This is a genomic window from Paenibacillus helianthi, assembly GCF_001909055.1.
Taxonomy (GTDB): Bacteria; Bacillota; Bacilli; order Paenibacillales; family Paenibacillaceae; genus Paenibacillus_AQ; species Paenibacillus_AQ helianthi.
The window spans coordinates 57,672-115,342 of the sequence record NZ_LVWI01000038.1; the positions used below are offsets into that span (position 1 = coordinate 57,672).

Genomic DNA, 57,671 nt, shown 5'->3' on the forward strand with positions numbered 1-57,671 from the left:
ATTAATCGTAGAAGCTTCGATTAACTATCGGTATGGCCGGATGAAATAGATGGAGGAGGGCGAGAGCATGGAGCCAGCGGCACTCGAAGAATGCGACAATACATGCAACGGTTCGGAGCTGGAACCGGAATCTATGGCGTTAATCCTGCCTGACCGCGGGACAACGGATAAAATGGCGGAGATGTTCAAGGCACTGGGTGACCCTACAAGGGTACGGATGATTTATGCCCTGTCGCAAAGGGAATTGTGTGTGCATGATTTGTCATCCATACTGGATATGGGACAGTCGGCGGTATCCCACCAGCTTCGCTATCTGCGTAATCTGCGGATTGTCAAACGCCGCAAGGAAGGCAAAACCGTATATTATTCGCTGAATGACGCGCATGTGGAGCAGATTTTTCTGCAGACCCATGAGCATATCCGGCATGAATAGATGATAGGGTGCTCTGCAAGCCAAATGGCTGCGGAGCACCCTTTTTTCTAAAAATATAAGAATTTATAGACGGCGAAGCCGTTTCCGCTTGCTAGTAGCCGTTTCTTCTTAGTTACACTTTAAGCTCCCTGTGTTTCAGGGAGGAATTCTCGATCTGCAGCGTGGCGTGCTGAATTGCGAATTGGTCCTCCACAAGATCGATGGCCTGCTGAAGAATGCTATGAGGGTCGGCGGTATCCCTGATCAGCAGATGCCCGCTGAGCGCATCAAGCCCGGAGGTGATGGTCCAGACATGCAGGTCATGGACGCCGATGACGCCGTCGATGCGGAGCAAAGCCTCTTTGATCTCCTCTGTATTAATGGCAGCAGGTGTCCCCTCCATTAAGATATGAAAGGCCTGCTTCAGAACACCCCATGCTCCTCTAAGGATAAGCAGGGCCACCAGTACGCTGATGATGGGGTCGGCGATATACCATGAGAACAGATTCATAATCAATCCGGCAAGCAGTGCGCCCACAGAGCCAAGGGCATCGCCCATAATATGCAGATAGGCGCTGCGGATATTGATATTCTCTTTGGTGTCGCTCTTGCGCATAAGGGACCAGGCACTGATCAGATTGGCCAGGAGCCCTACAGCCGCAATAATCATCATAGTGCCGCTTGCTACCGCCGGCGGTGCAAAAAACCGCTGCCAAGCCTCCCATATAATAAATCCGGCAATGACAAACAGTGTAACTCCGTTGAACAAGGCGGCCATAATTTCAAACCGGTAGAAGCCGTAGGAATTCTTCAATGATGGCGGTCTGACGGCGACAATCATCGCCACCAGGCTTAAGGCCAGAGAGGCGGTGTCACTCAACATATGCCCGGAGTCGGAGAGCAGAGCAAGACTGCCTGTGACCAGTCCTCCGAAAAACTCGAGGAACATAATACCTCCGGTAATGATCAGAGCGATCAATAGGCCCTTTTTGTTATCTGGCGCGTGGGAGTGGGAGTGGCCGGAATGGCTGTGCCCATGCCCTTCATTATGTACATGCCTGTGCTCTTGGTGATGCGGTTGATGTTCATGGGAATGACCCGGATGATTGTGGTTATTCATAAAATGACCCCTTTCTGCAAAACATATGAATGATTGCTCATATATTAATATTATCCCGGATGAAAGCAGATTACAAGAGATAATCATCAGACTTCGTAGCCATCATCTGCTTATTTTTTTCTGCCAGGGCTATTCTTGTACCCAAAAGGAGAAACTATGCACTTTGCATTGACACTCTAAGATTGAGGGGCATATAATGTGTGTAAGTAAACATATGAACAGATACTCATATATAGGTTTTACCAAGGAGATGAGTCATTTGAATGCGGTCCAAGGAAATGTAAGAAAACAGTGGATGCTGGAAGGGCTGGATTGTGCCAATTGCGCCATGAAAATTGAAAATAAGGTCAAAAAAATTGAGGGAGTCACGTCTTGCTCAGTGAATTTTACCATGAAGCTGATGACGCTGGAAACCGCAGCAGCTGATGCTGAAGCCATATCTGCCGAAGCCCGGCGGACGGTAAACACACTTGAGCCCCACGTGAAGATTAAGGAATTGAAGGCAGCAGGGGTTCGCAGACAGCCGCAGGCAGGCAGCGGTCCGGAGCAGGGGATTAGCCCCGAGCACACCCATCAATCTGAAGCTGCTCATGGACACAGCCATGAAGCCCACAGCCAAGCTGATGTGCAGAGCCTCAATCATAGTGCCGATGATCATGTGGCTGCCCACAGTCACAGCGGTACTCACGACCATAGCCATGAAGCCCATGAGCACGGCGATGCCCATGGACATAGCCATGAGCATGGCGAAGGCGACACCCGGCGCATTCTGCTTCGTCTGGGAGCCGGAGCCGTTCTTGCGGCTGCCGGAATGTTCCTGCCGGTCAGCGGAATGGCGGAGCTGCTGATTTTTCTGGCTGCTTATTTGATGGTTGGAGGCGAAGTGGTCTGGTCTGCTGCCCGCAACATCATCCGGGGTCAGGTCTTCGACGAGAACTTCCTGATGGCGCTGGCGACGATAGGGGCATTCGCGATTGGAGAATACCCGGAAGGCGTTGCCGTTATGCTGTTCTATCAGGTGGGCGAGCTCTTCCAGGGTCTGGCTGTCAACCGTTCCCGCCGCTCGATTTCGGCACTGATGGATATCCGTCCAGAATTCGCATATCTGAAGGAAGGCGGCAGTCTAAGACGTGTTGCGCCTGAAGAAGTGAATATCGGCGACCATATTGTGGTCAAACCGGGCGAGAAGGTTCCGCTCGATGGAACTATCCTTGAGGGCAGCGCCATGATGGATACCTCAGCGCTGACCGGGGAATCGGTGCCGCGCGCTGCTGAACCGGGCAGCAAGGTCCTGAGCGGTTTCATTAACCGCAATGGCGTAGTTACGATTGAGGTCACGAAGAATTTTGGGGAATCTGCCGTCTCCAAGATTCTGGAGCTGGTGCAGAATGCCTCCAACAATAAGGCGAAAACCGAGAATTTTATCACCAAGTTTGCCAGAGGCTATACTCCTGTAGTGGTTATTACGGCGCTGCTGCTGGCTGTCATCCCTCCGCTCGTACTGAGCGGGGCCACCTTCTCGGATTGGATCTACCGGGCACTCGTGTTTCTCGTCATCTCCTGCCCTTGCGCGCTGGTCGTCTCGATACCGCTCGGCTTCTTCGGCGGTATTGGCGCAGCTTCCAAAAGTGGCATTCTCGTCAAGGGCAGCAATTTCCTGGAGGCCTTGAACGATGTTAAGGTTGTTGTCTTTGATAAGACGGGAACGCTCACCAAAGGTGAGTTCAAGGTGGCGGGGATTTACCCTACCGAGGGATTTGAGGAGAATGATCTGCTGCGGACCGCTGCCTATGCCGAGAGCCACTCCAGCCATCCGATTGCGGAATCTATCCGTGCAGCTTACGGTGAAGAGATTCCTGGTGAGGCCATAGCGGACTACAACGAAATATCGGGTCATGGTATCGCGGTTACGGTAGAGGGAAGGGCGGTACTGGCGGGGAATGCACGGCTGATGGAGCGTGAAGGCATTGCCAGCCGGACGCCGGAAGCGCACGGAACTGTGGTCCATATCGCCGTAGATAAGCAGTATGCGGGTTATCTGGTGATTGCCGATGAAGTGAAAGAGGATTCGCTTCAGGCGGTTCAGGCCCTGGGACGGCTCGGAATTCACAGAACCGTGATGCTGACAGGAGATGCCTTGGCCGTGGCGGAAGCGGTTGGACAGCAGCTGGGCATAGGGGAGATCCACGCTGAGCTGCTGCCCCAGCATAAGGTGGAGGCCATTGAGAAGCTGGAGCGGGAAAAGTCACAACGGGAAAAAATAATATTTGTGGGCGATGGGATTAATGATACACCGGTACTGGCCAGAGCAGATGTCGGCATCGCCATGGGCGGCCTGGGGTCGGATGCAGCGATTGAAGCGGCAGATATCGTAATTATGACTGACGAGCCTTCAAAGATTGCTACAGCGATCAGTATTGCCAAGCGTACGCGGACTATTGTCTGGCAGAATATTATTTTTGCCCTTGCAGTGAAGGCTATATTTCTGCTGCTTGGCGCATTCGGAATCGCCACGATGTGGGAAGCCGTCTTCTCGGATGTGGGGGTGACCGTGCTTGCGGTTCTGAACAGTGTACGGGCCCTGCAGGCTCCCAAAGCGGTGTAAACCATTCTCCTTTGCACCAGCAAATAAATAGTATGAAAAAAATAAGCATTGAGATCCCAAATTGTGGGTCCCGAGGCTTATTTTTTATGTGGAAACTAATGTTTTTTGTCTGTTATTGCCGATATAACACTATAGATTTACAGCATATGGAAGATCATTATCAGTTTTGCTGGGGGGAAACTAAGGTGGATAAGACAGATGTACCGGAAAAAATGAAAATGAAAGCAAAAGGAAGAAAATCAACATCCGTGCAAACCAAATGGTCGCTTGTGATTCTTGCCATTTCCATCGTGCCCTTGCTGGGGACAACCATCTTTTTGATACAGTATTTCGGTGGTGTGACCCGGTCGGACAGCGAGGAACTGGCTACCAAAATCCTGGAGATGAACACTTCCCGGATCGATGAATGGCTGAAAGGCCGGACCTCGGCTGTACAGGAGCTCATCGCGCAGCATCCGGAGTTTGACACAGCGAAGCCGGAGAGCATTTTTCCGGTAGTGAAGGTGCTTGAGGAGAGTGACACCCAGTCCGAGGGGTACAGTGTCATTAACAAAGAGGGCCTGCTGACCAATACGATGAACTTGACGGCCGATATGGCGAAATCAGCCTATTTCATAAAGTCCAAGGAGTCTCTTACACCGGCAGTAGGTGATATGTCGTACCTGGAGCCGCTCAAAAAGTACATCATCCCGCTCGTCGTACCTGTAGTGGATAAGCAGAAGCAATTTACCGGAGGGATTGCGTTTTCGGTTACACCCGATATCCTGAAGGAGATGAGCAAAAGCATCCATGTGGCTGAGAGCGGCTACGGCTATGTAGTTTCCGGCAAGGGAGACTATTATGCGTATTCGGATATGAGCCGGATTGGCAAAAACATCGCCGATTATGCCAAGGAGCCGGAGATGAAGAAGGCTGTCGCCGCTATTCTCAGCCGCGAGAGCGGCTCGGAAACCTATACAGGTGAAGACGGTAAGACGGTCATTACATATTTCAAGACCATTCCCGGTACGGATTGGAAGCTGATGATCAATGTGCCGAAAAGCGAGATTTTTGCCCAGGTGAATTCTGCTCAGCGCTTAGCCACGATATTAATCATTGGCATCATTCTGATTGTGAGTGTGATTTCTTTATATCTTACGCGCATGGCGGTTAAGCCGCTGGTAGCGATCTCCGGCGTAATGAAAAGAGTGGCTGGCGGCCATCTGAGTGAAAGGGTTGCTGTCCGTTCGGGGGATGAGATCGGGCAAATGAGCGAGAGTATCAATGATACGGTTACTTCACTGTCAGGGATTGTCGGAACCATTGATTCCACAGTGCTGCAGGTAGCTGCTGCTGCCGAAGGACTGCTGGAATACGCCAACCAATCCTCCAATACCTCGGCTGAAATTGCTACTGTAATCCAAGAGGTTGCACATGGCATGAAGGAGCAGTTCAAAGGGTCGGAGCAATCAGCGCGCGCTACCGAAGAAATGGCTGTCGGCCTGCAGAGAATCGCGGAATCCTCCGTAAGTGTGTCCGATCAGGCAGAAACCGTGAGTGCAGAGGTCGAAAACGGTTATCTGGAGATTCAATCTACGCTGGCGCAAATGACGGTCATTACCACAACAGCCGGTCAAACCTCTGAGCTCATCCAAGCGCTGACACAGCAATCTGAGCAGATCGGACAAATTGTCGATGTCATCTCTGAAATCGCGAATCAGACCGGACTCCTGTCGCTCAACGCTTCAATTGAAGCTGCCCGTGCAGGCGAGCATGGATTGGGCTTCGGTGTCGTGGCGAATGAAGTCAAGAAGCTGTCTGAGCGGACCAACACCTCCATTATAAATATCGTGGAGCTAATCAAGCAGATTCAAACCTCTACCACCGATGCTGCATTGTCTATGGACAAGAGCATCGCTGAAATTGGCGATGGTATGGGCAAAATGAAAAATGTGGGTACATCCTTCGAACACATCCGTTCCTCCATACGGGAGGTTTCTACACAGATCCAGGACGTTTCCGCCATTAATGAGCAAATGTCTGCCGGGACGGAGGAGATTACGGCTTCGGTCTCCGATATGCTGACCATTGCCAAGGATTCAGCGGAGAATGCCCATGCAGTCTCCCATGCTTCTGAAGACCAGATGCAACTTATGAAAAAGGTCGTAAGCTCAGCGCAATCCCTGAATGAGATGATGTCCGAGCTAAAAGGCGAGATTGAGAAATTCCGTTAAGGTTAAGGTTATATCCAAGCGCTTAAAAACAGATGAAACCAGATGAAAACACCCCCCGATTCTACACACTGCCGTGTGAAGTCGAGGGGTGTTTACTTTAAAAGATAAGAATTTATAGGCTTCGCGCAATAAATGATTCTTATCGTTCTCGCTGAAACGGATACCTTTCTATGAAGTATGGCATAGCCGTTTCAACTTGCAGGGAGTAATTACACCTTTTCTTCCAGGTGCAGGCTCTCTATGCCACGCCGGATAATATGGCAGGAAGCCTCAAGCTTCGTGGATTCCTCCGGGCTCAGGTTCAGCTCGAGCAGTTCCTGTATCCCGCCGCTGCCGATAATCGCCGGTGCTCCGGCGCATACACCGGTTTGCCCGTATTCTCCGTCCAATATGGCGGAGACGGCAATGATTTTATGCTCATCATTCAGGATGGAGCGGGTGATATAGGCCAGCGCACTGCCGATGCCAAAATGCGTCGAGCCCTTGCGCGTGAAGATCTCCCAGCCGGCATCCTTAGTCTTGCGGGCGATGTCTTCCAGATCGAGGGTGCTGAACCGCTCGCGGTGCTGCGCCATGATCTGGAGAATCGGTTTGCCGCCGATCGTTACGTGGGACCAGGCCACGAATTGGGATTCACCATGTTCGCCCAGCGCGTAACCGTTGACACTGCGGGGATCGATGGTGAATACCTCTGACAGAAGCGTCTTCAGGCGCGAAGAGTCGATAGAGGTTCCGGTGCCAATAACTCTGTGGCGCGGCAGTCCGGATATTTTCCATACCATATAGGTGACAATATCAACAGGATTAGCAGCAACCACGAAGATACCATCGAAGCCGCCAGCCATAATTTCCGTAATAATTTCCTTCGTAATCACTGCAGCAGCATCAAGAACATCCAGTCTGCTCTGTCCCGGCATGGGATTGGCACCTGCTGTCAGAATGACAACGTCCATTCCGGCGCAATCGCTGGAGGTGCCGGCATATACCTTGGTACGGGTTCCGGTGAAATCCATGCAGTGCGAGAGATCAAGTGCTTGTGCCATCGCGCGGTCATACGTGCGGTCAATCATCATGATCTCATCGCATATTGCCTGATTGACCATGGAATAGGCACAGCTGGAGCCGACCATTCCCGAGCCGACGATCGCCACTTTTCTTGATTTACTTTTCAATTGCCATGTCCCCACTCTCTAAAAGGATATCTGCTTATATTCTAACTGATCTCATCGTAAGTTACCTGACATCAGGAACAAAAAAGGGTTGCCGCTCTGTTCATATTCTGTCACAAATGACACGGGAAGTTAGAAAAGCCTGGGCGGTCTACTGATATTATATGCAAACTAGTGGGAAGGGGGAATGTAAGTTGACAAACGGAAAAAATATAAAGAAGCATTCCTGAGCCCGCCAAGCTCCGAATGCTCCTTATTTTTGCTCTATGAATAGGTATCAACCCCGGGGCTGCGGGATGCGGGATTCCGGTGGAGCCATCTGGTTGTACCGCTTATACATGAAGAATCTCCAGTGGAGGATCATGCCGAAGGCCAGAATGAAGAAGAGTCCGCCTGACTGCGGAATGGATACATATTGATTGATGAATTCATGCAGCAGGGTGCGGATCAGCAGCAATCCGAGCAGAATGAAGGCGAAGCTTTTGGAACGCCGGGCAAAAATCTGGCCCTCCCGTTCTTCAAACTTAGTGCTGCGAATCAGCGGATAGGCAAATATAAACCAGCCGATCAGAAAAGCCGCCGCTGCCCACCACAAGGGGAATCTGACTTCAGGTACAACAAACATGGCAAAGCCTGTGGACATGCCGAGCGGCGGAATCCATATTTTGCGGATCGTCACGGGACGCGAGCTAGCCTTCAGGCGGATGAAAATAACCATCAGCGCCATGAATAGAGCCCCCACAGTGGAGCCGACATGCAGAAGTGAAGGGTTGATATTGCCCATGATTCACTTTCCTCTCTGTGATATGTGTCACTTATTTTTCCATTATAGCAGAAAAAAGAAGGCAAAACATCGAACGCTTCTTGGCGGTAATCCAGTAATTCCTACCTGCCGGACAACGGATTAAGCCGCAAGAAACCCGCCAAGAGGGACCTTGGCGGGTTTCTAACTGAAACGGGTACATCCCTTAGAGGACAGCACATCCGTTTCTACTTGCACTCCTGCTAAGCCTTAAGAACGGCTGCGTCCACCGACCGAACGGAGAATCAGGCTGACGATAAAGATTAGGACGATTGCACCGATTAGCGAAGGGAAGACGTAGAAATCACTGATCTTAGGTCCCCAGCTTCCCAGCAGCATTCCGCCAAGCCATGAACCGAGAATACCGGCGATAATGTTACCGATCACACCACCTGGAATATCTCTGCCCATAATCAGACCAGCCAACCAACCAATTACGCCACCAACAATCAACATCCATAATAAACTCATTATGCTTCAGCTCCTTTGGGTTTTTGTTATCTTCGATGGTTACTATTAACCTCAAGCCGGGCGTTTAAACCATTGTCAAATATTGTAGGCATCCTAATAACTAGTACTTCATTATGTCCTGAAATAGGCTGTTTAAACCGGGTGAGGTATTGGGTACATAATCATGTTATAGTGAAAAAAGACCGGGAACCGCGGGTGGGTTCCCCGGGTAAAGAGTATTAGGAAAAGGGTATATAAGAAGTAAATGGAACTACGTACCTCTATACAATAAAAGGAGACGCTGCCATGCAACAGCCTAATGAAGTTCTATTCTATGCAGGAACCTATAACAGCGCAGATTATGAAGCAATTATACTGGGGGCTCTGAACAAGGATACCGGAGAAATGAGGGTGCTGAACAACACCAAGGGCATTGAGAATCCCTCATATCTGGCAGTGAACCGTTCAGGAACGGTACTATATGCTGTAAGTGAGAAGGATGAGGGCGAGGTCTATGCTTTTGCGATTGAGCCCGGAAGCAGAGCACTGCGCCTGCTGGGAAGCAGGCCAACAGATGGAGGCGCTCCTTGCTATGTGTCGATCTCCCCGCAAGAGGATTACATATTTGTCTCCAACTATTCGGGAGGCAACGTCAACGTCTTTCCGGTGAATGCGGATGGTTCGCTCCTGGAGATGTCCGCCCAAGTGAAGCATGAGGGTTCGGGTATAAGGGAAGACCGACAGGAAGCGCCGCATCCCCATTCGGTTATTCCTGACCGGACCGGAAGCCATGTGCTGGTCTGTGATCTGGGGCTGGATCAGATTGTGTTCTACCGCTTGGAGGACGGCAAGCTGGTCACTCACAGAGAAGTTCCACTCCCGCCAGGCTCGGGTCCCCGTCATCTGGCCGGACATCCTTCGGGACAATGGTTATACCTGATTAATGAGCTGAACAGCACAATTACTGTATTTGCTAACGATGAAACGTCTGCTAATCTGAATATTCTGCAGAACGTAAGCTCTTTGCCGGAGCATTATGCAGCCGGCAGCGACGACACAGCTGCTGATATCCATGTATCCCCGTGCGGCCGTTTCCTGTACGCTTCCAACCGCGGGCATGATAGCATTGCTGTGTTCTATATCGACGCAGCCACGGGCTTACTGGAGCCGCAGGATTGGGTGACTTCCGGGGGCCGGACACCACGCAATTTCGCCATTATTGGCGGCATGCTGCTCTCGGCGAATCAGAACAGCGACAATATCGTTTCGTTTAGAATTGACAGGGATACCGGAAGACTGATTCCTACTGGAAATGAGCTGGAAATTCCGTCACCGGTCTGCCTGAAGCAGCTGTAACCTAGAAGTGCCTCCTATGCGGCTTGCTGCCGGCAGATAGGAGGCACTTTTTATTAGATATAAATGTAGCGGGTCCACTTGTATGACAACTTTTTGCTTATTGTATAATTGCGGTTTGCTTGGACCCTTCCATTGCATTTCCTTTATCATAGAATCCGATATCATCCAGCATAATTCTGTCACCGCCCTTTTGCAGATAAAAGGTGATTTCGCTCAGTTTATCCGGTTCAAACCGAGGATCTTCTTCGAGAAAGCGTGCAAAAGGCAGCTCATAGGTCTGAAACACCGCTTCCGAGAGATCACCGTATTTGCCGTCGCTCATCCGCTCTTCAAGCCAGGGAAGGATCGTGAACCGGGTCCGGGGCAAAGGCAGAATATCCATGAACTCATTCACCGGAAGGCGGGCGGATACACCATTACTGTCCGTCAGCTCGACTTCGACATGGGGGGAGACCGCCGTTTCCGGCCTATCCTCAGCATCTCCAGTATCGGCATTGCGGTTAGCCATGGAGAACGTCAGTCCCAACGCCCCAGATTCGGCAAGTCTGCCAGCCACGCTGTCCTTCAGCTTGATGCTGTAAGAGGCCACCGCGCTGTCCTTTGCCTTATGTTCCAGCAGAAGCCCATAGGTGGTTTTACTGTTGGACTCCCGGTCCTTGGCGACCTCTTCGTTCCAGATGAGTCCCGCTGCTTCAGCGGTTCCGCCGGTGACGGTGTCTTTTTTGCGGTCTTCATCAAAAGTGGCTACGGGAATATAATCCCCGCTCTGGAAACGGCTGTAGTATACAGTATCCGGAAGCCACTGCAATCCGCTGCGGTAATCGCGGAACAGGTTCTGGTAGACTTCCTCTCCATACAGGGTAGTCTCCAGAAAGGCGCTAACGTACACCTTGGCAATCTGCCGCTGGGCCTCACCATTCATTATCTCTGTACGGTCCAGGAGCAGTCCTGCCGGAAGCGACTGGTCATACAGTCCCCAGCTGGTATTGAACTGGCTGTGATTAGCATCGGCGATATACAGTGAACTTTTGAACGAGGAGGCAGCCCCGGTAAAGGAAGAACGGATATACTGCCGGTCTCCGTAGAAATCATGTACATCCCCGTCGCGTGCGCCTTGCAGGGTCAAATAGTTGACATCCACTAGGCGGGCCTGCTGATCATCAATCGTCTTGTCGGTAGGCGCGAGCGCAATGACAGATGCAATGTGGAACTGGCGGGTGGCGGCATAAGCCGGGTCGTTCTTGAACCACCGTCCGGCATCAGCGGCCATGGCAACGGCTTGCCCGCCGCGGCTGTGTCCGAGCAGCGCGGTTCGTGTGTAGTCCACCTTGTGATAGAAAGGGTTGCCGGACTGCTCCGTGAAATTGCCAATCTGCTGCAGGTGTTTCAGAATCATCCAGGTGCGCACCTTGAAGTCATTGTCCGGAATGCCTGACCAGGCGGAATAGTTCAGAAAGTTCTCATCCAGTGAAACCGCGATGAACCCGCGGCTGGCGAGCTGCTCGCCCAAGTAGGCGTAGCCTCCCTCTGAGTAATCCTCCATCATGTGATTGCCGTGCACCATGAGCACAAGCGGATAGGGTCCATCTCCATCCGGCATCCAGACGCGGGCATTTACAGGGAGCGCACTGTAGTCGAAGCCCCAGAATAAGGTGCGCAGCTTGGGCCAGCTTTTAATGTAAGCAGAGGCATCCACATTGGACGTTATAAGCTCTGTTTCATCGCCATATTCGGTACGATGCAGATCCTGGCCGCTGGCGTAGGTGAAGCTGCGGTAGGTATAGTTCCCCGGCTCTCCCGGATCTTCGGCAGGGATGGGCGCGGGGGTTCCGGCAGCAGCAGTCACCTCTGGCACATCATCATCAGAGCCACCAATCAGGAGGGCGAGCGGAGATGCCAGCAAGAGGGCAGCCAGCACCAGCCCCAGAGTGAACCGCCGGGTGCGCAGGAGTCCCAGAGCCACGCCGCCCAGCCCGCCGAGAACAGTGGCGACCATAGCTACGGCAGCTGCAGCTTCAAGCTCCAAATCCGCATAGTAGAAGATTAGTAGGACTATCCCCAAAGTGCTCAATAAAGAGCCCGCGTAGAGGCGCGGGATGCGCAGTCCTGTCAGGGCCAGCAATACAGCAAGAATATTTCCTGCAAACCCTAGAATGAGGGTCGCGGCGGTAGTTGCAAGCATAATATCGGCAGCACTTCCGAGTCCGGTAGGAATGCCCAGGACAGCTGCTGTAAACATCAAAAAGCATATGACCCAAGGACCGGCCAGCGCCGTCCTCCATAACTGTGTGTCATAACGGTACGTGTCCAGGATGCGCCTTGCCGTCCCTCCCAGAATTCGCCTGTGCAGACGTGGCCGTTGCGGCGAGGGTGCGGGTACAGGTACGGGCACGGGTACATACTCCAGATTCATTCCCATGTTTGTCTCCCCCGGTTATTGCGGTACTTTCGGCTTTTTTTGAAAGATAAGGACTTGTATGGTTCACGCTATAAATCATCCTTCTATTTCTCACTGAGAACGGATTCCGTCTCTTAAAAGGATGGTAAAGCAGTTCCCCTTTGACCAATAAGATGTAGCAATAATATTACATTTACTGCTTCAATAACAAGTGGATCTTGCAGGAACCGCCGCCACTTGCTGTCGTCAGAACCGCCTCAAACCGACTTTCCGCTATTTTGAAAAAAAGGTTTGACAGTCTGATGAGGTTTCAGTATTATATTTTCATAACCCACTAAATGGGTAGGGATAATAGAATAAAGTTCTTACCGTACAGACGGAGGAACGCCCGCCAGTAGCTCGCAGACACGTGTCCACAGGACCGGTTTGACATGCCATACGCGGGCCTTCCTCCGTCTATTTTTGCTGAAATGCAAGGGGCAAGCAGGCTTATCGGAACTTCATGGGGTGTCACAAATAGAACGGCCAAGAGAAAAGGACAGGGGAGTGGCTTGTGATGAAGAAAGCTGTGATGAAGAAAGGGATCAAGAAGGGACTTATCACTGGTTTCACATTACTATTGACGGCAGGTCTTGCCGCTTGCGGCAACAATAATTCGAATAATGGGGCGGCCGCCCAGACAGATGCGCCGGCAGCAAGCAATGCGGCAGGAGCGGCTGAAGCTACCAAGGCACCGGCGAAAGATCCGGTAGAGCTGCTGAATGTATCTTATGACCCTACACGCGAGTTGTACGAGAATTATAACAAGGCGTTCTCTGCCTATTGGGAGAAGGAGACCGGCCAGAAGGTTACGGTTAAACAATCGCATGGCGGCTCCGGCGCACAGAGCCGGGCGGTCCAGGAGGGCCTGGAAGCGGATGTCGTTACCCTGGCCCTCGGCTATGACATTGACGCACTGAAGAATAAAGGGCTGATCAATGACGGCTGGGAAAGCAAATTCGAACATAACAGCTCCCCATACACCTCGACCATTGTGTTTCTTGTACGCAAAGGCAATCCCAAAGGCATTAAGGACTGGCCGGATTTGTTAAAAGAAGGTGTAGAGGTCATTACCCCGAACCCGAAAACATCCGGCGGCGCCCGCTGGAACTACCTTGCTGCCTGGGGTTATGCGCTTGATCACAACAATAATGATGAAGCTAAGGCGCAGGAGTTTGTCCAGGAGCTGTTCAAGCATGTGCCTGTGCTGGATACCGGGGCGCGCGGGGCAACAACGACCTTTGTAGAACGTGGAATCGGTGATGTGCTGATTGCCTGGGAGAATGAAGCCTACCTGTCGATTAAAGAGCTGGGCCCGGACAAATTCGAAATTGTTAACCCGTCCGAGAGTATTCTGGCTGAACCACCGGTTGCCGTCGTTGACAAGGTTGTAGATAAAAGAGGTACCCGTGAGGTCGCAGAAGCCTACCTGAAATATCTGTATACCGAAGAGGGGCAAAAAATCGCTGCGGAGAACTACTACCGTCCGACCCTTGAGAGTGTAAAAGAGGAATACAAGGATAAATTCCCTGAGATTAAGCTGTTCACGCTGGCGGATAAATTCGGAACGTGGAAAGAAACCCAGGAAAAGCATTTCAATGACGGCGGAATCTTTGACAAGATCTATGTGCCTGGAGCCAAATAAGAGCGGGATGGGCGAAATACAGAAGAAATGGTAAGAGTTATGGCAAGCAGGCTTGTGCAGGGAAGCTGATCGGCTTACATGCCGAAGGCGGAAAGGGATGAATAGGTCATGAATGTCACCACTACGGCTGCGGTACGGCGCAAGGTGCTGCCGGGCTTCGGACTAACGATGGGCTACAGCGTACTCTATCTGAGTCTCGTCGTACTGCTGCCGCTATCGGCACTGCTGTTCAATTCGACAGGACTCAGCTGGGCAAAATTCTGGGATATCGCTACGGACCCGCGTGTTCTGGCTTCGTACAGGGTCAGTCTGAGCACTGCGGCAGCGGCAGCCTTAGCCGATGCTTTTCTGGGGCTGCTGCTGGCATGGGTGCTGGTGCGCTATGAGTTTCCGGGCAAACGGATCTTTGACGCCCTGATCGATCTGCCGTTTGCACTGCCGACAGCTGTAGCGGGTGTCTCCCTGACGGCGCTGTATTCACAGAATGGCTGGATCGGCTCCCTGTTGGAACCGCTGGGGCTAAGGATCGCATTTACCCCGCTCGGGATCACACTCGCACTGATGTTCATCGGCATTCCCTTTGTGGTCCGCACCGTACAACCGGTGCTGGAGGACCTCGACCGGGATATGGAGGAAGCTTCGGCAACACTGGGAGCGGGACGCTGGCGGACCTTCCGCAGCATCGTGCTCCCGGAACTGTTCCCGCCGCTGCTTACCGGCTTTGCGCTGGCGTTTGCCCGCGGGATCGGGGAATATGGCTCCGTGGTGTTCATCTCCGGCAACATGCCGATGCGCACGGAGATTGCGCCCCTGCTCATCATGTCCAAGCTGGAGCAATTCGATTATGCGGGGGCAACCGCAGTAGCGCTGCTGCTTCTGCTGATCTCTTTTCTGATGCTGCTCGTAATCAACACACTGCAGCGCTGGGCCCGCAAGACTTCGCGGTGAAGAGGCTTCCGAAGCCAGTTTTATCGAAGCTGATTCAAAGAAGTGTATGCTTACAAAACTTGAGTGTATGCTTTCGAAGCGATTTTTGTACGAAGCATAATCAGGTAGTGATCCTAACAAAAATTTAGGAGGTGAAATCATGGCTGGTACTGTCCCTATGGCTGCCCCCAGGGCGCACCGGAACGCAGCCTCCCCCGCAACGACGGAGTCCTCTGCCGTGAAATGGGTGCTGGTCGCTGCGGCCGCACTTGTGCTGTTCTGGCTGATTGCCCTGCCGCTGATTGTGGTGCTGACAGAAGCGCTGAAGCGGGGCTGGGATGTATTTCTGGCGGCGCTGACTGATCCTGATGCCGCTTCCGCCCTCCGGCTGACGCTGCTGGTTGCTGTGATTACCGTACCGCTGAATACACTGTTCGGGGTGATGGCGGCCTGGGCGGTAACCAAGTTCCGTTTTCGCGGCAAAGGGTTTCTGATTACGCTGATTGATCTGCCTTTTGCCGTATCGCCAGTCATTGGCGGACTTATCTTTGTGCTTGTATTCGGCTCGAATGGCTGGTTCGGTTCCTGGCTCAGCGCCCATGACATTAAGATTGTATTCGCCCTCCCTGGCATTGTGCTGGCCACACTGTTTGTGACCTTTCCATTTGTGGCCCGCGAGCTGATTCCGCTAATGGAGGACCAGGGCACGCAGGAAGAAGAAGCGGCTATTACACTGGGGGCGCATGGCTGGCAGATTTTCTGGCGGGTGACCCTGCCGAATATTAAATGGGGCCTGCTGTATGGGATTATCCTCTGCAACGCGCGGGCGATGGGGGAGTTCGGTGCGGTATCCGTTGTCTCCGGGCACATTCGGGGGGAGACGAACACGCTGCCGCTGCATGTCGAAATTTTGTATAACGAGTATCAGTTTTCGGCTTCCTTCGCCGTGGCCTCCCTGCTGCTGTTGCTGGCTCTGGTAACGATGATCGTAAAAAGCTGGCTTACACGCAAAAATGCACATTGACAGCCCTTTTGATTCCATGCTAAGTTAAAACATAGTATACAGGTTGGTTATGACGGGATTGGTGGATAATCCCCTGTCCGGGGAAAGGGAGGCTGGAGAATGGCTAAGCCGCTGAAAGTGGATGAGGTATGGCTTACGCGGATTGCGGAGCTTTTGGATGATATAGAATTCGGGTCCCTGCATATTGTGGTACACGAAGGACAAATTGTACAGATGGAGCGGACAGAACGCAAGCGTTTTGAGAACAGTACTGCAAATGCACGTTATAGTGGAGAGGCCGGAAGCCGGCGGACCGATTCCCGTTCTGCGGGGCGAGGATAGAAGCATAATGCAAGACCTTCATTCGAAATTCGAGTGGGGGTCTTTTTTCTTGCTCCAGGATGGTGGGAATTTTTCTATAATCATTTTATATATTGTAAACGGTTAATCTGATTGGTACTATTTGTTGCATGAACAAGGGGGAGTGTATTATGCGATTAAGCGATTGGTCTGTTGATACAATTATGTATGATTTATCGGGTGGATATTTGATCCGAAAGGCGGAGCCGGAAGAATGGGGAGTATTTTGCTCTGTCTATTATAATATGCAGTACACCGGATTTTTTAGAGAAGAGGGCTTTGCCGGTTCGCGCAAAAATGCATTTTGGATTTATAAAGGGGAAACCAAAATAGGCGGAGTCAGAATGTCACCGAACGTGGTTTACCATTTATTTTTTATCCCTCCGTTTAACGACTCCTTTGAGGTATTGAAGCAACTCAAGGAACTGTTGACACATTGGTCAGATCGGACTGAGCCTATCAGGACATATGAGGTTCTTCCGGATCAGGTTCAATTATTTGCGAGGTCAGGCTTTTGGCCGGATGAGTTCAGATGCCGGTGGATGCAGCGTCCTACTGATCATTTTGAAGTGGTTTGGGATGACGATTTAAGAATTGAGAGTCCGGAAATTCTGGAAAATGGTCAAGGGACTAAGAGGTTCATTCTCGAAAATGAGATTGCCCGTTGTGATTTTGATAGCTTTCGGGGAGGTTTTGAAGCGGTCAGGCGGAAAAAGTCCTCTTTAGAGGATTTTATCCCCCATGAAGATCCTAATTATGCTAATGAAATATTAGTTCAGGCCTCCACCCTGGTATTTGATAAGAATTCAGGTCAGCTTATTGCAAATTGCCGCCTATGCCTGCAGGATAACGTAGCGGCGGTATATAGTATTGGGGTTACACCTGCCCATAGAGGAAAAGGTCTGGCTACCCGCATGTTACAAAGGGCCTTAACGATTCTGAAAGATAAATATCCTCTGCTGAGATTGTATGTTATGGAAGGTAATGATGCGGAATCTGTGTATTTTAACCTTGGGTTTATACCTGGTGTACAAGAGATACAGAATATGCGTATTCCTGAGAATTAGAAGTGGAAGAAATATGCCGATGCGCACGGAGATTGCGCCGCTGCTCATCATGTCCAAGCTGGAGCAATTCGATTATACGGGGGCAACAGCAGTAGCACTGCTGCTTCTACTGATCTCTTTTCTGATGCTGCTCGTAATCAACACTCTGCAGCGCTGGGTCCGCAAGACTTCGCGGTGAGGAGGCTTTCGAAGCCAGTTTTGTCGAAGCTGATTCAAAGAAGCTTATGCTACAGTACTGCAAATGCACGTTATAGTGGAGAGGCCGGAAGCCGGCGGACCGATTCCCGTTCTGCGGGGCGAGGATAGAAGCAAGGCTTGACATGGTAAACGCAAGAGGCACCTATCAATAAAAAGCGAAGGTCCATTCTGATTTTTTCAGAAAGATCTTCGTTTTTTCTTGCTGTCCACCTCTTTGCTCTCTCTGAAAAAGGGAGACGTATTATGTGCTGGATACCGTGTGCACCCATGCGGCGTATAACTGCCCAAGTTTCCGAAAGATCAACGGCAGTAATAAGGTTAACACTAATCCAATGCCAGCGGCTATCCAGGAGCGCTCGAACGATGACAAGTCGTACAGAAAGAGAAGCGGAGTGGTATCGGATGCGAAAAGATCAAAGGAGAACAGTCTGTCACTCACCAGATAGGCTAATGGAGACAGTAAAATCCCAAAGGCTGTAGCCGGCAGGACGATAGCCAATGTAAAACCGAGAATCCCTATGGGAAGCTGTGCTACGCTGTAGATAAGTCCCCGGTATGTTTTTCCTTGACTAAGAAGTGTGAATAACGACCTTGGGCCATCCGTGCGCAGAGGTGCTGGATCGCCTGTATGTTCAGGCTGTTGATGATCTCCGCGAATCCAGTGATTCACCACTAGTTCTTCTTGTACCATCATTCTGCGGCACGCAGCAAGTGTTGCTGCCAGCAAGGGTAAACCGATCCATAATATGATCAGAGGCAAACTTACACATATTCCCGTAACTGCAATTACAAATGCTATGATTCCTTTTGGAAGAGACTTCATAAGCAGACTCCAAGATTTCATAAAGCTTTGTTTTTTCATGGTATTATTCTCTCCCCTTTACCGATCTTTTTTCAGTATAACTGGATATTCTTGTATGAGCACTAACCCCAAGTCTGAAAATCCGCCCGACTTTGGTCCAGTCTTTTGATGCTGCGTATAAAAAACGGAAAGCCTATAGCTCGCTTGAAGGTGGGGAAGAGAAACATTTCTACTCAGCCTCTGCTCCTGAGAGGAACCGCCGGAATAGGAATACATTCAAGCCAGGCAAAAGAATCCAGATCCTCATAAGTGACCTGGACTGCAATATGCCTCGTATAGACCTTTTATCTGTGATTTCTATGCCTCCGCCCTTAGTAGCGTGGGGTGCGCCGTGGCGCGAAGATACCCTCAATAAGCAGAATGATTGCAGTAATAATGTGCATAATCCATCCGACCAAAGGGATTAAGCCGACAACCGAGGTGATCACCCCGATCACGTTCCCGATAAAAGGGCCACGCTCTTTCAACAGCAGGACTACGGCTACGACATGCAGCAAAAAGGCAACACCCAGCGGCACCCAGGCATTAGCGACAACAAAAGCGCCCCCGATTAACGGCAGTGCCAGAAAAGCCTCATAAGCAAAGGTGCCCCATTTGAACAGTTTTCCTATTGGAGTCATGATTACTTCACCAAACCTTTCCACATCATAATATGATCTTATTCCAAAGTTACCCACGAGCATGGGCTTAGAATATTCGCAGCTTGCAAGTACGCTTATAAGAACAGGTTCTCTGAGTCATTGTACGTCGCACCACGGATAATGTTTCAACTCAGTGTGTATGGGATAGGCGTTCTTGCTTGGCAGTGGTGAGGTCATATATATTGGTAACAGAATAGCAGCCAGGATTTGCAGGTACTGTTCATCATGCCTGATTCGCAGAGAATGTTCCTGCGGCGCTAATATAGGGTAACCGTTTGGAAATACAGCAGGAGAAAGGGAGGCATTCAGGATATGGATGTTGTAGTTTTTGGGGCAACAGGAACGATTGGCAGAGCTATTGTGCAAGAAGCGTTAAAAAGAAAACATGAGGTCACCGCCGTAGTCCGGAATCCGGCCTCTTTAGAGCTGGAGCATGAGCGTCTGCATGTGGCCACCGCCGATATTCTGGACCCGGCGACGGTAGCGGAGGCAGTGCGCGGACATGAAGAGGTGATCAGCGCCTTTGGCCCCGCTGCCGGGCGGGAGAATGACCTGGTGCGTGCGGCTGAGAGTCTGCTGGAGGGTCTGCAGGCTGCCGGTCTTCAGCGGCTGCTTGTGGTTGGCGGAGCTGGAAGTCTGAAGACGGAGTCGGGTGAATGGCTCATGGATTCGCCGGGATTCCCGGAGAAGTTCCGTCCGCTTGCGGAAGCTCATGGACATGCCTATGAAATCTATAGCGGCTCTGCGCTCGATTATACGTACATCAGCCCGCCGGCCACGATCCGCCCGGGCCGCCGCACAGGACAGTTCCGTATCGGCCTGGACCGGCTGGTGGTGGATGAGAACGGGGACAGCAGTATCAGCGTGGAGGATTTTGCCGTAGCTGTTGTTGACGAACTGGAAGAGGGGAACTTCAGCCGCAACCGGTTTACGGTTGGGTATTAAGAGGTTTATAAGCTAACCCTGCAGCACCCGCTCTATAAATAAGAGGCCTTCCGTGACCGGAGGGCTTTTTGTTGAAAGATAAGAATTGTATGCTGAAAACGAAGTAGCTAAAAAGGGGGTTGGGCTATGTATGTGGTAACTGCTGAGGAAATGCGGGAGCTGGACCGGCAGACCATTGAGCGGCTGGGTATTCCTGCAATCGCGCTGATGGAAAATGCCGGCAGGGCCATTGCGGAGGAGATCATCCGGTTCTGCCGGTACCAAGCCGGCGGAGGCGGTACCCCTGCTGCTTGGAATCAGGCAGGCGGAGCAAGCGAAGCTGCGGGTACGCGCGAGCTGGAGCGGGGAGATGCCGGCGCTGCGGGCAGGAGCCGGAACGGCGGAGCATATGGTCCAGGCGGACGGGGTGACGCCGGGGCACTGGGAAGCGGCGGCCCAGGGGTCCAGCCGCCGGGGTTCTCGGTCAGCGGCGATGCCGCGCTGACCTTGGAGCATGCCGGCGCCGAGCACTGGCTCGTGCTGGTCGGCAAAGGCAATAACGGCGGCGACGGCCTCGCCGCCGCCAGGCATCTGCGTGAGGCGGGTATCGCCGTCACGCTGGTGTATGCGGCCGCGCCGGAGTCGCTGGCCGGCGAAGCCGCGCTGCAGCAGAATGCTGCTGCAGCCATGGGCCTGCCCGCAGCAGTCTACGGCCGGGACCGGGTGGACTTTGCCGCATGCAGCGGCATCCTGGATGCGCTGCTCGGCACCGGCAGCGCGGGAGCCCCGCGCGGTGCCTATGCGGAGCTGATTGCCGCCGCGAACGGCAGCGGCAAACCGATTGTGTCCGCAGACATCCCGAGCGGGCTGGATGCGGACACAGGCCGGGCGCATGAGCCTTACATTCATGCGGCAGTGACGGTCTGCCTCGCGTTCCTGAAGCGCGGGCTGCTGCAGTATCCCGGCGCAGCGAGCGCCGGGCAGGTGGTGGTCCGCTCCATCGGCATCCCGGCTGCCTTGGCCCGGGAGAGCGGCGTCCCGGCCAGCCTGCTGACGCCGGAGGTGCTAAGGACACGTCTGCAGGTCGACGTGTCGCGCCGCCGTTCGCCGGAGGGCCACAAGGGCACTTACGGGCATGTCCTGGTGGCGGCAGGAACCTTAAGCATGAGCGGCGCTGGCCTGCTCGCTTCCCGCGCTGCGCTGCGCGCCGGCTGCGGCCTGGTGACTTGGGCGCTGCCTACGATGCTGCTTCCCTATGTCATCGGAGCGGCCCCGGAGCTGATGCTGGCAGCGGCCGGGGGAGAGAACGGAGCCTGGAGCGCCGGGACTGCCGCCGAAGTGCTGCGGCTCAGCAGCGGAAGAGATGTCACTGCCGTAGGACCGGGGCTTGGCCGGTTTGAAGGCGACGGGGAATGGCTGCGTGCGCTGTGGGAAGGCATCGAAGCCCCTCTCGTCATCGATGCCGATGCGCTGAACATTCTGGCGGACAGTGAGTACGGCTCCTGGGCAAGCCGCCGCCATCCGGTGATCCTGACACCTCATCCGGGGGAAATGGCCCGGCTGGCCCGGCTATCCACGGCTGAGGTGCAGCGGGACCGGATCGGTCTGGCGCTTACTTATGCCCGGGAGCACGGGGTTACCCTCGTGCTCAAAGGAGCCCATACAGTCATCGCAACACCTGAAGGTGAGGCTTATGTGAATATCACGGGCCATCCGGGTATGGGAACCGGCGGTGTGGGCGATGTGCTGACCGGCATCATTGCCGGATTGCTCGCACAGGGGCTGAATGCCGTGCAGGCAGCGGCCTTTGGGGTCTATCTGCACGGGCTGGCGGGTGAGAGAGCGGTCCGCCTGCGCCATGATCCGGCGGCGCTGACCGCCGGGGATATCATCGAGGCGCTCTGAGCCCGGAGGGCAGGGCGGTGTTATACGTTTGCAAGGCTCTAACGGTGCTGGGGTGTTCACAACACATCCCAACTCACTGTGCATTCGCGATGCGCAAATGCAGCCAAGCGGGGGGACATTCCCCCTAAGCGCAGCTTAGAACAGCACCAGGCAGAGCAGCGGGACAAACAGGGCAAATACCGGTAGCAGGAGCGGCTGCCGCTCTCCGGCCAGCTGTGCAAGCCGGAACAGCAGCAGAGCAAAAATTCCGCCGATGCCGCAGGTTACCGCATCCCCTCCCTGTTCCGAGGCGATCCACAGGCCTGCGCCATAGCCGGCGGCCGCGTACAGGAGGAGAGCCGGGACGAGCGAAGTGGAGCGGAACACGCGCAGCAACGCATCCGCGACCAGCGCAGCCGGCAGTCCGTAGGCATAGATGGCGTAAGGCACTGAGGTTGGCCAGCCTTCCGGGATGCCATCGGTATGCGGGAATCCCAGCATCACGAGGGAGACCAGCATAAATGTCAAACCGGCGGCAGACAGTTTAGTTAATGCGTACATCCCTGCACTTAGACGGACGGACGGAAGATTGTAATCCTTTATCTTGTTCATTTATTTAACATCCTTTCAGGGAAGTGAACACGGCTGCCGGGATCATCCATCCCTCCGGCGGCTGTTAGCTTGTAACCATGTCCCCTCCATTAACATGAATACAGGTTCCGGTGACATAAGAAGAATCGGGACCCGCTAAATAGACATAGGCTCCAGCCAGCTCATAGGGCTGGGCAGCCCGCTTGAATGGGGTGTCGCTACCAAAAACGCTGGTCTCTTCAGCGGAAAAGCTGGAAGGAATCAACGGGGTCCATACGGGTCCGGGAGCCACGCTGTTCACACGGATCCCCTGATCGGCCAGCGACAGGGCGAGCGAGCGGGTGAACGAGACAATCGCGCCTTTGGTAGATGAATAATCGATAAGGTCTTTTTTTCCCTGATAAGCCGTAATAGAAGCTGTATTGATGATCGTTGCCCCGCGTTCCATATGCGGAAGTGCAGCCTGTGTCAGGAAAAAGAACGGGAAAATATTCGTGCGGTACGTCTCGTAGAGCTGTGCTTCCGAGATATCCAGAAGGCTCTGCTGCGGATACTGCACACCATGATTGTTGACCAGGATGTCCATTTTGCCGAAGGTCTGCACGGTATGTTCCACCGCCTGAGTACAGTTTGCTTTATACCGTAAATCCGTCTGAATCCTCAGGCAGCGTTGCCCCAGCTCTTCAATACGCCGCTGCGTGACTTCCGCATCCGAAGCTTCGTATAAGTAGGCAATGACGACGTCGGCCCCTTCTTTGGCAAAAGCGATCGCAGCGGCTTTACCGATCCCGCTGTCTCCGCCTGTGATGAGTGCCACTTTGCCGCTCAGCTTCCCGCTGCCGCGGCTCTCCGGGTTCTCGCTGATGGGCCGGGGCTGCATCAGACTCTCCAGGCCCGGCTGGCGGTCCTGGTGCTGCGGGGGAAAGCTTATAGGCTGCACACGGCAGACCGTACGTTCCCCGTAATAGGGGTAAACAGGATTCATTAGCGACACTCCTCAGGTGCGTTCTGGTTTCCTGTATATTTTTATGCATGCGCCCAGAAAAGCGTGCGACTCTGCTGTCCACTGGTTCACAGAAGATAAGAAACCGATTATCAAAGTTGCTGCACCTGGGGAATTGGGATGATAGATTAATAGGATCAGCGGGTACAACAGGAGGTGAAGCGATGCTGGAGAATAACGGCGGTTCTGGCCGAGCTGAGGAGCAGCAGGGCAACGAAGTGCTGAGAGAGGTCCGGCGTTTATTGCGTGAGCTGCGCATCATGGAGCTGCTGGCGGAATATCATCCGCTACTGGCGGGAACGGTCCCCTTGGGCATTCAGGTGGAGGGCAGTGATCTGGATATCATTTGTGAGGTGCATGATTCCCGGCGTTTTATCGCTGAGGCCCGAAGTCATTTCGGTCAGTTGGAGGAGTTCTGTGCGGTCACCCGTACGGTAGAGGGGATCATCCGCACTAAGATTAATTTCCGGGCAGGCGGGTGGCCGGTCGAGCTGTTTGGCCAGCCCTTGGCCACGGAGAAGCAGAATGCCTGGCTGCATATGCAGGTGGAAGGACGGATACTGAGCCTGTTGGGGAACGGCTTTCGAGAAAGTGTGCTCTCTCTGAAGTCCGGAGGCATGAAGACAGAGCCCGCTTTTGCCAAGCTGCTAAGGCTGGAAGGCGATCCCTACGAGGCTATGCTGTCTCTTGGCAGACTGACTCTGGAAGAGCTCGCCGTAATATGCCAACGTGCTTATCCATACATACTAAATCCAAATGGAGATGGGGAGAGAGAATGAACTACAGACCCATGATTGCCGATGATTATGAAGCCGCATATCAGTTATGGGAGAATACGCCGGGAATGAACCTAAGCGCTGCGGATTCCCGGGAAGAAATTCTCCGCTATCTGGAGCGTAACCCCGGAATGAGCCAGGTCTGCGAGTACGAAGACGGCACGCTTGCGGGTACGGCGTTGTGCGGACATGACGGACGCAGGGGATATATGTATCATGTCGCGGTCAGCGGAGACAGCCGCGGCAGGGGAATCGGCCGTGGAATGGTTTCGCGTTGTCTGGACAAACTGCTGCAGGAGGGTGTCGACAAATGTCATCTGATGGTGATTGAGGGTAACAGCCCCGGCCGCAGCTTCTGGGCTGGGATCGGGTGGCAGGAACGGGAGGGTATTCTCCTGTTCTCCCGGAATACTCTTCACGTAACAGATAATGTCATGGTGTAGCTTTTACGCGGCTGCAGTATAATATAGAAGTGAAGTATATTGTCGAATTTTGATAGGTGGAGATCTGAACAATGCGGTTCAAAGATGTATTCTCAATTATCGGTCCGGCCATGGTCGGGCCTTCCAGTTCGCATACAGCAGGCGCGGCGAGGATCGGCAGGGCTGCCCGGCAGGTGCTGGGTGAGCCGGCTTCTGAGGCTGAGGTGACTTTCTTCGGCTCTTTTGCTGCGACGTATCAAGGGCATGGGACAGACCGGGCGATTGCCGGGGGGCTGCTGGATTTTGCTACGGACGACTCCCGTCTGCCCGATTCTATCGAGCTCGCAGAAGAGGCCGGGATGGCTATTTCCTTCGGTCAGGGAACGGGGCTGTTCCCTCATCCCAATACAGTACGGCTGCGTTTGACGGGTGCTCGGACAGGTACGGAATTAGCGCTGACCGGAATATCCATCGGCGGCGGAAATATCGAAATTGTTGATATTGACGGATTCGGAGTGAAGCTTACAGGAATGTATCCCACGGTGCTGATTCATCATATGGATTACCTGGGGGTGCTCGCCAGTGTTACGGATGTCATGCGCAGGGGCCAGTTCAATATCGGGCATATGTCGCTGGACCGGAAAAACCGCAGCGGTGCGGCTCTGACGGTGCTGGAGCTGGATGAAGCTGCGACGCCGGAGCTGCTGCATGAGCTGAGTGCTCTGCCTGCCGTCCAATCCGTCAAAGTGGTGGATCTGAATGAAACTCTGCAAGAACAGAAAGGGAAGGACAACACACGATGAATTTTCAAACCTTAAGCCAGCTGGCTGTATTATGCGAAGAACGGGGAATGGGTATCGGCGCCTTGATGCTGGAGGAGCAGAGCGAAGAATCCGGACGGTCCAGGGAACAGGAATTTGCTACCATGAGCCAGTATTATGGCGTGATGAAAGAAGCCGTCCACCGCGGCATGACTGAGGATACCACTTCGCGCAGCGGGCTGACCGGTCTGGACGCCCAGCGGGTCGCCGCCTACAACGCAGCGGATGAGCCTTGTCTTGGCGGACCTGCCGGTCAGGCTATGGCCTATGCGCTGGCTGTATCGGAGGTCAATGCGTCCATGGGACGCATTATCGCCACACCGACAGCCGGCTCCTGCGGAATTATTCCCGGCGTCTTTCTGAGCTGCCAGGAGCGTTTCGGCTGGGATGATGACTATATGGTATCCGGTCTGTTCGCCGCCGGAGCCATAGGGTATGTGATTGCCAATAATTCGTTTGTCTCCGGTGCGGAGGGCGGTTGCCAGGCCGAGGTTGGCTCGGCTATCGGAATGGCAGCGGGAGCACTCACTGAACTGCGCGGAGGAACCCCGGCGCAAGCGGTGCATGCCGTTGGCCTCGCGCTCAAAAATACACTGGGGCTGATCTGTGACCCTGTTGGCGGACTTGTGGAGATTCCCTGCATCGTGCGCAACGGCTTCGGAGCCGTTACGGCGCTGGCCGCCGCCGATATGGCATTGGCCGGGGTGCGTAGCGTGATTCCATCCGACGAGGTCATCAAGGTCATGCTTGAGGTTGGCTCGGCCATGCCGGAGAAGCACCGGGAGACGGCTGGGGGCGGACTGGCCCAGACCCCAACCGGGCGGAAGATTATGAAGGATCTGAAGAATAAGAAATAGTGCGCAGCTTGTATTATGGACATCGGAAGCATATGCGCTCGTCTGGGAATCAGAGCATATGGAACCTTTCGAGCTGCTCCCATTGCCCTTCCTGCCGGAGAATTTCCGGCTGCTTCGGTCCCATAAGATCGAAATGCGGGAAAGGTTTGCGGTTATGAATGTACCGGGACGGCAGCCCATGCTGCTCGCACCAGCTGTGCAGGCGGTCCAGATTGCTGCAGCCGACTTTGGTTACTGTGGTCATCCCCGGAAATCGCGGGTCCAGCCAATAATGGGTCAGGAAGGCGATCTCTCCTGCGGAGACCGCCTGTTTCCAGCGGGTCAATTCTGCTCTATTAATACCGAAGGCCATTGTTGTCTCATCCTTATCCTTAATCTGAAATATAGTAACTCCATTATAACTTAAGAAAGGGGAGTGCATCATGAACGGACAAGTTAGAGCGGATATCCGTGCCGGGCTTGAGGTGGATATTGTGCTGAAGCAGGATCAGGCTACCGGCAAACTTACGCATGGCGTAGTCAAAGATATATTAACCAACTCGCCCCGCCATCCGCACGGTATCAAGGTACGGCTGGCTGACGGTCAAGTCGGACGGGTCAAACATATTACGTAAACTACAGTAGCGCTCCCGGCCCTTGGCTGCCGTTCTCATGAACAGCATATTCCTGAGCCGGGAGCGATTTTTTTACCGCCCCATAAATTCCTCCACATACTGGTCAGCTTTGGTCTGGTTGCAGAGGTTGCAGGCGCAGACGCAGTTGTCCGGCGTAGTGTGGCCTCCTTTGGCACGCGGCAGCAAATGATCAATGGTATCTCCGTACAAGCCGCAGAAATGGCAGGTATAATTGTCCCTGGTCAGAATAAATGCGCGGAAATCCTTATTACTGTATATTCTGCGGATTGTGCGGCGGTTTACCACTACAGCGGCATGCTCTCTGACGAGTATTACGGCAAGCTCCAGGTCGATTTCCTGATGCCAGCGCCGGCCCTTGTCGCTGTGGCCCCTCATGAGAATCATGCCTTTGGATGACGGGATGAGTGCAGATGCATCCTGAGGATCTGGCTTCGGTCCTCTAATCTGTGGAGCCTTACGACGGGGGTCGGCCCCGCGTGGCCGGGCTTTGCCCTTGATCCCGTGTGCCGGAGGGGCTGCATGGCCTTCCTTGGAGCGTTCCGGCGGGGAAGCCTTATGAGCTCCAGGCACAGCGGACTTGGAAGTTGAAGCAGCCGGGGCCGGGGGGAGCGGATACCGCGTAAGCACGAGCGTATCGGTCAATCCGGAATCGGAGATCACGGTGGCTGCAGTCACTGCGGCTATTTTTCCCCGCACAGCAGGCTTGGGTTTATGCGCCAGAAGCTCCTTGCGGCACTCCCGGCAGGCACCGCGGCGGGACTGGCCTTTGGAGCGCTTGCCTGTGCGCCTGCGGAATTCAGTTAGAGGTTTATACTGCTGGCAGTAGGCGCACTGTTTGGTTAATGGCTGATGGATATCGGTCATAGGTATGTGTGGAAGGCCGTCATAATCGCCTGTCCAGTCCCCTTCTTTTTATGGTAGCTTTAGTATAGCGCAAAGTGCGGTGAATCACACAGCAGGCAGGGTAAGGTGCAGATCTCCTAATTTCTGCTGGACGGCGGCGCCCAAAGGCGTTAGAATGGCAGTGAATATAAAAGGGCTTTCATTTGGGGCCGGCGGGAGTGAACCGGATTGACAACGATTTATGATATTGCCAAAAAAACCGGCTACTCGCCAACCACAGTGTCCAAGGCGTTCAATAATTATTCCGATGTGCGGGAGAAGACCCGCCAGGACATTCTGCGGGCGGCTCAGGAAATGGGGTATTTGCCCAACTCGCATGCCCGAACCTTGACCACCAAGAAGTCATGGACTATCGGTGTGCTGTTTGTGGAGGAGACCGGTGCGGGGATCCGCCATCCATTTTTCAGTGCGGTCATTGAGAGTTTCAAGCAGGTTGCGGTAGCCAAAGGCTATGCGCTGATGTTTATTTCCAAGGATGTTGGCGGCAAGCAAAGCGGATATCTGGAGAATTGCCGGATTCGCGGGGTGGATGGGGTTGTGGTCTTCCTATCCGACTATGACGACCCTTATTTTCTGGAACTGCTCGAAAGTGATATTCCTACGGTTATTCTGGACTATGATACGGCGCAGTCGCATACGGTGTGCTCGGATAATATGGCAGGAGCGCAGCTGGCAGTGAATTACCTGGCGGCTTTGGGTCACCGGAAGATTGCCCATATTTCCGGAGGCGGGAACTCCTTTCCGGGAAGCCAGCGCGAGTTGGGATATATAGCGGCCATGGAGCTGCAGGGGCTTGAGGTGCGGGACGGCTACATCACTGAGGGAGCTTTTTTTTCAAGGGAAAGCGGTTATGCTGCAATGCTGAAGCTGCTTGAGCTAGCGGATCGTCCGACGGCTGTGTTTGCTTCGGGTGATCTGCTGGCACTGGGCGCGGTGATGGCAGCCAAAGATAAGGGCTTCTCTGTACCCTCAGATATTTCAGTCATCGGGTATGATGATATCGAGCTTGCTGCCTATGTATCGCCTGCACTGACGACCATCCGGCAGGATACGGAAAAGCTCGGGACCCGGGCGGCGGAGATTCTGCTCGCTTCCATCGACGGTAAAGGACAAGCGAAGGAAGCGCTGATGCTTCCTGTAGAGGTAGTGGTGCGGGACTCCTGCGCGCCGCTGGGCGGGCAATAAAGAGGTTCCGCCGGGCGCGCATTTTTTTTCGAAATAATCGAAACCGGTTTCGATTATCATATAAGCATAAAAAAGGAGCTGGATGAAATGACAAAGGCACGCACAGTGGTAACTGCCAGGGATACGGGAGAACGCTTAAGCCCCAGAGAGGCGATCGTATTCAGAGCCCGCACAACCAAAGAGCACGCAGATGTGCAATTGCAGCCGGAGCAGGAGTTTCAGCAAATGCTTGGTTTTGGGGGCGCTTTCACGGAGGCGGCGGCCTATACCTTGTCCCGGATGAGCCCCGGGAAGCGGGCGGAGGTCATCCGGAAGTATTTTCACCCTGAAGAAGGATTGAACTACAGCATGGGGCGTGTGCATATCCACAGCTGCGATTTTGCGCTCGGAAATTATACCTATGTGCAGGAGGGAGATACGGAGCTTGCGACTTTTGATATTTCCCATGACCACAAGTGGGTGCTTCCGCTGATCAAAGATGCGATGGAGGTGCGAGGCGGCCCCTTCACGATGCTGGCTTCCCCCTGGAGCCCCCCGGCCTGGATGAAGACCAATGGGGAGATGAACAACGGCGGTTCGCTGAAGCCGGAGTACGCAGCAGTCTGGGCGCGGTATTATACCAAATTCATTGAGGCCTACCGCAAGGAAGGCATTCCGGTCTGGGCTGTCTCCGTGCAGAATGAGCCGGCAGCCGTACAGACCTGGGATTCCTGTATATACAGTGCGGAAGAGGAACGGGATTTTGTCAAAAACCATCTGGGCCCTGTGATGCATGAGGCGGGATTGGCAGATGTGAACATCGTTATCTGGGACCACAACCGCGATATCATGGTCGAACGCGCCTCTACCGTGTTGTCCGACCCGGAAGCTGCCCGGTATGTATGGGGTACAGGCATTCACTGGTACGGCGGCGAGGAATTCGATAAGGTGGCCAAGGTGCATGAGCTTTTCCCGGATAAGCATCTGCTGTTCACAGAAGGCTGCCAGGAGGGTGGTGTGCGTCTGGGCGAATGGTTCACGGGTGAACGCTATGGACGGAATATGATTGGTGACCTAAATGCCTGGACCGAAGGTTACCTGGACTGGAATCTGGTGCTCGACGAGACCGGAGGACCAAATCATGTGGGCAATCTCTGCGATGCTCCGGTGATTGCTGATACCACTTCCGATGAGGTGCATTACAACAGCTCGTATTATTACATTGGGCATTTCAGCAAATTCATTGTTCCCGGCGCTGTGCGCATTGGCCTGGATTCAGCCGCCGAAGACGTTCTGGCTACTGCATTCCGCAATCCGGACGGCAGCTTCGCCGTTGTCCTCATGAACGAGGGGGAAGAGATGCGCAGCGTGACTCTGGGGCTTGGCGATGAGCTGGCCGCATGCGAGCTGCCGCCGCACTCCATTGCAACACATCTCATTTTTTCATAATGCGTTCATCGCTGCAGTTTAATTTGAAGGAGGCAAATGTATGAGCCAATATTATTTTGATTCCGGCAACTTTGTGATTGAGCAGTTTCATGAGGGCAAGCCATTCGCGAGCTTTCTGCCCGGGCTGGCCGGACTGAAGGGCATTCCGATGTGGACCTTTTATGTGAACCGGGGCCAGGGAATTTCCAGCTTCGGGGTACGCGACAAAAACTCACCGATTATGGAGTTTTCACCGGCAAATATTTCTTACAAGAACGTAGCTTCGTCCGGCTTCCGTACATTCATCAAGATAAAGGGTACTCCGGAAATATATGAGCCGTTCCAGTCGGCACGGCCTGATTCCGATGCAAAACGCAAGATGACGATTCTTCCAAACGGGCTGAGGATTGAGGAATCCCATACGGGCTACGGATTAAAAACAACCGTCCACTATTTCAATCTGCCGAATGACGACTATGCGGCGTTGGTCCGGCGCGTAGAAATCGAAAATATTAGCGGCGGCGAGCTTGAACTGGAGCTTCTGGACGGTCTGCCGGAGATTTTGCCGTACGGTGTAGAAAACAGCGGGTACAAGGAGATCGGCAACCTGCTGCGCAGCTGGATGGAAGTATATAATCTGGACAACGGTATTCCGTTCTACAAGCTGCGCTCCAGCACCAATGATGATGCGCAGGTCAGCGAAATCCGAAGCGGGCATTTCTATCTGTCCTTCACAGCAGAAGGAGAGCGGCTGGCACCGGTTGTGGACTTTGAGACGGTGTTTGGGGGCAATACTTCCCTAGGTTTTCCGGAGCGTTTTGCTGGTCTGCAGCTTGCAGAACTGCTGGCACAGCCCCAGTATCCCGTCAACAAGGTTCCCTGCGGCTTCAGCGGCACGGCGCGGACGCTCACTCCGGGCAGCAGGCTGACATTGAATACCATCATTGGGCATGTGAACGACATCGATAAAATCAACCGGAAAGCGGCAGCCCTCTGCCGCGATGAATACATTACGTCCAAAGCCCGGGAAGCGGCCAGCCTGACCGACGAGCTGACGGCGGATATTGCTACCCGCACCGCTTCGCCAATATTTGATGCGTACTGCCGGCAGTCCTATCTGGATAATTTCCTGCGCGGCGGCTATCCGTTTATTTTCGACAATGGAGGAGAAGGCTTTGTCGTGCACCTGTTCTCGCGCAAGCACGGCGACATGGAGCGTGACTACAACTTTTTCTCGCTGGCACCGGAGTATTACTCGCAGGGCAACGGGAATTTCCGCGATATGAACCAGAACCGGCGCAATGATGTCTTCTTCAATCCCCGGGTCGGCAGCTTCAACATCAAAATGTTTTACAGCCTGATTCAGGCGGATGGCTACAATCCGCTGAGTGTACAGGGGACCACCTTTGAAATTCTGCCGGGCAAGTCGCCGCAGCTTGCGGAGTGGATTCGCGGGTCGGCTGCCGATCATCAGGAGGAGCTGATGAAGCTCTGCGCGGGCCGTTTCACTCCCGGACGCCTGATCAATTATATTGCCGACCATGATGTTACATTAAAGGCGAGTGAGCAGGATTTTCTGAGCGGGGTACTGGCCTTATCGCAGCAGAACATTGAGGCCGCCTTCGGAGAAGGATTCTGGTCGGATCACTGGACCTACAACCTCGATCTGGTGGAGGGCTATCTGGATATTTTTCCGGAATGCAGACAGGAGCTGCTCTTCGGAGATGAGAGTTATGCGTTCTATGACAGCCCGGCCTATGTACTGCCGCGCAGCGAGAAATATGTGCTGAGTGATGGCAGAGTACGTCAATATGGTGCTCTTCTGGAGGATGAGGAGAAGCTGCATCTGCTGAAGCGAAAGGCTTCGGAGACGCACTGGCTCCGTACCCAAGGCGGAAATGGAGACATCTACCGTACCAGCCTGTTCGTGAAGATGCTGTCGCTGGCCTTGAACAAATTTGCCACATTGGACCCTTATGGCATGGGCGTGGAGATGGAGGGCAACAAGCCGGGCTGGAATGACGCTATGAACGGACTGCCGGGGTTATTCGGTTCAGGGATGAGCGAGACGTTTGAGCTGAAGCGGATGATCGTCTTTTTGCTGGAGGTTCTGGAGAGCAATGTGCAGGGGACTGGAACTTCGGGATTAGCCGCCAAGCTTCCTGCGGAAATGTCCCTGCTGCTGGAGCAGGTACACAGTGCGACAACCGCTGTTCTGGCAGGAGAGCTTGCGCAGTTTGATTACTGGAATACCGTATCGTCCGCACGTGAGTCCTATCGGGAGCGTATCCGCTTTGGTATCACCGGGGAAGAGCGGCAGGTACCCCTTGCAGTGATTCTTGAGGCGCTGGGCAAATTCTTGCGCAAGATCGATATCGGGATTAATCTTGCAGTCGAACTGGGGGGCGGTCTGACCCCGACCTATTTCCGCTTTGAGGCTACGCGGTTTCAGGCGGTGACCGACGAGGCCGGCCAGCCGGTAATCAGCGGTTATGGTCTGCCCAAGGCGGTGGTGGAAGCGTTCGAAGCCTTCCCGCTGCCGTACTTTCTGGAGGGGCCGGCCCGCTGGCTGAAAACGCTGGACAATGAGGGCGAGGCCCGGGATATTTATAACCGGATCAAGCAAACGGAGCTGTATGATCCGGTTACGTCGATGTACCGCACATCGGTCTCTTTGGATAAGGAGTCCAATGAAATCGGACGCATGCGCGCGTTCACGCCGGGCTGGCTGGAGCGGGAGTCCAACTTCCTGCACATGTCCTACAAATATTTGCTGGAGCTGCTGAAGGCGGGGCTCTATGAGGAATTCTACGGGGAATTGAGAACCTCGCTCATCCCTTTCCTCGACCCTGCAGTATATGGACGGAGTACCCTGGAGAACTCATCCTTCATTGCCACGGGCGGCAATCCCGATCCGGGCACGCACGGAAGGGGCTTCGTCGCCAGACTTAGCGGTTCCACCGCAGAGTTCCTGAGCATGTGGCGGACGATGATGGCCGGAAGCCGCATGTTCTCGGTGGTAGACGGGGAACTGGCCTTATCTTTTGCCCCGGCGCTTCCGGGCTGGCTGTTTGATGAGCAGGCGGAAGTATCCTTCACTTTCCTGGGAAAGACGCGGGTGACCTATCACAATCCACGCCATCTGAACACCTTCGGTGAGGGAGGGGCTTCCATCCGGAGCCTGGCGTTGACCTACCGTGACGGCACCGTGAGCCGGATCTCCGGTTCGCTGCTGCGCGGTACGGAGGCCGAGGCGCTGCGCCGGGGCGATATCATCGAAATCCGGGCGGTGCTGGAGTAACGGACCCACCCAGGCTTGAAAAACGGGCTGTAAACTTAGTTAAACTGCATTGAGCAGAAGCAATGAGCAGAAGCAATGAGTAGAAGTAGTGAGTAGAAGTAATGAGTAGAAGTAATAAATGGTAGAAATACAGTAGTATGAGCAGTAACTATATAAGCTGAGTTTAAGAATGATTGCATGCTGAATGGTGAGATTCCTTGTAGACCAAGGGTTTCGCCATTACAGCAAGTTAGGCTCTTAAGTTTAATCTATATAGTTTCAGTAACTGGCTAGCAATAATGGTTAATACAAGGAACCGGCAGGAATCGCAAGGAACCTAAGGAACCTAAGGAACCTAAGGAACCTAAGGAACCGCAAAGAACCACTGACGCCAGTGCTCCATTAGAAGAACGGCTCCTTGTTCAATGGAGGATTCTAGGTGGAATTTCTACAACTAATTAGTCCAAATCAGCCGCACAGCAACGTTTAGTTGGATTTCCTCCACCTAATCCGGGCAGCATCGGCTATTTTCGCTCAAACTGTCCGGATTAAGTATCCTTTCTCCAACATACCATGATCTGCTAGTCGTTTCACTCAGGTTAGTGTTACTTTTTCCAATTAAGCAGGCTGGTAAGTAAGAGGCCATCATAGCAACTGAAGCAGCCTTAGCCACCAGCCACCACTGAATCCTAGAACGGCGAGGTGGCCAAGGCTCAGGGTGGACAGTGAAGGCGAAGAGAGGCTGAACAGGCCTCTCCTTGCCCCTCACTCCGCCTGATTTTCTATTTTCATTTGAACTTTGAAACCCACTTAAGGGTGAAGCAGCGGAGGGGAAGTTTGGAACTGGAGGAGCGCTAGCGCCCGCCTTTATGTCTGGATTTCTACCGCGAGCAGCGGTTTCAATCAAAGAAATCCAAACATAACAGCGGCCGGAAGTCCAAACATTCCCCGCAGTTGCGCCCGACCCTTAATCCAGGCTTCACCTTCAAATCATATAGCCGAAAAATCAGCCCCCAAATACGAAATCTGGACCCTTACAGCCCCATCCGAAAATCGATACAATAAACACATGGAACTGTAAGCGCTTCATATAAATACAGACAGATAGATTTTGGAGGCCATAGGATGGATAACAAAAGAAGCACCCAAGTAAATCAGGCGATGCAGCCGCTTCTTTCGCCAAAAATCGAAACCGGTTCAGGTCGAAAAAGCTCGCTTTGGAGGAGATTGCTGGTCCAGCGCCATTTACAGACAATGGCCCTGCTCGGCGTGGTCTGGATGATTATTTTCAACTACATTCCAATGTACGGGCTGATTATTTCCTTCAAGGATTACAACATTGTGAAATCCATAGCTGAAGCCCCCTGGGTGGGGTTGACGCATTTCCGGGAGTTCATGGATGACGAGGATCTGGTCAATGTCATCAAGAATACACTGGGCATCAGTTTGATCAAGCTGCTGATCGGTTTCCCGCTTCCGATTATTTTCGCTCTGTTTCTGAACGAGGTCCGTTCCTTAAGGTACAAAAAAACGATTCAGACCATTTCGTATCTGCCGCATTTTCTCTCCTGGGTGGTACTGGGCGGCATTCTGGCAACATGGCTTGCGGATGTGGGAATTGTGAACAACATTCTACTGTCGCTGCATCTGATTGATCAGCCGATTACCTATCTCGCCGAGCCCAGCTATTTCTGGACGATTATCATTTCCTCCGACATCTGGAAGGAGCTTGGCTGGTCCGCAATCATCTACCTGGCAGCCATCTCCGGGGTCTCTCCGGAAATGTATGAAGCAGCGACGATTGACGGAGCCGGACGATTCCAGAAAATGTGGTTTGTCACGCTGCCGGCGATTAAATCGACAATCAGCATTCTTTTCATCCTGGCAGTCAGCGGTGTGCTGAACTCCAACTTTGACCAGATTCTGGTGTTGCGCAATTCGCTCAATGACAGCGCCAGCAACGTAATCGACTATTACATCTACTATACAGGTATAGTCTCCAACCGCTTCTCCTACTCTGCGGCGGTCACCCTGATCAAGGCGGTCATTGCACTGATTCTACTGCTAATTGCCAATCAGGTATCCAAAAAAATCAACGATACGTCGCTGTTCTAGACAAGGAGGACTTAACCAATGTTTGCTCTCAAACGCAAGACGATGGGCGAAGCCCTATTCGATATCGTCAACAATCTGATTATGCTGTGTGTATGCTTCCTGACGCTCTACCCGATCTGGTACGTGCTGATCAATGCCTTCAATGATGGAAATGATGCGATGCTGGGCGGGATTTACTGGTGGCCGCGCATGTTCAGCCTGAAGAATTTCGACGCGGTGTTCGCGAGTCCAGGCATTATGCAGGCCATGGGAATTACGGTTGCCAAAACGGTGCTCGGCGTGCTGGTGCATGTGTTCTTCACGGCGATGGTAGCCTACGCGTTATCCCGCAAAGGGCTGATTGGCGGCAAATTGTATATCCTGCTGGGCACGATTACATTGTTCTTCAACGGTGGTCTCATCCCGACCTTTCTGCTGAACCGGGACCTGCATCTGCTGGATAACTTCATGGTCTACATCATTCCGGTGATGTTCAGCTTCTTCGATCTCATTATCTTCATGACCTTCTTCCGGGAAATTCCCGAGGGTCTTGAGGAGGCGGCACGGATAGACGGTGCCAACGACTGGTCCATCTTCCTGCGGGTCGTGCTTCCGGTATCCATGCCAGTCATCGCCACGATTGCCCTCTTCCATGGTGTGTACCAGTGGAATGATTATTTTGCCGGGATCATCTATGTGAATAATCCGGACCTGCAGCCGATCCAGACTTACCTGTTCCGGGTGGTGGCGCAGTCCAGCTCCAGCCAGATGATGGTGGCCGTGCAGGGCAGCAGTGTTACCAAAAGCGTGACTTCCCAGTCTATCAAGCTGGCCACAATGGTGGTCACCACGCTGCCGATTGTGTTCGTCTATCCGTTCCTGCAGCGCTACTTCGTAAAGGGCATGATGATCGGTTCGATCAAGGGCTAAGGCTTGTCTTCAAGCCAACCCAACCCAAGCGATCAAGCCACAAAGGTAACTCCTCCGGCACCCGGCACATGATGGGTTATGGAGTTGAGCTTATAATTTACTACAATTTCAGAAAAGGGGTAAATAAGCATGGGCATGAAACGCAAGCCGAAAGCAATGGTGCTGCTGCTCTTGGGGCTGATGCTGGCATTCTCGGCAACAGGCTGTTCAAGTGGCAATAATGCCGGAAACAATGGCAAGGATAACGCGGGGGCTGCTACAAATGCGGCAGAGGCCACCAAAGCACCGGCAGAACCGGCGGCGTCAGCGGTCTCGGCGGATGAGCCGGGCTGGAAAAGCGACACCTCACCAATCACGTTCGACTGGTATCTGAATTTCGCCTGGTTTCCGAATAAATGGGGCGTAGACCCTACCTCCAAATATGTAACGAAAAAGACGGGTGTAAATATCAACTTCATTGTTCCCGCAGGGAATGAGAATGAGAAGCTCAACACCCTGATTGCTTCCGGCAAGCTGCCTGACTTCATTACACTGGGCTTCTGGGAAGATGCGGTCAAGACGATGATCGAGGGCAATCTGGTGCTTCCGCTAAACAAGCTGGCCGAAGAATATGACCCGTACTTCTTCAAGGTATCCGATGCCGACAAGCTAGGCTGGTACACACAACCGGACGGCAATGTATACGGCTATCCTAACTCCTCCTCTTCACCTGCTGACTATAAAAAATACGGCAAAAACTATGTCTCCAACCAGACATTTGTCGTCCGCAAGGATATTTATGAAGCCATCGGTAGCCCGGATATGCGCACACCGGAGGGCTTCCTGAATGCACTGAAGCTGGCGAAGGAGAAATACCCTGAGATTAACGGCCAGCCGATTATTCCGCTCGGTCTGCATGAGTTCACTGAGACTGGCAACGACTCGCTGGAAGGTTATATTCAGAACTTCCTGAACATCCCGTGGGAAAAGGACGGCAAGGTCTATGACCGTGAAACCGATCCTGAATATGTACGCTGGATGAAGACGCTCCGCCAGGCCAACCAGGACGGACTTTTGTCCAAGGACATTTTCATTGACAAGCGCGCTCAAATGGAAGAAAAGATTGCGCAAGGCCGCTATTTCGCCATGCTCTATCAACGTACCGACTTTGCTCCTCAGCTCGGTACCATCTATCAGAAGAATCCGGAACAAACCTATATCGCTGTAGAAGGACCTGCGAACACCAAGATGGACCCTCCGGCACTGAACGGGCCGGGGATCTCGGGCTGGACAGTAACCCTGATCTCCAAGGATGTGAAGGATAAAGCCCGGGCGATTAAATTCCTCAGCTACCTGAACAGTGAAGAAGGCAACAAGGATCTTTTCCTGGGTGAAAAAGGGGTCAGCTATGATACCATTGACGGTAAAGACCAATTTCTGCCGGAAGCCTTTGACTTAATGAATAAGGACCGTGCGGCCTTCGATAAGAAGTACGGATCTTCTTTCACCTTCTGGATGATGCAAAATACAAATATTACGGACCAATGGGCTCCAAAATCCGTTGAACCGTTCAAGCAGCTGGAAGACTGGACCCGCGGCAAAGCGGTTAACACTTCCGAATTCCAGCAGATTGATCCTACGGGCAACTCGCCTGAAGGCATTATCGCCACCAAGCTCAAAAACCTTCGTGGCAAAACGCTGCCGAAGCTGTTGATGGCTTCCTCTGATGCGGAGTTCGATAAGCTCTGGAGTGAGTATCTGGCGAAGAAGGAAAAAGAAGGTCAGGCGACCTTTGACGCATACCGTCAGACGAAATACGAAGAAAATAAGAAAAAGCTTGGAATGTAACTCACTATACTACTGCCCAATTGCCCGCTGACTGCGGGCTTTTGGGTTATTTTCTTCTAATCTGCGGCCTTAGAGGCGAGGTGTACAGGATACAGGTGAACATGCACAAACGAACCGGGGCATTATGGAGCTCCTTCAGCTATTGGTGGGGACGAAGATCGCTGCAAAGCCGGCTGGTGGCGGCCTATATTTTTATTATTCTGGGTCCCTGCCTGCTGGTGTCCTTCTATTCCTATAGAGCAATCAATAATACGTATGTCCGCGATGCTGTGGACAAAAACAGCTATTTGCTACAAATGGAAAAGACGCATATCCTCAATCAGATCGAAGCCATGGAACGGGCCGCACAGATGGCTTATTCCGATAAGGTGATCCGGAATTATCTGCTCAATGAGAGCGATCCTTCACTCGGAGAACTGATTGATTTCAATACGACCACTTTTGTGAATTTGAACCGGATTCAATTCAATAATCCCAATATTGAGCATCTGCGGCTGTATTCGCGGAGCAAGGAGGTGCACGAGATCTGGCCGATTATTTTTCGGGAGGAACGGGTGTCCATGGAGCCATGGTATCAGCAAGCATTGAAGCTGCAGGGGCAGGAGCTATGGTCTTTTCAGAAGAATGATCCGGATCCCATGCAGCGCTATACAGGCCAGGCACCGGAGGGACAGCCCAAGGTTTCTTTGCTGAGGGAGATCAGTATTCCGGCCGGCCATCATGTCGGCATGATTCAGGTGGATATGCTGCTCAGCCGCTTCACGCCGAAAACCTATACCGATGTGCGCGACAACCAGTCGCAGATGTTCATCACGGGGGATGGGCTGCAGCTGTTTACGCGGGCGGACAACTCTTTTGAGGAGGATAACCCAAAGCTGAACATAGCGATTACCGAACGCTTGCGGCAGTATGCGGAAACCGGGGAGTGGGATGTCCACTACAAGGAGAACGGTAACTCCTTTCTGCTGGTTCACACCCCGCTTACGCAGATTGGCGCTTCATTGCTGAATGTAGTGTCGATGGAGAATGTCATGAAGGATATTTCGCATACCCGGAATCTGATTATCGGGCTCAATATTGGTTTTATTGTTCTGGTTACGGCTATTGCCTACGTGCTGAATGCCTTTATTCTGAAGAATCTGCGCCGCTTGACGGAGACGATGAAACGGGTGCGCAGAGGGGAGGCGTACACGGGCATCAGCATCCGTGGAGGCGGGGAGGTCGGGGAACTGGCGCATCATTTCTCCAAGCTGATGAATACAATCAATACACTGGTTGCCCAGGCCGTGAACAAGGAGGCACTCTCCAAAGAAGCGGAGCTGCGGACCCTGCATAACCAGATCGATGCCCATTTTCTCTACAATACGCTGGAAAATATTAAAATGCTGGCAGAGATTGAGAATCAGCGGGGCATCTCCGATGCTCTGACCTCGCTCGGCGGCATGATGCGCTACAATTTCAAATGGTCCGGTGAATATGTGAAGCTGCGGGATGAAATCCGTCATATCGAGAATTACATCGAAGTGATGAATATCCGGTTTGAGCATCCCATCACGCTGGAGCTTTCGATTGCACCCTCCTATCTGGAGCTGGAGGTGCTGAAGATGTCCCTGCAGCCGATCGTGGAGAACAGCGTGAAGCATGCCTGGTCAGCCGGAGCGGAGGAGCTTCAAGACCGTTCCATCCGTATCCAGATTTCAGAGGCGGACGGGGAAATCCTCATTGCGATCCGCGATAACGGGTTTGGGCTGTCTCCGGAGCGGTTGACGGAGCTGCATACCTCGATTTATGCCAAGGAGGAGCCGGGTATGGCTGCTTCCGGGTCCGCAGCAGGCGGTTACAGAGGCGGCGGCATAGGACTGCGGAATGTGCACCAGCGGCTGCAGCTGTTCTACGGGGAAGCCTACGGGCTGGAAGTGAAGAGTCAAGCGGGGGAATGGACGACGGTGTTCATGACGCTGCCTAAAGTTCTTTTGACGGGGGATAGACAGATATGAAGAAGCTGCTGATTATAGATGATGAAAAGATGATCCGCCAGGGTCTGCAGGCCATGATTGAGCGGGAATACCCGTCCTGTTACAGCATCGCGCTCGCGGGGAACGGTGCAGAAGCGCTGGCACTGTATCAGCAGGAGCGCAGGGATATTATTATTACCGATATCCGCATGCCGGTGATGGATGGGATTACTTTGCTGGAGCGGCTGTCCGCTGAGGCGGAGCCTGGCCGTGAAGGACCTGCGGTCGTGATTCTGAGTGGCTACGATGATTTCGAATATGCCAAAAGTGCGATCCGCTACCGCGTCAAGGACTACCTGCTGAAGCCGATAAGACGCGAGGAGCTGTTCGGGATTCTGGAGCAGATCAGCAGAGAGTGTCTGGAGCAGGAGTCCAATTCCCGGAGACTTGCACAGGAGACGGAGGGCTACCGCCAGGAGCTGCGTACTGCCCGCCTGCGCGGACTGCTCATGCAGGAGCCTGTGGAGCCGTCACCCGAGCAGCAACAGGAGCTGGAACAGCTGCCTGTTCCTTTTACAGTGGGCGTGCTGAATTTCTATTACAAAGACGGGGCCCGGATGAAACCGGACGAAGTTCAGGGACTGATTGAACGGATGGGCGGACCGCTGGCCGGGCCGTTTGCTGAAATTCTGACGGATTGGGAAGGGAAGCTGGTCCTGATCGGAGCCGGCAAGGAGGCATTCCTGGAGCTGGCCCGGCAGGCAGAGGCAAGAGAACTGACGGGTCTGCTCATCGGTATCAGCGGTGAAACCCGGAATCCGGCAGACTTCCGCACCGCGTACAAAGAAGCTTGCCGCGCGCTGCAGTATACGTTCCTGCCACCGCAGGCCAGCTTCATAGATTACGCAGATCTGCGCGAAGGACGGCTGCGTTTTCCATCGCCGGAGGAGGAGCTGCGCAAGCTGCTGAACATGCTCGGCACGGACCGTGAGAAGGAAATCAGAAGCCTGCTGGGGGCGATTTTTCAACTGGATCATTTGCAGCATCTGGATCTGGCGTATCTGGAACAGGTGGGCCGCAGTATGAACGAACGGGTGCTTGATGAGGTATTCCGGCTGCACGGGGAGGCCTCCGTTGAAGTGCTCAAGCTGTACCGTACGGTGGGCAATCTGTATAATTTCCGCCATTTTCACGACTATTACCGGACACTGGAACATTTGCTCATTACGGTGAACGATTATATCATAGGAATTAAGTCTGCCCATACGGAGCATGCCGACATGGAGGAGGCACTCGCCTATATTGAAGCGAATTATGCCCGCCCGCTGAATATGGCGATGGTGAGTAACCATGTGTCGCTTAACTATTCTTATTTCAGTGAGGCCTTCAAGGCCTATACCGGAGAGAGCTTTGTGCTGTATCTCAAAAGAGTCCGGATCCGCCATGCCAAGGCGCTGCTCTCTGAGAACCGCATCAAGCTGGCCGGTGTCTCCGAAGCCGTCGGCTTCGAGAACAGCAAGCAGTTCGCCCGTGTGTTCAAGGAGCTGGAGGGCATCTCGCCAGGCGAATACCGCGCCAAGCTTCTGCTGGAGCGGTATTCCGGGCGTCTGGGGGATAAGGAATCGTAAGAAGGCGGAGAGGCAGGGGCACTGCTCTTTTTGTTAGTTGGAATTTGTTTAACTAATTTAGTGATTTTGTGCTCTTTTTTCGATTTAGGTGGAAAAAGGGAACTTGAATGTTCAGCTGTAGGCGTATTTGAGTGTATTCTAACGATTACGGAAAATTCAAGTGCACTAATTCCAACTAAACATGGATAGGGGTTGTTATGAGAAGAATTAGTGGGAGGAATTCCAGCTAAATGATCATGGAACCGAGTGCGTGGTTGGGCAGATGATTAGGAAAGCTTCTTCGAAGCCAGGTAAGTTGTCTTCGGATACGTGAGGGGCAGTGCTAAGCACACGGGCTGCTGAAAATGGCACAGTTCTGCCCGGATCCGTCGAATGAGAGTTGTAGGGGAGTGTTCGAATGGAAGAAATACGAGGGGAACTCATTACAGTGGAGACACTGGCATCCGACTTTCGGAAGCTTGGGGTGCGTGAAGGGATGACGCTGCTGCTGCATTCCTCCTTTAAATCGCTGGGACAATGGGTGGCAGGCGGGCCGGTTGCCGTTATTCTGGCGCTGGAGCAGGTGCTTGGAGAAGGGGGGACTTTGGTGATGCCGACCCACTCCTCCGATCTGACCGATCCATCAGGCTGGAGCAATCCGCCGGTGCCGGAGGCGTGGTGGCAGAGCATCCGGGAACAAATGCCGGCCTATGACCCGGATCTTACACTGCTGCGGGGAATGGGCGTAATTCCCGAAACCTTCCGTAAGCAAAAGGGGGTTCGGCGCAGCAGCCATCCGGTCCATTCTTTTGCTGCCTGGGGCAGGCACAGGGATGAGATTCTCGATGGGCATGCGCTGGACGCTGCTTTTGGTGAACAATCGCCTCTGGCCCGGATCTATGATCTGAAGGGAAGCGTACTGCTGCTTGGCGTGGACAGCTACAATAATACTTCACTGCACCTGGCCGAATACCGGGCTGAGTATGCCGGGAAGCAGAAGGTCACTGCGGGAGCGCCCATGCTGGTCAACGGGGCCAGACAATGGGTGGAGTACAGGGATTATAACTGGAATTCGGAGGATTTTGCCGCTATTGGTGAGGAATTTGGACAAGAGACGGGACAGATTACTTATGGAAAGGTTGCCGCAGCGGCAGCCCAGCTCATCCCGCAGCACGAGCTCGTAGACTATGCGGTGAAATGGCTGGAGCACAAGCGGGTATAGCCGAAAATAAGTTCATTTTACATAAAGGGGAGGATCTTCTTGAAAACAACAACCGTATATTTAACCCGGCACGGGCAGACGGAGTGGAATGTCCAGAACCGGATGCAGGGGCATCGCGATTCGGCGCTTACACCGCTTGGCGTACAGCAGGCAGAGTGGCTGAACCGCGGGCTCCAGCAGGAACCGCTAGATATGATTTACTCCAGTTCAAGCCCAAGGGCACTGCGGACAGCAGAGATCGTCCGGGGGGAGCGGAGCATCCCGCTGATCGCTTGCGATGAATTCATAGAAATTGGTATGGGGTTATGGGAAGGACGAGATTCCGCCGAGATTGAGGCCGGGGACCCGGAGCAGCATCATCATTTTTGGAAGGACCCGGAGAAATTCAGTGTGGAAGGCAGCGAGACCTTTGCCGGGGTACAGAAGCGGGCGCTGGAGAAGCTGCAGGATATTGTGACGGCACATGACGGGCAGCGCATCCTGATTGTTACCCATACCGTAGTGATTAAAGTATTGATGGCTTATTTTGAAGAGAGAGCTATGGAGAAGCTATGGGACCTGCCATATATTTATCCGACCTGTCTTTGCCGGATCGATTTTACGGACGGACAGGCGGAGATCCTGCTGCACGGGGATACAAGCCATTATGTGAATAGCGTAGAAGATGAACTATTTGATTAGCCCTCATTAGTCTTGTATAGAATGTTGGTTGGGAAAAAAATCAGCCTGCAGGCGATGCTCCAGTGTTATGGACATCGCCTGTTTGGTGTGGGCCACCCCTGCGGCCCTGCCGTTGTCTGGCTTCAAGCGCGGACAGGTCGCCGTCGAGCATCCGCAGGCCGGGGAGCAGAAGGGCGGCTCCGGCACATAACGCCGGCAGCAGTCCGGCAGCGATGAATAAGGCTGGCACACCATAGGCCTCAGCAATAGCCCCGCCGGCAAAAGCGCCAAAAGGCGTCAGGCTGCCGCCGATCAGGAAGCGGATGGAATTCACCCGCCCCTGAAGGTTGCCGGGAACGAGTCGCCCATGCAGGGAGGAGCTTAACGAGCTGAAGAAGGGGGCCAGGAGGCCGGATACAAATACGGCAGCAAGCGCAAACGGAAAGCTGGGAATCAGCCCCCATATGGATGTAATGATTCCGATCGTGCCGAGACTGCCAAGCATCACTAGACGCCTCTGTGTAATCTCGCCCAGCAGGGAAATTACACCAAGGCCAACCAGCATTCCAAGCGCGGAAGCTGTGGTAAGTGTGCCCATCGCTGCTGCATCACGGTGGAGGACCTCGCGCACATACGGAACCATCATCGTCCAGACCGCGATGGAGCTCAGATTGCTGACTGAAGCCATAAGCATAATGGTGAACATGGCCGGGAACTGCTTGTAAAAGGTGAAGCCTTCAGCCATTTCACGCAGGTATAAGGAAAGGGAGAAGCCCCCTGAAGCAGCATCTGGCTTGGCTGGCTTGGGCAGCTTCGGCAGGCAGAGTAGAGTGGCGATAGCGGCAATGTAGCAGAGCATATTAATGCCCAGTGCCGGGAGCGCCCCGCTGGCGGCGGTCAGCGCGCCAGCCAGCGCAGGTCCGAGCAGCGCTGCCGCCCCTTTGCAGCCTTCGATGACGGCGAAGGCGCGCACGAGCTTCCGGCTGTCCGCGACGCCGGGAATTACAGCCATCGCGGTGGGCATGAACAGCGCGGCGCAGGCGCCGCTAAGTCCGGCTGCGGCGAATAAATGCCAGAGCTGGAGCTGGCCGGCGAGGCCCATGCCCAGCGGAAGGGCGATGGCCAGCAGCCGGATTGCGGCCAGGCAGGCCATGAAGCGCACGCGGTGCAGCCGGTCGGCCAGCGGGGAGCCGAGGAGGCGCAGCAGCAGCTCCGGGATGCCGGAGCTTAGCGCCAGCGCGCCCATGGCCAGCTTGGAGCCGGTCAGGTCATAGACCAGCCATTCCATCGCCAACAGGCCAAAGGCATCGCCGAAAGCGCTCAAAGAAATCGTAGACAGCAGACCATAGTAGCTGCGTTTTAGCATAGGGGATTCACTCCTTTTTCTGGTTAGCCGCCAACTACTCCAAATAATCGGCAATCCGCTTGGGCAGATCATTCAGCGCATCCAGGCGCAGGCTGTAGGACGTACTTTTGCCAGTGGAATGGACAATGACCAGTCCAGCCGAGCGCAGTGCGATGAGATGATAGTGAATCGTGCTTTTGGACAGGCCAACCTGCCGGACGATTTCCGTGAAACTGAGCTGCTTCCCCGCAAGCAGACGGAGAATGAAGAGCCGTGTCTCATCCGACAGCGCCCGGGTCAGCCGCAGCAGTGCGGGAGCGGGCCGTCCCTCCTCCGGAGGCAGCGCATCATAGGCATAGCTGGTAAATACAAATTCATCATATAAAGAAGTAGTGACCAATGGACGGGCGTGGTAGTGCGGAATCAAAATAATCTGCTTCAGGCTCTCCCCGGGATACAGCCGCATCCCCTGCGTCGCCCGTTCGTAGACCTCCATGGCATTGGTGCCGCTCAGTTCGGCCCGTCTGGATTCCGCCTCCCGGCTCAACCCTTTAAGAATAGCGGGATCAATTCCGCCAAAATACCGTTCATTCCATTCCCTCAGAATATCGGAGGTACGGCTGCGTAGTCCGGCAAGATTGGACGACACCGTGGATCCGAAGCGTGCAGCGGTCTCGAATAGTTCTCCCGGAGACAGGCCATCGAACCAATTCAGAAAGCCGTCCACCGAACGGTCTCCGGGACAGCTCCAGATATAAGGAGTGAGCGTGAAATCTGCATTTTCCTTGGAGAATTCCTGCATGTTCTGCAACTGAGCGGCGGTGAACCTCTTCTGAACCTCCTTGACCCAGGCCTTTCCGGACTCCAGAGCGTTATGATTCTGCTTGTAGAGAAAAGCAGTCAGACTGGTAAAGCATTCATACATTGGGGCAAAATCGACTTCTACCGTATAATCCATGTGTGTTCCTCGTTCCCTTGTGAATTGCGCCGTATAGACGATTAAGTTGCAGCTGAGTTGTGTGGATCATGTTTTGATTTAGATTAGTTCTATAAATATAGAACTTATTATTGGTTTTATTATAAACGAACTTGCATTTTAAATCAAGAAAATCGAACACCGGGGGGTTCCATGCGATTGTAGAACAGGTGCGGCAGGGGATGTAGAGGCTTACACTTAGATCATCCGGCAGTTTCAAAGACACATCTATCTGTACTGCTATTACAGCTAAGGTTACAGTTCCGCTGAAATAGAGGGTGTGACAACAACCTGTATGCCAAAAAGAGACGGCCCCTTGAAGCGCATCAGCGCTAAAGGGGGACCGTCTCTCTCACTTTGACAGGAGCCAAGTGCCCTCCTTGCAGGGACTTGGCTCTTTGTAGCTTTAGTTGATGAACTGAAGCGACTTCAAGGTCTTCTCCAGCATCGTTGCGGCTTCTGCACGGGTAGCCAGCACCTGCGGTGCGAACGAGCCGTCCGGTCTGCCCTGAATGATGCCTTCAGCGGCAATTTCGGCTACGGCCGCCCGGGACCAGGCCGGAAGTCCAGAGGCATCGCTAAATTTGGCCAGCGCTGCAGCATCCGCATTCAGTGATTTGCCCGTGTATTTCATGGCTTTGGACAGAATGGTGGCCATCTCCTGGCGGGTAATCGGGCTGTTGGGCTTGAAGCTTCCGTCGGTATAGCCCGTAATGAGCCCTGCGGCAGCGGCTGTCTTGACAGCATCCGTATACCAGGTATTTGCTCCTACGTCACTGAAGGTAGTGCCGCTGCTCATGGAGGCAAGTCCGAGGGAGCGGGTAATCAGCGCCGCAAATTCTGCGCGGCTTACCATCTGCGAAGGCTGGAATGTGGTAGCGCTCGTGCCGGTAATGATCAGCTTGGAGGCCAGCAGATCAATGGATGATTTGGCCCAGTGTCCGGTAATATCTCCGAACGTTTTACTCGATTTCACAACCGTGTAGAAGCTGTTGCTGTTGCGTTTGATCGTAACCTCGGTGGTTCCGTCAGGCTTGCCGGCAAAGATGGAAGGAACAAAAGTCAGCTTGCCGGTGGCTGGATCAAAGGATACTGCAGTCGAATTCATGGAGTTCAGCACAGAAGGTGCAGTAAGCGTCCGCTTCACATATGTGCTGCCGAAGCTGTTCAGCGAAACGCTTTTGCTTCCAGCCTGCGCTGTAACTGTAAATTCTATGACCGGTGCAGCCAGACTTAGTGATCCGCCCTGCGCCGTAATGGCCAGGTTAAGACTGCTTAGTGTTGAAGCACTTGCCTGCAGCAGGGATACAGTGACTGTGAAGTCGCTGGTGCCCAGCTCAGCTGTCAGTGCAGTTCCGTTCAGTACACGGAGCGGAAGCGAGTAGGAAGCTCCGCCAGGGATGGTGAACGTAAGGACGGTAGCAGGATTAGAAGCTGCCTGCTGAACAAGTACGCTGCCCGGAAGAACAGCCTGCGCTCCGCCGCTGGAAGCGGTGAGCGGGATAACAAGCTCACTGGTTCCAGCAGGCAGGGCTGTAAGCTTGCTGGTCAGATCTGCTGCGGTGATCGTTGTCACCTGCGGTGAAGCCAGCGGCGCCGTGGTAGCACTAGGCGTTGGTGTTGGTGTAGCAGGTGTTCCGCCGCCTCCCGGTGGATTGGTCGGCGTCGGCGTAGCGCTAGGTGTCGTACCCTTCAGATCCGTAATCCGTCCCTCGGTGCCGATGGTGACTGGGTTATGATTTTTCAAATAGGATAAAAGAACTTCGAAATCTGGAAGCCCGAGTTCATAATAACGTCCGTCGGCCTTGGCCCCGGCCAGTGCGCGGTAGAAGTCACCGCCGCCTGCCATGAACGAGTTCGTGGACAGCAGATAGTAAGCTTTCGGGTCAATCGGCAGATAAGAGCCGTTCGTCTGCCGGATTTCAACAGACACAATGCGCTCTCCGGCCTGGGTAACCTGGTTAGTCAAAGGATCTACAATTTCCGGTTTCTTCGTAGAATCATAAGTGTATTTCATTCCGGAAACCTGGGCGAAGCGGCCCTGATCGGAGCTCAGCCCGCTGACCGAGTTTTCCAGAGAGGAAATGATTTCAGCACCCGTCACTTTGAGAGCGACCAGACTGTTGCCGAACGGCAGCGTGGTCAGTACCTCGCCCATCGTAACGTCGCCTTTGTCAATGGCTGCGCGGATTCCGCCCCCATTCTGAATAGCGACAACGCCCTTAATGGAAGCAAGGTCGCTTGCCGACACGAAGCTTGGCATCAGCTCTCTGACTTTTTCGGCGATACTGTCGGCAATCATATTACCGATCGGAGTTTCTTCCTGACGCACGACACGGACGGATTTGCCGTCGATGGTGCGGTTCGTGTAGAGATCAACGCTAGAGTTGCCGACGACTGTGCTGCGTACAGCAGCCAATTCGGCATCATATGGAGCAAGCATCGCTTTGGCTGTGGCATCTTCGCCAAACAGATTCACATCGAGCAGCTTGCCGTTGTAAGTCAGAATGTCCCCGTTTTTATCAAACGTCACATTCAGTTCACCGAGGAACTGGCTGTATTCACCGGTCTGTACGATCAGTACATTTTTACCGGTGCCGACATTGACGATTGGCGTAGGAGGATTATCGATCTTCGTATGCGAGTGTCCGCCGACAATGATGTCAATGCCCGGAACAGCTTTTGCCAATTCCTGATCTACAGTGTAGCCCAGGTGGGTGACGGCGATGATTTTGTTAATGCCCTTTGCTTCCAGCATCGCTACTGTATTCTTGGCACTTTCCACGTGATCCTTGAAGCTGATTTTATCTCCCGGCGAGGATAGTCCAATGGTATCCTCAGTGGTCAGGCCGAAGATGCCGACCTTTTCACCGTAGACGTCCTTGATGACAGAAGGATAAATGTTGCCGTCTTTTGCGGTGCTCTTGGTCTCGTCCGTTTCCAGTGTGCCGATGGCATTGTGATACAGCCCCGCCAGCTCACTTCCTTTGGTGGTAAAGTCAATATTCGCGCTGGTGAACGGGAACTTGGCGGCGGTGACGAAATCTTTCAGCACCTCCGGCTGATCCTTGTTCAGATCGAACTCGTGATTGCCGAACGTCATGGCATCATAGCCGATGTTGTTCATGAACTGGATGTCTGCCTGTCCTTTGAACTGGGTGAAATACAAGGTTCCTGAGAAAACATCGCCTGCATCCAGCAGTACGGAATTGCCTGTCCGCTCACTGCTGATCGCCGAGGTGCGTCTTGTGATATTTTCCAGGTGACCGTGGGTATCGTTGGTATGCAGTACCCGCAGGTTGAAATGGTCGGTGCCGAAATCAATTTGCGTCAGCAGCGGATCATGGTCGCTCACACGTCCGTCTTCCTCCTGGAAGTCGGCATTGATGTGCACAATGTCCAGTGTGGATCTTGTGGCCAGCTTGTTGTTGACCAGCATATGGTCCAGCGTCTGGGCATTGCCCTGGTATACGTAAGAATAACGCTCTCCCAGCGGCAGCGTGTCGATCAGGTTGGTTAATGCGCTGCCTTTCAGAATTTTCAAAGTATTCGAGAACTGGAAGTCGTTCAGATCGCCAAGCACCACGATATTCGCATCAGGGTTCTTGGCCAGCACATCAGATACGAAGCCGTTCACAACGGTGGCAATTTTCGCCCGCTGGGCTTCACTTGGTTTGACGGGTGGCTGGATACCGCCGTACAGTGCGGAGTCCCCCGTCTTGGAGTTGAAGTGATTCGCAATGACCATTACTTTTTGGTTATTGAACATAAATTCCGCCGCAAGCGGTTTACGGGAATTATCGAATGCCGAGTTGGTCGGATCAATCCGGCCCGGATTCAGGCTGAGCCCGCCGTCCTTGGTGTAGGCTACCGCTGTTGTAGCGTCACCTTTGTTGCCCGGAGCAAGCTGGACGCGTGCAGTGTTGTAAATAAATCCGGCCCGGATGTTCGCGCCCGGTGCACCGCCGTCCATATTGTTAACAGGGGTAATATCAGTAAAAGCATAAGTTGGGCCGCCCTTTACCTTGATAGCATCAATCAGCGCCTTATAGCTGTCGGTGGCATCCACGGTTCCGGTGTTGCCCGAGCCGTCATTGTCCTGAATCTCCAGAAGGCCGACAATATCCGGCGTGTTCAGGTTGGTGACGATGTCTTTGGCAATATTGTTGATTTTGTCGGAACCGCTCAATTTGGAGAAATTCTCCACATTGAATGAGGCAACCGTTAATTTATCTTCACCGGCTGCCAAAGCGGTCGTTTCCCGCTCAAGGGAAGTCCCCTTTTCAACAGCAGGCAGTTCTCCGTCCGGATGAACTTTGTAATTACCATAGTCATAACCGAGAATACCGGTAATGTTCCCGCTGAAGATCTGTCCCGTTCTAACCGGCTGGCTCGGTTTGGCGGCGATCAGAACACGCTGAGGATTGAAGTCCGCCCCTGTAAGAACGAGACCACCCGAGGGTGAAGTGACTTCTATAGTGCTGGTGCCGTTGTTCACGGTGACCGGAAGGTTAGGCTTTTCATAAGGTCCAATAATCTTCGGGGTGTTGAGCTGAACCCGCATGCCTTCAAGACTTTCGTAGAAGTCTAGGGCATATTTGGCAGGATCAAGCTCTTTAGTCAATCCCACAGAAATGATAGCAGTGGGAATTGCCCGCCCGCCTGTTCCGATAATCGTAGCCGCAGGGAGAGGATTGGCTCCAGATACCACGGTTGCCTGAGTCGCCGCAATTTCGGTAGTCAGCAGGTCCGTAGCGTCAGCATAGCCACTTTCCTTATATTCCTTCACCCATCCGTCCACGAGAACAGAATCGGCTACTTTTACCTTGTTTCCCGGGAGGTAGACCATGATCGCCTCGGAGGTCCGGGGGTCACTGTCCGGTGTTGCAGTCTGAATGTAGAAGGTGCTGCCGCTGGTGTAAGTAACAATACCCGGTACACCTTTCACCAGCTGCCCCGCATAAGTGGAGGATTGGACAGTACCCTGAATCTTGGGGATCGTCAGTCCGCTAACCGCTTCTTTGGTGGTGTAACTGAATTGGGAGATGCCGCTGTCGGTTTTGCCTTCTTCTGTAGAATAGGCTTTGATGAGTACGGTGTCGTCCTGCAAAAGAATTGGAGTGCTGTACAAAGCGTAATCGGCCAGGGCACTGGTGCTGCCGTTGGCATAGACGCTGTAGTATACGCTTGCGGTTACACTGCTTGTGCTAAGGGAGAGCTGGGTGCCTTTGGGCACCGTCTGCCCGGAAGCGAGGGAAGCAGTGACGGCCGGAGCCTTGGTGCTGTCCACACCCGAGGTGCGCGGATCCGGTGCTTGAACCGTGAAGTCGGCAGAATTCTGGTTAGTATCCAGTCCGCGGTTGCCGGTAGGGAGCAGGGTGGATTCCAAGCGGATAGCTGCGGTGGTGTTGGAGAGAGGTGGAGTCGGCCCCGTGCCTTCAAAGGTAGTAGCAGAGCCATAGCCAACCATATCAACCTGGGTGCCGGATGCATTCAACAGCTCAATCTTTCCATTTGCTCCGGCCATAGCTATAGCAGAGTTGCTATCCGTAACGATGTTTGGCGCCGGAAGATCGTCCGTGCCTCCGGTGCCCGCCGCTTCCTGAATCAGGAAATATCCGCCTGCGGGGATGCTGCCGGTAAGTGTGGTGAACAAATTGGGCTTAGCTTCACTAAAGCTTCCAGAGGAAGAGGCATATCGCACCTTCCAGCCGGTCAAGTCAATATCTGCATCTGTAGGATTATACAACTCGATGAAGTCATTCTTGTACTTGGCTCCGGAGTTCCCTCCGCCGCCATACACCTGGGAGATCACAGGAGCACTATTATCTGTTGCCGCTGAAGCTGTTGATGCTGCGGGCAGGGCCATACCGGTAATCAGCACGAATGAGAGCGCTGCCGACCACCATTGTTTTCGCCTTGAGGAAATATTCATTTGTTACAATCTTCTCCTCTCTAGATACGATATTATTTTCGCCTTCTCCCAATCTATCATTTGTACGTTAAATGAGAGATTGTCTATCGTAAATATATAGTAAACAATGGATGGAAAACATCAATTTACAAGGAATTTTGTCATAATGCACAAAAAAACTATGAAATCCTCCTGTTCAGCCTAAAGCAACGGCTGAATTAGCGGATTCATAGTTTTATTAGCTCCCTGCAAGAATACATGGAAAGTCATTTCTGTGTCAGCTGTGAAGAACTTCCTGCCCGTTCATGTACTTGCGCAGCGCCTGCGGGATATAGATTGAACCATCTTCCTGCTGGTGGTTCTCCAGCAGCGGGATCAGAATCCGCGGCGTGGCGACTGCGGTATTGTTCAGGGTGTGGCAGTACTGCAGGCGTCCGTTCTCGTCACGGAAGCGGATGCCCGAGCGGCGGGCCTGGAAATCCAGCAGGTTGGATGCCGAATGGGTCTCCCCATAGGCATTCCGGCTGGGCATCCAGGTCTCGATGTCATACTGCTTGTGTGTCTTCAGCGACATATCGCCGCTGCAGACAGCCACTACGCGGTAGGGCAGCTCCAGCAGCTGCAGAATGTGCTCGGCATTTCCCAGAATCTCCTGCAGCATCTGCTCCGATTCTGCCGGATCATTGCGGCAGATTACGACCTGTTCAATCTTCGAGAACTGGTGCACCCGGTACAGGCCGCGCACATCACGCCCCGCCGAACCGACCTCCCGGCGGAAGCAGGCCGACATTCCGGCCAGCCGCAGCGGCGTATCGGCCTCGATGATCTCATCGCTGTAGAGCGACACGAGCGACACTTCCGAGGTTCCGGCCAGCCAGCGCTTTTCTCCGTTCAGCTCGTAGGTCTGGTCCATCCCTCCAGGGAAAAACCCGGTCCGCTCCAGCGCCTCCGGCCGGACGATGACCGGGACGTCCATCACGGTGAAGCCCCGCTCTGCCAGTACATCCAGTGCCAGCCGCTGCACGGCTAGGTGGAGGTAGAGTCCCGCTCCCTTAAGCACATAGCTGCGCGCTCCTCCGGCTTTGACCCCTCGCGGGATATCGATGATGTCATGGAGCTCGCCGAGCTCCACATGATCGCGCGGTGCGAAGCCGAAATCCGGCAGCCTGCCGGTCCGCCGCAGCTCCATATTCTCGCTGTCATCCGCGCCGACCGGTGTATCCTCCGATACCGGATTTGGTGCCAGCAGCAGCAATTCGCCCCAGCGCCGCTCTGCTTCTGCCAGATCCGCCTCAAGCTTCGTGAGCCGGGTGTTAATCTCCCGCACTTGTGCCTTGGCATGTTCTCCGGCTCCGGTATCTCCCTGGCGCAGCAGGCGCTCGACCTCCTTGGTCAGCGCATTGCGTTCCGCTCTTTGCTGCTCGGTTTCCCGCCGCAGCTCCCGCCGCGTATCATCCCACTTCAGCAGATCATCCAGCGGGAAGTCTACCTTTTTCCATGTTGCCGTGTTTCTTACGAGTTCCTCATTCTCCCTGATCCAGTTCATGTCCAGCATGCCGTTTCGCTCCTTTTTGTCTTATAAAAATACAAAAAACGCCCTCATCCATGGGACGAGGAGCGTTAGCTCGCGGTGCCACCCAGGTTGACCGAATCCTCTGAAATCACAGCAGGATAAGGCCCTCTTTGGTCTTCGCGGTAACGGGCGAAACCCGGTAAACTTAGGAAGCAAGAACATTGCTCCGGTCGCAGACGCCTCACGGTTGGATGCCGGTCACTGGCCTGATCGGGATGTAGTATTGCCGCTTATTATAGCTCAGGATTTTACCGGGTGCAAGAGGCTGTTTACGTTTGACAATAATCCCTGTACTCTGCTAGGATTATTACTAATTTGAAGGGTTTTTACTGGAACAAGCGGCAGGAACGTATAACGGATAACGAACGGAAGAGGTGGGAACGTGGCCAAAATAGTTATCATCAACGGAACACCATCCCTGGTCTCGCGGATTACCGCGGTTATTGAATATGCGGAAGCGGATTTACGGGGACAGGGATTTGAAGTCGAACGCATCAATGTGGCCGAGCTCCCGGCAGAGGAGCTGATTCATACGAAATTCGAGAGTGAAGCCATCGTCAAAGCCAACGGTCTAGTAGCTGAGGCCGATGCAGTTATTGTCGTCAGCCCGGTATATAAGGCATCCTATACGGGCGTCCTGAAGACCTTCCTGGATCTGATTCCAGAAAAAGGCCTGGCCGGCAAAATCCTGCTTCCGCTCTTTATGGGCGGCAGTCTGGCACATCTCCTTACCATTGATTATGCGCTGAAGCCGGTGTTGTCCGTGCTGGGCGCACGCCATATTCTTGGCGGTGTATATGCGGTAGATTCCCAGGCGGTGCGTAACGATCAGGGTGTCGTCGAGCTGGCCGCCGAGCTTAAGCTGCGTCTGGACAGCGTACTTGCGGAACTGGCGGAAGAGACGTCGCATAAGGCGGGGCGTAAGTCCGCAGAGTAGCTGGATTTTAAAAGGCAGAGCCCAGATGTGCCCGGCGTATCAGGTAGGCGCATTTTAATGTGAGCCGAGTGTCTCCCATTCCTGCGCAGCAATGCCGTACGATGAATAGCGAAAGCCCCTTACTGCGGAAATTTCGGCGGTAAGGGGCTTTTTCGCCACTCAGGATCGCAACGGATTGGAACCAGCTTTGGGCCATTCTATTGTATTCTGTGCAGCAGAATGTGGCGGGAACGCTTTTTATCCCGGAATCGGACTGCTATTACAAATCGTCGAACCCGTTATCGTCGCCAACCTTGCCGTAGTTGCGGGACTTGGCTTCGAAGAAGTCGGTTTTGGTCGCGTTCAGCGCTTCGTCGGAGAATGGCTTGATCCATGGCATGCAGTTGACGTCTACGCCTGTGTAGGCTTTGTCCAAACCCATCAGCGTCAGGCGCTTGTTGGCGGTGTATTTGATGTAGTCGCTCAGCTCGTTCATATCAATGCCGCGTACGTTGGTGAGCGTGTAGTGGCCCCAATTGGTCTCCAGCTCTACAGCGCGGTCAATGGTACGGTAGACGTAATCCATATTTTCTTTGGTGTTCAGCTCAGGGAAATCCACCAGCAGCTGCTTGAATACTTCCGCGAAGAAGTAGCAGTGCTGATTCTCATCTCGCTGAATATAGGAGATCATCTGGCTGGTCGCCATCATTTTCTGGTCACGGGCCAGGTTGTAGAAGAAGGCAAAGGTACTATAGAAGAAAATCCCCTCCAGAATCAGATCGGCCACCATCGCCCGGAAAAAAGTCTCCTTGGATGGCGCATCCCGGAACTCCTGGTAGATATCGGAGATGAACTGGTTGCGTTCCAGCAGCACCGGATCATGTTTCCAGTATTCAAAAATCTCCTTCTGCTCGCTGTCCGAGACAATGGAAGAGAGGACGTAAGAGTAGGACTGGTTGTGCACAACCTCCTGCTGTCCGATGATCGCCGAAATAGCTTCCAGTGAAGAGTCGGTAAAATAACGTTTTACATCACCGACGAACATCGTTTGCATCGAATCCAGCACCGCCAGCAGGGCGATGTTAATCTTGAACACACGCTGCTCTTCCGCTTCCAGCTGCGGGAACTGCTGGGCATCCTTCGACATCGGGATCTCATCGGCGATCCAGTGGTTCAGCAGCAGCACCTTGTACAGCTTGTACATGTGCGGCATGCGGATATCGTTCCAGTTCAGTATCCCTGAACATTCCCCGTCGATGATCCGTGTAGACTGGTTCGGGGCTTCGGTATTAAAAATCTTTTGCAGTTGCATGTTGTTTCCCTCCTGTATTTTGCGGGGCTATCTGGTCACTTTAAAAGCCGGCACTTTATTCGCCACTACGAGGAATGTTTGGACTTCCGGTCGCTGTTGTCTGCAGATTTCTTGATTTAAACCGCTGTTCGCGGTGGAAATCCGCAGACAAAGGCGAACGCTAACGCTCCTACAGTTCCAAACTTCCTCTCCGTGACTCCAAGTGCCCCCTATTAAAGTTAGTCTTTAACTCGCGCAAGACTCACACTCTTCTATAGTTAATGCACGGCTCCGCACATAATAAGTCGATTTCAATCCGCCCTTCCAGGCGTTCAGATGCAGGTTCAGGAAATCGGTGGCCTTGATGTCAGGGGTCACATACAAGTTGAAGCTTTGGCCCTGATCGACATGGCGCTGGCGGGCTGAGGCCATGCGGATGGACCAGTTCTGGTCGATCAGGAACGCCGTTTTGTAATACCAGATCGTCTTCTCGGACAGATCCGGTGCCGGGTTGGCGATCTTATAGGTGGTCTTCTCCTCATAGGAGAGCAGCTCGTACAGCGGGTCAATGCTGGCGGTGGACCCGGCAATGATCGAGGTCGAGCCGTTCGGGGCTATCGCGAACATCCAGGCATTGCGCACGCCGTCGGCAGCCACTTCCTGCTGCAGCTCGCGCCACTGCTCTGTTGTCACGTATTTGCCTTCCTGCTCGCCGCTGGTATAGCCGCGCGAGGTGAAGTAAGCGCCGGTTTCCCAGTCAGAACCGGCAAACTTCGGATAACGGCCCTTCTCGCGGGCCAGCTCCATGCTGGAGCGCACGAGCAGATAGTTAATGTGTTCATATAGATGATTGTTATATTCCACGGCTTCGTCGGATTCCCAGCGGATGCCCTTCAGCGCCAGCAGGTGATGCAGGCCGAAGGTGCCGAGGCCCACCGCGCGGTATTGGCTGTTCGTGTACTGAGCCTGCAGCACTTCAATATTGTTGATGTCGATGACATTGTCGAGCATACGAACCTGAATCGGTATCAGCCGCTCCAGCACACCGGCCGGAATTGCGCGGGCCAGGTGGATGGAGTTCAGGTTGCAGACTACGAAGTCTCCGGGAACCTTCGAGATAACGATCCGGGTCTGGCCGTCCTTGGTAACCAGTTCTTCACTCTCGATAACGGTTGCCGATTGATTCTGCATGATTTCCGTGCACAGGTTGGAGGAGAAGACCATCCCCTGGTGCCGGTTGGGATTGGAGCGGTTCACCGTATCGCGGTAGAACATATACGGGGTGCCGGTTTCCAGCTGCGATTTCATAATCCGCTTCATGATGTCGATGGCCGGAACCGTGATGCGGGACAGCTCCAGATTGGCAGTGGCTTCGGCATACTTTTCACGGAAAGCACCTTGTCCAA

General features: G+C 53.5%; 44 protein-coding genes and 1 pseudogene (1 of these 45 only partly in view). 28 read left to right on the plus strand and 17 right to left on the minus strand.

The window, feature by feature from the left end; genetic code table 11:
- The first annotated feature begins 67 nt into the window (after positions 1 to 67).
- Positions 68 to 433 (plus strand): ArsR/SmtB family transcription factor, encoded by a 366-nt coding sequence (locus A3844_RS13550; RefSeq protein WP_025705626.1) that lies wholly within the window; start codon positions 68 to 70, stop codon positions 431 to 433.
- A 112-nt stretch (positions 434 to 545) separates the two neighbouring features.
- Here A3844_RS13550 and A3844_RS13555 read toward each other — a convergent pair whose 3' ends face one another.
- Positions 546 to 1,532 (minus strand): cation diffusion facilitator family transporter, encoded by a 987-nt coding sequence (locus A3844_RS13555; protein WP_074107657.1) that lies wholly within the window; start codon positions 1,530 to 1,532, stop codon positions 546 to 548.
- 259 nt (positions 1,533 to 1,791) lie between these two features.
- Here A3844_RS13555 and A3844_RS13560 point away from each other — a divergent pair, with 259 nt between their 5' ends.
- A complete protein-coding gene (locus A3844_RS13560) occupies positions 1,792 to 4,137 on the plus strand; it encodes a heavy metal translocating P-type ATPase (protein ID WP_074107658.1) in 2,346 nt (781 codons plus the stop codon).
- A 185-nt stretch (positions 4,138 to 4,322) separates the two neighbouring features.
- Entirely contained in the window at positions 4,323 to 6,350 is a 2,028-nt protein-coding gene (locus A3844_RS13565; protein ID WP_083606843.1) for a methyl-accepting chemotaxis protein, read from the plus strand.
- A 209-nt stretch (positions 6,351 to 6,559) separates the two neighbouring features.
- Here the strand turns inward: A3844_RS13565 and A3844_RS13570 are convergent, their stop codons facing one another.
- The 3 genes from A3844_RS13570 to A3844_RS13580 form a co-directional block, all read right to left on the minus strand.
- Complete coding sequence (locus A3844_RS13570; protein WP_074107659.1) at positions 6,560 to 7,522, minus strand: L-lactate dehydrogenase; 963 nt, start codon at positions 7,520 to 7,522, stop codon at positions 6,560 to 6,562.
- Between the two features lie 274 nt (positions 7,523 to 7,796).
- A complete protein-coding gene (locus A3844_RS13575) occupies positions 7,797 to 8,303 on the minus strand; it encodes a CcdC family protein (RefSeq protein WP_074101752.1) in 507 nt (168 codons plus the stop codon).
- Between the two features lie 228 nt (positions 8,304 to 8,531).
- Positions 8,532 to 8,792, minus strand: a complete 261-nt coding sequence (locus A3844_RS13580) for a GlsB/YeaQ/YmgE family stress response membrane protein (RefSeq protein ID WP_074086687.1) — start codon at positions 8,790 to 8,792, stop codon at positions 8,532 to 8,534.
- A gap of 285 nt (positions 8,793 to 9,077) precedes the next feature.
- Between A3844_RS13580 and A3844_RS13585 the strand changes: the two genes are divergently transcribed.
- Positions 9,078 to 10,127: a lactonase family protein gene (locus A3844_RS13585; RefSeq protein WP_074107660.1), complete on the plus strand. Its 1,050-nt coding sequence runs from the start codon at positions 9,078 to 9,080 to the stop codon at positions 10,125 to 10,127.
- Positions 10,128 to 10,224: 97 nt separating this feature from the next.
- On the opposite strand, the gene A3844_RS13590 is transcribed toward A3844_RS13585, so the two are convergent.
- Positions 10,225 to 12,546, minus strand: coding sequence for an alpha/beta hydrolase family protein (locus A3844_RS13590; RefSeq protein ID WP_074107661.1), 2,322 nt, complete (start codon positions 12,544 to 12,546; stop codon positions 10,225 to 10,227).
- Positions 12,547 to 13,096: 550 nt separating this feature from the next.
- Between A3844_RS13590 and A3844_RS13595 the strand changes: the two genes are divergently transcribed.
- From A3844_RS13595 to A3844_RS13620, 6 genes and pseudogenes are all read left to right on the plus strand, one after another.
- Positions 13,097 to 14,209: a sulfate ABC transporter substrate-binding protein gene (locus tag A3844_RS13595; protein WP_074101787.1), complete on the plus strand. Its 1,113-nt coding sequence runs from the start codon at positions 13,097 to 13,099 to the stop codon at positions 14,207 to 14,209.
- Between the two features lie 108 nt (positions 14,210 to 14,317).
- A complete protein-coding gene (cysT, locus tag A3844_RS13600; protein WP_074086689.1) occupies positions 14,318 to 15,157 on the plus strand; it encodes a sulfate ABC transporter permease subunit CysT in 840 nt (279 codons plus the stop codon).
- Positions 15,158 to 15,296: 139 nt separating this feature from the next.
- Positions 15,297 to 16,160 (plus strand): sulfate ABC transporter permease subunit CysW, encoded by an 864-nt coding sequence (gene cysW, locus A3844_RS13605; RefSeq protein ID WP_074107662.1) that lies wholly within the window; start codon positions 15,297 to 15,299, stop codon positions 16,158 to 16,160.
- A gap of 99 nt (positions 16,161 to 16,259) precedes the next feature.
- Complete coding sequence (locus A3844_RS13610) at positions 16,260 to 16,481, plus strand: YezD family protein (protein WP_074107663.1); 222 nt, start codon at positions 16,260 to 16,262, stop codon at positions 16,479 to 16,481.
- 149 nt (positions 16,482 to 16,630) lie between these two features.
- The gene (locus tag A3844_RS13615) at positions 16,631 to 17,566 is read left to right on the plus strand and encodes a GNAT family N-acetyltransferase (protein WP_074107664.1); all 936 of its coding nucleotides are present in this window, start codon (positions 16,631 to 16,633) and stop codon (positions 17,564 to 17,566) included.
- Between the two features lie 10 nt (positions 17,567 to 17,576).
- Positions 17,577 to 17,744, plus strand: a pseudogene (locus A3844_RS13620) (sulfate ABC transporter permease subunit CysT); the annotation flags it as partial.
- Between the two features lie 261 nt (positions 17,745 to 18,005).
- Here the strand turns inward: A3844_RS13620 and A3844_RS13625 are convergent.
- Both A3844_RS13625 and A3844_RS13630 read right to left on the minus strand, forming a co-directional pair.
- Positions 18,006 to 18,626, minus strand: coding sequence for a sensor domain-containing protein (locus tag A3844_RS13625; protein WP_074107665.1), 621 nt, complete (start codon positions 18,624 to 18,626; stop codon positions 18,006 to 18,008).
- 311 nt (positions 18,627 to 18,937) lie between these two features.
- Positions 18,938 to 19,246 carry a hypothetical protein gene (locus A3844_RS13630; protein WP_074101757.1) on the minus strand — a complete coding sequence of 103 codons (309 nt, stop codon included), beginning with the start codon at positions 19,244 to 19,246 and terminating at the stop codon, positions 18,938 to 18,940.
- Between the two features lie 333 nt (positions 19,247 to 19,579).
- Between A3844_RS13630 and A3844_RS13635 the strand changes: the two genes are divergently transcribed.
- Both A3844_RS13635 and A3844_RS13640 read left to right on the plus strand, forming a co-directional pair.
- Positions 19,580 to 20,212 (plus strand): NAD(P)-dependent oxidoreductase, encoded by a 633-nt coding sequence (locus A3844_RS13635; RefSeq protein ID WP_074086694.1) that lies wholly within the window; start codon positions 19,580 to 19,582, stop codon positions 20,210 to 20,212.
- 126 nt (positions 20,213 to 20,338) lie between these two features.
- A complete protein-coding gene (locus A3844_RS13640) occupies positions 20,339 to 22,096 on the plus strand; it encodes a bifunctional ADP-dependent NAD(P)H-hydrate dehydratase/NAD(P)H-hydrate epimerase (protein WP_074107666.1) in 1,758 nt (585 codons plus the stop codon).
- A 135-nt stretch (positions 22,097 to 22,231) separates the two neighbouring features.
- On the opposite strand, the gene A3844_RS13645 is transcribed toward A3844_RS13640, so the two are convergent.
- Both A3844_RS13645 and A3844_RS13650 read right to left on the minus strand, forming a co-directional pair.
- Positions 22,232 to 22,687, minus strand: a complete 456-nt coding sequence (locus A3844_RS13645; protein ID WP_074086696.1) for a hypothetical protein — start codon at positions 22,685 to 22,687, stop codon at positions 22,232 to 22,234.
- A 64-nt stretch (positions 22,688 to 22,751) separates the two neighbouring features.
- Entirely contained in the window at positions 22,752 to 23,651 is a 900-nt protein-coding gene (locus A3844_RS13650) for an SDR family oxidoreductase (RefSeq protein WP_074107667.1), read from the minus strand.
- 182 nt (positions 23,652 to 23,833) lie between these two features.
- Here A3844_RS13650 and A3844_RS13655 point away from each other — a divergent pair, with 182 nt between their 5' ends.
- From A3844_RS13655 to sdaAA, 4 genes are all read left to right on the plus strand, one after another.
- Positions 23,834 to 24,448, plus strand: a complete 615-nt coding sequence (locus tag A3844_RS13655) for a DUF4269 domain-containing protein (protein WP_074101762.1) — start codon at positions 23,834 to 23,836, stop codon at positions 24,446 to 24,448.
- The gene (locus A3844_RS13660; RefSeq protein ID WP_074101763.1) at positions 24,445 to 24,888 is read left to right on the plus strand and encodes a GNAT family N-acetyltransferase; all 444 of its coding nucleotides are present in this window, start codon (positions 24,445 to 24,447) and stop codon (positions 24,886 to 24,888) included. Before A3844_RS13655 ends, A3844_RS13660 begins: the two co-directional genes overlap by 4 nt.
- Positions 24,889 to 24,959: 71 nt before the next feature.
- Positions 24,960 to 25,670: an L-serine ammonia-lyase, iron-sulfur-dependent subunit beta gene (sdaAB, locus tag A3844_RS13665; RefSeq protein ID WP_074107668.1), complete on the plus strand. Its 711-nt coding sequence runs from the start codon at positions 24,960 to 24,962 to the stop codon at positions 25,668 to 25,670.
- On the plus strand, positions 25,667 to 26,545 hold the full coding sequence (sdaAA, locus tag A3844_RS13670) for an L-serine ammonia-lyase, iron-sulfur-dependent, subunit alpha (RefSeq protein ID WP_074086700.1): 879 nt from the start codon (positions 25,667 to 25,669) through the stop codon (positions 26,543 to 26,545). Before sdaAB ends, sdaAA begins: the two co-directional genes overlap by 4 nt.
- A gap of 49 nt (positions 26,546 to 26,594) precedes the next feature.
- Here the strand turns inward: sdaAA and A3844_RS13675 are convergent, their stop codons facing one another.
- Positions 26,595 to 26,897, minus strand: a complete 303-nt coding sequence (locus A3844_RS13675; protein WP_074086701.1) for a hypothetical protein — start codon at positions 26,895 to 26,897, stop codon at positions 26,595 to 26,597.
- Positions 26,898 to 26,967: 70 nt separating this feature from the next.
- On the opposite strand from A3844_RS13675, the gene A3844_RS13680 reads away from it, so the two are divergent.
- A complete protein-coding gene (locus tag A3844_RS13680; protein WP_020426781.1) occupies positions 26,968 to 27,159 on the plus strand; it encodes a YwbE family protein in 192 nt (63 codons plus the stop codon).
- 72 nt (positions 27,160 to 27,231) lie between these two features.
- On the opposite strand, the gene A3844_RS33445 is transcribed toward A3844_RS13680, so the two are convergent.
- Entirely contained in the window at positions 27,232 to 28,044 is an 813-nt protein-coding gene (locus A3844_RS33445; protein ID WP_074107669.1) for an HNH endonuclease signature motif containing protein, read from the minus strand.
- A gap of 207 nt (positions 28,045 to 28,251) precedes the next feature.
- On the opposite strand from A3844_RS33445, the gene A3844_RS13690 reads away from it, so the two are divergent.
- The 10 genes from A3844_RS13690 to A3844_RS13735 all read left to right on the plus strand — a co-directional run bounded on the left by A3844_RS13690 (position 28,252) and on the right by A3844_RS13735 (position 44,271).
- Positions 28,252 to 29,268 carry a LacI family DNA-binding transcriptional regulator gene (locus tag A3844_RS13690; protein WP_074107670.1) on the plus strand — a complete coding sequence of 339 codons (1,017 nt, stop codon included), beginning with the start codon at positions 28,252 to 28,254 and terminating at the stop codon, positions 29,266 to 29,268.
- An 87-nt stretch (positions 29,269 to 29,355) separates the two neighbouring features.
- Positions 29,356 to 30,696: a glycoside hydrolase family 30 protein gene (locus A3844_RS13695; protein ID WP_074107671.1), complete on the plus strand. Its 1,341-nt coding sequence runs from the start codon at positions 29,356 to 29,358 to the stop codon at positions 30,694 to 30,696.
- A gap of 40 nt (positions 30,697 to 30,736) precedes the next feature.
- Positions 30,737 to 33,976 carry a cellobiose phosphorylase gene (locus A3844_RS13700; protein ID WP_074107672.1) on the plus strand — a complete coding sequence of 1,080 codons (3,240 nt, stop codon included), beginning with the start codon at positions 30,737 to 30,739 and terminating at the stop codon, positions 33,974 to 33,976.
- A 1,140-nt stretch (positions 33,977 to 35,116) separates the two neighbouring features.
- Positions 35,117 to 36,070, plus strand: coding sequence for an ABC transporter permease (locus A3844_RS13705; protein ID WP_074086884.1), 954 nt, complete (start codon positions 35,117 to 35,119; stop codon positions 36,068 to 36,070).
- An 18-nt stretch (positions 36,071 to 36,088) separates the two neighbouring features.
- Entirely contained in the window at positions 36,089 to 36,979 is an 891-nt protein-coding gene (locus tag A3844_RS13710; RefSeq protein WP_074107673.1) for a carbohydrate ABC transporter permease, read from the plus strand.
- A 129-nt stretch (positions 36,980 to 37,108) separates the two neighbouring features.
- Positions 37,109 to 38,806, plus strand: coding sequence for a type 2 periplasmic-binding domain-containing protein (locus A3844_RS13715; RefSeq protein ID WP_074086707.1), 1,698 nt, complete (start codon positions 37,109 to 37,111; stop codon positions 38,804 to 38,806).
- Between the two features lie 101 nt (positions 38,807 to 38,907).
- On the plus strand, positions 38,908 to 40,803 hold the full coding sequence (locus tag A3844_RS13720; protein ID WP_074086708.1) for a sensor histidine kinase: 1,896 nt from the start codon (positions 38,908 to 38,910) through the stop codon (positions 40,801 to 40,803).
- A complete protein-coding gene (locus A3844_RS13725) occupies positions 40,800 to 42,389 on the plus strand; it encodes a response regulator (RefSeq protein WP_074107674.1) in 1,590 nt (529 codons plus the stop codon). Before A3844_RS13720 ends, A3844_RS13725 begins: the two co-directional genes overlap by 4 nt.
- 397 nt (positions 42,390 to 42,786) lie before the next feature.
- The gene (locus tag A3844_RS13730; RefSeq protein ID WP_074107675.1) at positions 42,787 to 43,590 is read left to right on the plus strand and encodes an AAC(3) family N-acetyltransferase; all 804 of its coding nucleotides are present in this window, start codon (positions 42,787 to 42,789) and stop codon (positions 43,588 to 43,590) included.
- A 39-nt stretch (positions 43,591 to 43,629) separates the two neighbouring features.
- On the plus strand, positions 43,630 to 44,271 hold the full coding sequence (locus A3844_RS13735) for a histidine phosphatase family protein (protein ID WP_074107676.1): 642 nt from the start codon (positions 43,630 to 43,632) through the stop codon (positions 44,269 to 44,271).
- Positions 44,272 to 44,311: 40 nt separating this feature from the next.
- Here the strand turns inward: A3844_RS13735 and A3844_RS13740 are convergent, their stop codons facing one another.
- The 4 genes from A3844_RS13740 to serS all read right to left on the minus strand — a co-directional run bounded on the left by A3844_RS13740 (position 44,312) and on the right by serS (position 54,040).
- The gene (locus A3844_RS13740; RefSeq protein WP_167374676.1) at positions 44,312 to 45,616 is read right to left on the minus strand and encodes an MFS transporter; all 1,305 of its coding nucleotides are present in this window, start codon (positions 45,614 to 45,616) and stop codon (positions 44,312 to 44,314) included.
- A 34-nt stretch (positions 45,617 to 45,650) separates the two neighbouring features.
- On the minus strand, positions 45,651 to 46,553 hold the full coding sequence (locus A3844_RS13745) for an ArsR/SmtB family transcription factor (protein WP_074107678.1): 903 nt from the start codon (positions 46,551 to 46,553) through the stop codon (positions 45,651 to 45,653).
- 424 nt (positions 46,554 to 46,977) lie between these two features.
- Complete coding sequence (locus tag A3844_RS13750; RefSeq protein ID WP_074107679.1) at positions 46,978 to 52,506, minus strand: S-layer homology domain-containing protein; 5,529 nt, start codon at positions 52,504 to 52,506, stop codon at positions 46,978 to 46,980.
- A 256-nt stretch (positions 52,507 to 52,762) separates the two neighbouring features.
- A complete protein-coding gene (gene serS, locus A3844_RS13755; protein WP_074107680.1) occupies positions 52,763 to 54,040 on the minus strand; it encodes a serine--tRNA ligase in 1,278 nt (425 codons plus the stop codon).
- A gap of 400 nt (positions 54,041 to 54,440) precedes the next feature.
- On the opposite strand from serS, the gene ssuE reads away from it, so the two are divergent.
- Positions 54,441 to 54,995: an NADPH-dependent FMN reductase gene (gene ssuE / locus A3844_RS13760; RefSeq protein WP_074107681.1), complete on the plus strand. Its 555-nt coding sequence runs from the start codon at positions 54,441 to 54,443 to the stop codon at positions 54,993 to 54,995.
- Positions 54,996 to 55,254: 259 nt separating this feature from the next.
- Here the strand turns inward: ssuE and A3844_RS13765 are convergent, their stop codons facing one another.
- Both A3844_RS13765 and A3844_RS13770 read right to left on the minus strand, forming a co-directional pair.
- Positions 55,255 to 56,286: a ribonucleotide-diphosphate reductase subunit beta gene (locus tag A3844_RS13765; protein WP_074086718.1), complete on the minus strand. Its 1,032-nt coding sequence runs from the start codon at positions 56,284 to 56,286 to the stop codon at positions 55,255 to 55,257.
- Positions 56,287 to 56,511: 225 nt separating this feature from the next.
- Positions 56,512 to 57,671, minus strand: the 3' end of a protein-coding gene (locus A3844_RS13770; protein WP_074101776.1) for a ribonucleoside-diphosphate reductase subunit alpha. The gene runs 1,174 nt beyond the window's last position; the window shows 1,160 of its 2,334 coding nt (coding positions 1,175–2,334); the start codon falls outside the window, past its right edge; the stop codon is at positions 56,512 to 56,514.

Excerpts from the sequence above, each read along its gene's own strand:
- A3844_RS13680 (WP_020426781.1), top strand. The coding sequence starts at position 26,968 with ATGAACGGACAAGTTAGAGCGGATATCCGTGCCGGGCTTGAGGTGGAT.
- A3844_RS13630 (WP_074101757.1), bottom strand. The coding sequence starts at position 19,246 with ATGACTCCAATAGGAAAACTGTTCAAATGGGGCACCTTTGCTTATGAG.
- A3844_RS13765 (WP_074086718.1), bottom strand. The coding sequence starts at position 56,286 with ATGCAACTGCAAAAGATTTTTAATACCGAAGCCCCGAACCAGTCTACA.
- A3844_RS13580 (WP_074086687.1), bottom strand. The coding sequence starts at position 8,792 with ATGAGTTTATTATGGATGTTGATTGTTGGTGGCGTAATTGGTTGGTTG.
- A3844_RS13700 (WP_074107672.1), top strand. The coding sequence starts at position 30,737 with ATGAGCCAATATTATTTTGATTCCGGCAACTTTGTGATTGAGCAGTTT.
- A3844_RS13575 (WP_074101752.1), bottom strand. The coding sequence starts at position 8,303 with ATGGGCAATATCAACCCTTCACTTCTGCATGTCGGCTCCACTGTGGGG.
- A3844_RS13740 (WP_167374676.1), bottom strand. The coding sequence starts at position 45,616 with ATGCTAAAACGCAGCTACTATGGTCTGCTGTCTACGATTTCTTTGAGC.
- A3844_RS13705 (WP_074086884.1), top strand. The coding sequence starts at position 35,117 with ATGCAGCCGCTTCTTTCGCCAAAAATCGAAACCGGTTCAGGTCGAAAA.
- cysW (WP_074107662.1), top strand. The coding sequence starts at position 15,297 with ATGGCTGGTACTGTCCCTATGGCTGCCCCCAGGGCGCACCGGAACGCA.
- sdaAB (WP_074107668.1), top strand. The coding sequence starts at position 24,960 with ATGCGGTTCAAAGATGTATTCTCAATTATCGGTCCGGCCATGGTCGGG.
- A3844_RS13635 (WP_074086694.1), top strand. The coding sequence starts at position 19,580 with ATGGATGTTGTAGTTTTTGGGGCAACAGGAACGATTGGCAGAGCTATT.
- A3844_RS13695 (WP_074107671.1), top strand. The coding sequence starts at position 29,356 with ATGACAAAGGCACGCACAGTGGTAACTGCCAGGGATACGGGAGAACGC.
- A3844_RS13590 (WP_074107661.1), bottom strand. The coding sequence starts at position 12,546 with ATGGGAATGAATCTGGAGTATGTACCCGTGCCCGTACCTGTACCCGCA.
- A3844_RS13675 (WP_074086701.1), bottom strand. The coding sequence starts at position 26,897 with ATGGCCTTCGGTATTAATAGAGCAGAATTGACCCGCTGGAAACAGGCG.
- A3844_RS13710 (WP_074107673.1), top strand. The coding sequence starts at position 36,089 with ATGTTTGCTCTCAAACGCAAGACGATGGGCGAAGCCCTATTCGATATC.
- A3844_RS13555 (WP_074107657.1), bottom strand. The coding sequence starts at position 1,532 with ATGAATAACCACAATCATCCGGGTCATTCCCATGAACATCAACCGCAT.
- A3844_RS13730 (WP_074107675.1), top strand. The coding sequence starts at position 42,787 with ATGGAAGAAATACGAGGGGAACTCATTACAGTGGAGACACTGGCATCC.
- serS (WP_074107680.1), bottom strand. The coding sequence starts at position 54,040 with ATGCTGGACATGAACTGGATCAGGGAGAATGAGGAACTCGTAAGAAAC.
- A3844_RS13720 (WP_074086708.1), top strand. The coding sequence starts at position 38,908 with ATGCACAAACGAACCGGGGCATTATGGAGCTCCTTCAGCTATTGGTGG.
- A3844_RS13660 (WP_074101763.1), top strand. The coding sequence starts at position 24,445 with ATGAACTACAGACCCATGATTGCCGATGATTATGAAGCCGCATATCAG.
- A3844_RS13615 (WP_074107664.1), top strand. The coding sequence starts at position 16,631 with ATGCGATTAAGCGATTGGTCTGTTGATACAATTATGTATGATTTATCG.
- A3844_RS33445 (WP_074107669.1), bottom strand. The coding sequence starts at position 28,044 with ATGACCGATATCCATCAGCCATTAACCAAACAGTGCGCCTACTGCCAG.
- sdaAA (WP_074086700.1), top strand. The coding sequence starts at position 25,667 with ATGAATTTTCAAACCTTAAGCCAGCTGGCTGTATTATGCGAAGAACGG.
- A3844_RS13750 (WP_074107679.1), bottom strand. The coding sequence starts at position 52,506 with ATGAATATTTCCTCAAGGCGAAAACAATGGTGGTCGGCAGCGCTCTCA.
- A3844_RS13725 (WP_074107674.1), top strand. The coding sequence starts at position 40,800 with ATGAAGAAGCTGCTGATTATAGATGATGAAAAGATGATCCGCCAGGGT.
- A3844_RS13640 (WP_074107666.1), top strand. The coding sequence starts at position 20,339 with ATGTATGTGGTAACTGCTGAGGAAATGCGGGAGCTGGACCGGCAGACC.
- A3844_RS13745 (WP_074107678.1), bottom strand. The coding sequence starts at position 46,553 with ATGGATTATACGGTAGAAGTCGATTTTGCCCCAATGTATGAATGCTTT.
- cysT (WP_074086689.1), top strand. The coding sequence starts at position 14,318 with ATGAATGTCACCACTACGGCTGCGGTACGGCGCAAGGTGCTGCCGGGC.
- A3844_RS13585 (WP_074107660.1), top strand. The coding sequence starts at position 9,078 with ATGCAACAGCCTAATGAAGTTCTATTCTATGCAGGAACCTATAACAGC.
- A3844_RS13715 (WP_074086707.1), top strand. The coding sequence starts at position 37,109 with ATGGGCATGAAACGCAAGCCGAAAGCAATGGTGCTGCTGCTCTTGGGG.
- A3844_RS13645 (WP_074086696.1), bottom strand. The coding sequence starts at position 22,687 with ATGAACAAGATAAAGGATTACAATCTTCCGTCCGTCCGTCTAAGTGCA.
- A3844_RS13650 (WP_074107667.1), bottom strand. The coding sequence starts at position 23,651 with ATGAATCCTGTTTACCCCTATTACGGGGAACGTACGGTCTGCCGTGTG.
- A3844_RS13550 (WP_025705626.1), top strand. The coding sequence starts at position 68 with ATGGAGCCAGCGGCACTCGAAGAATGCGACAATACATGCAACGGTTCG.
- A3844_RS13655 (WP_074101762.1), top strand. The coding sequence starts at position 23,834 with ATGCTGGAGAATAACGGCGGTTCTGGCCGAGCTGAGGAGCAGCAGGGC.
- A3844_RS13610 (WP_074107663.1), top strand. The coding sequence starts at position 16,260 with ATGGCTAAGCCGCTGAAAGTGGATGAGGTATGGCTTACGCGGATTGCG.
- A3844_RS13595 (WP_074101787.1), top strand. The coding sequence starts at position 13,097 with ATGAAGAAAGGGATCAAGAAGGGACTTATCACTGGTTTCACATTACTA.
- A3844_RS13625 (WP_074107665.1), bottom strand. The coding sequence starts at position 18,626 with ATGAAAAAACAAAGCTTTATGAAATCTTGGAGTCTGCTTATGAAGTCT.